This window comes from Amycolatopsis sp. NPDC051903 (assembly GCF_044452505.1).
Lineage (GTDB): Bacteria > Actinomycetota > Actinomycetes > Mycobacteriales > Pseudonocardiaceae > Amycolatopsis.
This window is the reverse complement of sequence record NZ_JBITBT010000019.1, coordinates 72,949-130,139: the sequence shown is the minus strand read 5'-3', so window position 1 is coordinate 130,139 and position 57,191 is coordinate 72,949. Positions and strand designations below refer to the sequence as shown.

51 protein-coding genes and 1 riboswitch (1 of these 52 running past the window's edge) are annotated in these 57,191 nt (G+C 72.2%); of the genes, 26 read left to right on the top strand and 25 right to left on the bottom strand.

Annotated elements, in window-relative coordinates:
• The 4 genes in view from ACIA77_RS31710 to ACIA77_RS31695 are tightly spaced (at most 9 nt apart) and all read right to left on the bottom strand, a layout consistent with a single transcriptional unit that may run on beyond the window.
• On the bottom strand, positions 1–486 hold the 5' end (the start) of the coding sequence (locus ACIA77_RS31710) for an MSMEG_0568 family radical SAM protein (RefSeq protein WP_395889682.1). The gene continues 588 nt to the left of window position 1, outside the view; the window shows 486 of its 1,074 coding nt (coding positions 1–486); it begins with the start codon at positions 484–486; its stop codon lies beyond the left edge, outside the window.
• Positions 487–495: 9 nt separating this feature from the next.
• Positions 496–1,008, bottom strand: coding sequence for an MSMEG_0572/Sll0783 family nitrogen starvation response protein (locus ACIA77_RS31705; protein ID WP_395889681.1), 513 nt, complete (start codon positions 1,006–1,008; stop codon positions 496–498).
• Positions 1,009–1,011: 3 nt separating this feature from the next.
• Entirely contained in the window at positions 1,012–1,848 is an 837-nt protein-coding gene (locus tag ACIA77_RS31700; protein ID WP_395889680.1) for an amidohydrolase family protein, read from the bottom strand.
• On the bottom strand, positions 1,848–3,167 hold the full coding sequence (locus tag ACIA77_RS31695) for an MSMEG_0569 family flavin-dependent oxidoreductase (RefSeq protein ID WP_395889679.1): 1,320 nt from the start codon (positions 3,165–3,167) through the stop codon (positions 1,848–1,850). The genes ACIA77_RS31700 and ACIA77_RS31695 overlap by 1 nt, the downstream gene beginning before the upstream one ends.
• A 332-nt stretch (positions 3,168–3,499) precedes the next feature.
• Here ACIA77_RS31695 and ACIA77_RS31690 point away from each other — a divergent pair, with 332 nt between their 5' ends.
• Positions 3,500–3,877, top strand: a complete 378-nt coding sequence (locus tag ACIA77_RS31690; RefSeq protein ID WP_395889678.1) for a hypothetical protein — start codon at positions 3,500–3,502, stop codon at positions 3,875–3,877.
• A gap of 51 nt (positions 3,878–3,928) precedes the next feature.
• Here ACIA77_RS31690 and ACIA77_RS31685 read toward each other — a convergent pair whose 3' ends face one another.
• Both ACIA77_RS31685 and ACIA77_RS31680 read right to left on the bottom strand, forming a co-directional pair.
• Positions 3,929–4,144, bottom strand: coding sequence for a ferredoxin (locus ACIA77_RS31685; protein ID WP_395889677.1), 216 nt, complete (start codon positions 4,142–4,144; stop codon positions 3,929–3,931).
• A 2-nt stretch (positions 4,145–4,146) separates the two neighbouring features.
• Positions 4,147–5,337, bottom strand: coding sequence for a cytochrome P450 (locus ACIA77_RS31680; RefSeq protein WP_395889676.1), 1,191 nt, complete (start codon positions 5,335–5,337; stop codon positions 4,147–4,149).
• 199 nt (positions 5,338–5,536) lie between these two features.
• On the opposite strand from ACIA77_RS31680, the gene ACIA77_RS31675 reads away from it, so the two are divergent.
• Positions 5,537–5,893 (top strand): cupin domain-containing protein, encoded by a 357-nt coding sequence (locus ACIA77_RS31675; RefSeq protein ID WP_395889675.1) that lies wholly within the window; start codon positions 5,537–5,539, stop codon positions 5,891–5,893.
• Here the strand turns inward: ACIA77_RS31675 and ACIA77_RS31670 are convergent.
• Entirely contained in the window at positions 5,884–6,324 is a 441-nt protein-coding gene (locus ACIA77_RS31670) for a YrhB domain-containing protein (RefSeq protein ID WP_395889674.1), read from the bottom strand. The two genes, ACIA77_RS31675 and ACIA77_RS31670, sit on opposite strands and share 10 nt — an antisense overlap.
• A 12-nt stretch (positions 6,325–6,336) precedes the next feature.
• Positions 6,337–8,208, bottom strand: coding sequence for a toxin glutamine deamidase domain-containing protein (locus ACIA77_RS31665; protein ID WP_395889673.1), 1,872 nt, complete (start codon positions 8,206–8,208; stop codon positions 6,337–6,339).
• Between the two features lie 188 nt (positions 8,209–8,396).
• On the opposite strand from ACIA77_RS31665, the gene ACIA77_RS31660 reads away from it, so the two are divergent.
• Positions 8,397–8,966 carry a TetR family transcriptional regulator gene (locus tag ACIA77_RS31660; protein WP_395889672.1) on the top strand — a complete coding sequence of 190 codons (570 nt, stop codon included), beginning with the start codon at positions 8,397–8,399 and terminating at the stop codon, positions 8,964–8,966.
• A 200-nt stretch (positions 8,967–9,166) separates the two neighbouring features.
• Here the strand turns inward: ACIA77_RS31660 and ACIA77_RS31655 are convergent, their stop codons facing one another.
• A complete protein-coding gene (locus ACIA77_RS31655) occupies positions 9,167–11,959 on the bottom strand; it encodes an FAD-binding and (Fe-S)-binding domain-containing protein (protein WP_395889671.1) in 2,793 nt (930 codons plus the stop codon).
• Positions 11,960–12,125: 166 nt separating this feature from the next.
• On the opposite strand from ACIA77_RS31655, the gene ACIA77_RS31650 reads away from it, so the two are divergent.
• Positions 12,126–12,395 (top strand): hypothetical protein, encoded by a 270-nt coding sequence (locus tag ACIA77_RS31650; RefSeq protein ID WP_395889670.1) that lies wholly within the window; start codon positions 12,126–12,128, stop codon positions 12,393–12,395.
• A 129-nt stretch (positions 12,396–12,524) separates the two neighbouring features.
• Here the strand turns inward: ACIA77_RS31650 and ACIA77_RS31645 are convergent, their stop codons facing one another.
• Positions 12,525–13,151, bottom strand: coding sequence for a YigZ family protein (locus ACIA77_RS31645; protein WP_395889669.1), 627 nt, complete (start codon positions 13,149–13,151; stop codon positions 12,525–12,527).
• A gap of 590 nt (positions 13,152–13,741) precedes the next feature.
• On the opposite strand from ACIA77_RS31645, the gene gltB reads away from it, so the two are divergent.
• Both gltB and ACIA77_RS31635 read left to right on the top strand, forming a co-directional pair.
• Complete coding sequence (gltB, locus tag ACIA77_RS31640) at positions 13,742–18,286, top strand: glutamate synthase large subunit (protein WP_395889668.1); 4,545 nt, start codon at positions 13,742–13,744, stop codon at positions 18,284–18,286.
• Entirely contained in the window at positions 18,279–19,730 is a 1,452-nt protein-coding gene (locus ACIA77_RS31635; RefSeq protein ID WP_395889667.1) for a glutamate synthase subunit beta, read from the top strand. Before gltB ends, ACIA77_RS31635 begins: the two co-directional genes overlap by 8 nt.
• 213 nt (positions 19,731–19,943) lie before the next feature.
• Here the strand turns inward: ACIA77_RS31635 and ACIA77_RS31630 are convergent, their stop codons facing one another.
• The gene (locus ACIA77_RS31630; protein WP_395889666.1) at positions 19,944–20,312 is read right to left on the bottom strand and encodes a DoxX family protein; all 369 of its coding nucleotides are present in this window, start codon (positions 20,310–20,312) and stop codon (positions 19,944–19,946) included.
• Between the two features lie 106 nt (positions 20,313–20,418).
• Between ACIA77_RS31630 and ACIA77_RS31625 the strand changes: the two genes are divergently transcribed.
• Positions 20,419–20,796 carry a winged helix-turn-helix transcriptional regulator gene (locus tag ACIA77_RS31625; protein WP_395889665.1) on the top strand — a complete coding sequence of 126 codons (378 nt, stop codon included), beginning with the start codon at positions 20,419–20,421 and terminating at the stop codon, positions 20,794–20,796.
• A gap of 471 nt (positions 20,797–21,267) precedes the next feature.
• On the opposite strand, the gene ACIA77_RS31620 is transcribed toward ACIA77_RS31625, so the two are convergent.
• Positions 21,268–22,176, bottom strand: a complete 909-nt coding sequence (locus tag ACIA77_RS31620; RefSeq protein ID WP_395889664.1) for an ROK family protein — start codon at positions 22,174–22,176, stop codon at positions 21,268–21,270.
• 82 nt (positions 22,177–22,258) lie between these two features.
• Positions 22,259–23,722, bottom strand: a complete 1,464-nt coding sequence (locus ACIA77_RS31615) for a M1 family metallopeptidase (protein WP_395889663.1) — start codon at positions 23,720–23,722, stop codon at positions 22,259–22,261.
• A 76-nt stretch (positions 23,723–23,798) separates the two neighbouring features.
• Between ACIA77_RS31615 and ACIA77_RS31610 the strand changes: the two genes are divergently transcribed.
• The 3 genes from ACIA77_RS31610 (at position 23,799) to ACIA77_RS31600 (ending at position 26,254) form a co-directional block, all read left to right on the top strand.
• Positions 23,799–24,896, top strand: a complete 1,098-nt coding sequence (locus ACIA77_RS31610) for a sensor histidine kinase (protein WP_395889662.1) — start codon at positions 23,799–23,801, stop codon at positions 24,894–24,896.
• Positions 24,897–24,918: 22 nt separating this feature from the next.
• Positions 24,919–25,560, top strand: coding sequence for a response regulator (locus ACIA77_RS31605; protein WP_395889661.1), 642 nt, complete (start codon positions 24,919–24,921; stop codon positions 25,558–25,560).
• Positions 25,561–25,633: 73 nt separating this feature from the next.
• Entirely contained in the window at positions 25,634–26,254 is a 621-nt protein-coding gene (locus ACIA77_RS31600) for a DUF4190 domain-containing protein (protein ID WP_395889660.1), read from the top strand.
• Between the two features lie 10 nt (positions 26,255–26,264).
• Here the strand turns inward: ACIA77_RS31600 and ACIA77_RS31595 are convergent, their stop codons facing one another.
• Together ACIA77_RS31595 and ACIA77_RS31590 are read right to left on the bottom strand one after the other, a co-directional pair.
• Entirely contained in the window at positions 26,265–27,746 is a 1,482-nt protein-coding gene (locus tag ACIA77_RS31595) for a cobyric acid synthase (RefSeq protein ID WP_395889659.1), read from the bottom strand.
• Entirely contained in the window at positions 27,743–28,687 is a 945-nt protein-coding gene (locus ACIA77_RS31590; RefSeq protein WP_395889658.1) for a cobalamin biosynthesis protein, read from the bottom strand. Before ACIA77_RS31590 ends, ACIA77_RS31595 begins: the two co-directional genes overlap by 4 nt.
• A gap of 36 nt (positions 28,688–28,723) precedes the next feature.
• On the opposite strand from ACIA77_RS31590, the gene ACIA77_RS31585 reads away from it, so the two are divergent.
• The 3 genes from ACIA77_RS31585 (at position 28,724) to ACIA77_RS31575 (ending at position 31,209) form a co-directional block, all read left to right on the top strand.
• Positions 28,724–29,329 (top strand): bifunctional adenosylcobinamide kinase/adenosylcobinamide-phosphate guanylyltransferase, encoded by a 606-nt coding sequence (locus ACIA77_RS31585; protein WP_395889657.1) that lies wholly within the window; start codon positions 28,724–28,726, stop codon positions 29,327–29,329.
• Positions 29,330–29,339: 10 nt separating this feature from the next.
• Positions 29,340–30,359, top strand: coding sequence for a nicotinate-nucleotide--dimethylbenzimidazole phosphoribosyltransferase (gene cobT / locus ACIA77_RS31580; protein ID WP_395889656.1), 1,020 nt, complete (start codon positions 29,340–29,342; stop codon positions 30,357–30,359).
• A gap of 94 nt (positions 30,360–30,453) precedes the next feature.
• Entirely contained in the window at positions 30,454–31,209 is a 756-nt protein-coding gene (locus ACIA77_RS31575; RefSeq protein ID WP_395889655.1) for an adenosylcobinamide-GDP ribazoletransferase, read from the top strand.
• Positions 31,210–31,254: 45 nt separating this feature from the next.
• Here ACIA77_RS31575 and ACIA77_RS31570 read toward each other — a convergent pair whose 3' ends face one another.
• From ACIA77_RS31570 to ACIA77_RS31550, 5 genes are all read right to left on the bottom strand, one after another.
• Positions 31,255–32,205: a hypothetical protein gene (locus ACIA77_RS31570; RefSeq protein WP_395889654.1), complete on the bottom strand. Its 951-nt coding sequence runs from the start codon at positions 32,203–32,205 to the stop codon at positions 31,255–31,257.
• A 211-nt stretch (positions 32,206–32,416) separates the two neighbouring features.
• On the bottom strand, positions 32,417–33,433 hold the full coding sequence (gene cobC, locus ACIA77_RS31565) for an Rv2231c family pyridoxal phosphate-dependent protein CobC (RefSeq protein ID WP_395889653.1): 1,017 nt from the start codon (positions 33,431–33,433) through the stop codon (positions 32,417–32,419).
• Entirely contained in the window at positions 33,426–34,805 is a 1,380-nt protein-coding gene (locus ACIA77_RS31560; protein ID WP_395889652.1) for a cobyrinate a,c-diamide synthase, read from the bottom strand. Before ACIA77_RS31560 ends, cobC begins: the two co-directional genes overlap by 8 nt.
• Positions 34,799–35,413 (bottom strand): cob(I)yrinic acid a,c-diamide adenosyltransferase, encoded by a 615-nt coding sequence (gene cobO, locus ACIA77_RS31555; RefSeq protein WP_395889651.1) that lies wholly within the window; start codon positions 35,411–35,413, stop codon positions 34,799–34,801. Before cobO ends, ACIA77_RS31560 begins: the two co-directional genes overlap by 7 nt.
• Entirely contained in the window at positions 35,413–37,389 is a 1,977-nt protein-coding gene (locus tag ACIA77_RS31550; RefSeq protein WP_395889650.1) for a putative cobaltochelatase, read from the bottom strand. Before ACIA77_RS31550 ends, cobO begins: the two co-directional genes overlap by 1 nt.
• 170 nt (positions 37,390–37,559) lie before the next feature.
• Between ACIA77_RS31550 and cbiE the strand changes: the two genes are divergently transcribed.
• The 6 genes from cbiE to ACIA77_RS31520 all read left to right on the top strand — a co-directional run bounded on the left by cbiE (position 37,560) and on the right by ACIA77_RS31520 (position 44,982).
• A complete protein-coding gene (cbiE, locus tag ACIA77_RS31545; RefSeq protein WP_395889729.1) occupies positions 37,560–38,687 on the top strand; it encodes a precorrin-6y C5,15-methyltransferase (decarboxylating) subunit CbiE in 1,128 nt (375 codons plus the stop codon).
• Positions 38,684–39,445 carry a precorrin-4 C(11)-methyltransferase gene (gene cobM / locus ACIA77_RS31540; protein WP_395889648.1) on the top strand — a complete coding sequence of 254 codons (762 nt, stop codon included), beginning with the start codon at positions 38,684–38,686 and terminating at the stop codon, positions 39,443–39,445. Before cbiE ends, cobM begins: the two co-directional genes overlap by 4 nt.
• Positions 39,442–40,452 (top strand): Gfo/Idh/MocA family protein, encoded by a 1,011-nt coding sequence (locus ACIA77_RS31535; protein ID WP_395889647.1) that lies wholly within the window; start codon positions 39,442–39,444, stop codon positions 40,450–40,452. The genes cobM and ACIA77_RS31535 overlap by 4 nt, the downstream gene beginning before the upstream one ends.
• Positions 40,449–41,177, top strand: a complete 729-nt coding sequence (locus ACIA77_RS31530; RefSeq protein ID WP_395889646.1) for a cobalt-precorrin-6A reductase — start codon at positions 40,449–40,451, stop codon at positions 41,175–41,177. The genes ACIA77_RS31535 and ACIA77_RS31530 overlap by 4 nt, the downstream gene beginning before the upstream one ends.
• Positions 41,174–41,818, top strand: coding sequence for a 5,6-dimethylbenzimidazole synthase (gene bluB, locus ACIA77_RS31525; protein ID WP_395889728.1), 645 nt, complete (start codon positions 41,174–41,176; stop codon positions 41,816–41,818). Before ACIA77_RS31530 ends, bluB begins: the two co-directional genes overlap by 4 nt.
• A gap of 80 nt (positions 41,819–41,898) precedes the next feature.
• Positions 41,899–44,982, top strand: coding sequence for an arabinosyltransferase domain-containing protein (locus tag ACIA77_RS31520; protein ID WP_395889645.1), 3,084 nt, complete (start codon positions 41,899–41,901; stop codon positions 44,980–44,982).
• A 15-nt stretch (positions 44,983–44,997) separates the two neighbouring features.
• Here ACIA77_RS31520 and ACIA77_RS31515 read toward each other — a convergent pair whose 3' ends face one another.
• Both ACIA77_RS31515 and ACIA77_RS31510 read right to left on the bottom strand, forming a co-directional pair.
• Positions 44,998–45,534, bottom strand: a complete 537-nt coding sequence (locus ACIA77_RS31515) for a TetR/AcrR family transcriptional regulator (RefSeq protein ID WP_395889644.1) — start codon at positions 45,532–45,534, stop codon at positions 44,998–45,000.
• Between the two features lie 20 nt (positions 45,535–45,554).
• Entirely contained in the window at positions 45,555–45,977 is a 423-nt protein-coding gene (locus ACIA77_RS31510) for a hypothetical protein (RefSeq protein WP_395889643.1), read from the bottom strand.
• Positions 45,978–46,071: 94 nt separating this feature from the next.
• On the opposite strand from ACIA77_RS31510, the gene ACIA77_RS31505 reads away from it, so the two are divergent.
• A complete protein-coding gene (locus ACIA77_RS31505; protein WP_395889642.1) occupies positions 46,072–46,497 on the top strand; it encodes a heme-binding protein in 426 nt (141 codons plus the stop codon).
• Here the strand turns inward: ACIA77_RS31505 and ACIA77_RS31500 are convergent.
• The 3 genes from ACIA77_RS31500 to ACIA77_RS31490 are packed head-to-tail and all read right to left on the bottom strand — an operon-like array spanning position 46,488 to position 49,755.
• Positions 46,488–48,011 (bottom strand): precorrin-2 C(20)-methyltransferase, encoded by a 1,524-nt coding sequence (locus tag ACIA77_RS31500; RefSeq protein WP_395889641.1) that lies wholly within the window; start codon positions 48,009–48,011, stop codon positions 46,488–46,490. The genes ACIA77_RS31505 and ACIA77_RS31500 overlap by 10 nt on opposite strands.
• The gene (locus ACIA77_RS31495; protein ID WP_395889640.1) at positions 48,008–48,631 is read right to left on the bottom strand and encodes a precorrin-8X methylmutase; all 624 of its coding nucleotides are present in this window, start codon (positions 48,629–48,631) and stop codon (positions 48,008–48,010) included. The genes ACIA77_RS31500 and ACIA77_RS31495 overlap by 4 nt, the downstream gene beginning before the upstream one ends.
• Complete coding sequence (locus ACIA77_RS31490; protein WP_395889639.1) at positions 48,628–49,755, bottom strand: precorrin-3B synthase; 1,128 nt, start codon at positions 49,753–49,755, stop codon at positions 48,628–48,630. The genes ACIA77_RS31495 and ACIA77_RS31490 overlap by 4 nt, the downstream gene beginning before the upstream one ends.
• An 82-nt stretch (positions 49,756–49,837) precedes the next feature.
• Between ACIA77_RS31490 and ACIA77_RS31485 the strand changes: the two genes are divergently transcribed.
• From ACIA77_RS31485 to ACIA77_RS31460, 6 genes are all read left to right on the top strand, one after another.
• Positions 49,838–50,761, top strand: coding sequence for an ABC transporter ATP-binding protein (locus ACIA77_RS31485; RefSeq protein WP_395889638.1), 924 nt, complete (start codon positions 49,838–49,840; stop codon positions 50,759–50,761).
• A complete protein-coding gene (locus tag ACIA77_RS31480) occupies positions 50,758–51,615 on the top strand; it encodes an ABC transporter permease (protein ID WP_395889637.1) in 858 nt (285 codons plus the stop codon). Before ACIA77_RS31485 ends, ACIA77_RS31480 begins: the two co-directional genes overlap by 4 nt.
• A 6-nt stretch (positions 51,616–51,621) precedes the next feature.
• Positions 51,622–51,855 carry a helix-turn-helix transcriptional regulator gene (locus ACIA77_RS31475; protein ID WP_204094321.1) on the top strand — a complete coding sequence of 78 codons (234 nt, stop codon included), beginning with the start codon at positions 51,622–51,624 and terminating at the stop codon, positions 51,853–51,855.
• Positions 51,856–51,873: 18 nt separating this feature from the next.
• Positions 51,874–52,503, top strand: a complete 630-nt coding sequence (locus ACIA77_RS31470) for a hypothetical protein (RefSeq protein ID WP_395889635.1) — start codon at positions 51,874–51,876, stop codon at positions 52,501–52,503.
• A 64-nt stretch (positions 52,504–52,567) separates the two neighbouring features.
• Positions 52,568–52,637, top strand: a riboswitch (cobalamin riboswitch).
• 52 nt (positions 52,638–52,689) lie between these two features.
• The gene (cobN, locus tag ACIA77_RS31465; protein ID WP_395889727.1) at positions 52,690–56,298 is read left to right on the top strand and encodes a cobaltochelatase subunit CobN; all 3,609 of its coding nucleotides are present in this window, start codon (positions 52,690–52,692) and stop codon (positions 56,296–56,298) included.
• A gap of 390 nt (positions 56,299–56,688) precedes the next feature.
• On the top strand, positions 56,689–56,889 hold the full coding sequence (locus ACIA77_RS31460; RefSeq protein ID WP_395889634.1) for a hypothetical protein: 201 nt from the start codon (positions 56,689–56,691) through the stop codon (positions 56,887–56,889).
• The last annotated feature ends 302 nt before the right edge of the window (positions 56,890–57,191 follow it).

The window sequence follows — 57,191 nt, the reverse complement described above, 5'->3', positions numbered from 1 at the left end:
CTGCCGCACCCCGTCCAGCCGTACCGCCGCTTCCGCGACCTCGGCGAGCTGCGCCGGGGTCTTGGCCGCGATGGTGGAGCCGGCGTGCAGCGACTCTTCGATGGCGCAGAACCGGCACCGCTGGTCTTCGACGTAGCGGATGCAGGTTTGCACGACCGTGCTGGCGAGCACGTCTTTACCGTGCAGCAGCGCGATCTTGCGGTACGGGATCCCGTCCGTTGTGGACAGGTCGTAGAACTTCGGCCGGGCCACGGGTGTCACGGACAGGCCTAGGTCGAGCCGGCCGCGGAAGATCTTCCCGTCCCGCACGGAGTACGGGCTTTCGTCGTTCAGGGGCAGCGTGGCGTTGGCACCGTCGACGACGAGGTGCCCGTCGTCGCTCGGGCCGGCGCCCTTGCTGCGCTGGACGGGTGCGGTCATCCGCACGCCGCGGACGGCGAGGTCCGCGCGGGTGTCCAGACTGTCCTCAGTGGTGCCAACGCGCACGCGAGCCTCCTAGAACATGTACGTGGAGTTGATGATCGCGCCCTTGCGCGCGTAGTGGATCAAGGCGTCCTGCACGTCGAGCGGGTGCGCGGGGATCACGCCCTCGATGAGGTCCTCCTCGCGGGCGCCGTGCAGCGACAGGCCGAAGCGGCAGCAGTAGACCTTGCCGCCCTCGGCGATGAACGTCTTGAGCTGGTCGTTGATGTTCAGCTCACCCGGGAACGCGGCGTTGCCCGTGGTCGGGAACCCGCGCGTGGCCAGGCAGTTGAGCGAGCCGGGGCCGTAGAAGTAGAGCGCGGTCTCGAACCCCTTCCGCAGCGCGCGCGTCGCCTGCAGGATCGCCACGAAGCTCACCGACGACTCGTGCGCGATGCCGTGCACCAGGGTGAAGTACGACTCACCGTGCTCCGCCTGGTAGTCGGGGAAGAGCTTGGTGGAGCCGTAGAGGTTCGAACCCTGCGGCAACGACGGGTGGGGGATCTCGTCGAGGCTGGTCTTCTCGAGTTCGGTCAGCTCGGCCATCGGTCATTTCCCTTTCTTCGGTCCGTACAGCACCTCGAACGTGCTCCGGAAAACGTGGTCGGCCAGCTCGCCGTCGCCGACCGCGGCGGTCAGCTTCGCGAGCTCGCCTTCGTGGTCGCCCCACGGTTCGTCGGAGGCGAAGAGCACGCGGTCGTGCCCGATCCCGCGTCGCGAGATCTCCTCGGCGAGCCAGCGGGGGGTGAAGCCGATCGCCCAGGACAGGTCGGTGTAGACCTGCTTGCCCGCGGCGATCCAGTCGAAGAAGCGGCCGCCGGCGAGCTTGAGGTGCCCGCTCATGCCGCCGCCGAAGTGCACGAGGTGCACCTTCACGTCGTCGGCGTAGGTGTCCACGAGCTTGCCCACTTCGTCCACATCGGACGCGGCGCCGGGCGAGGTGTGCACGTGGACGACGAGGTCGTGCTCCCGCGCCGTGGCGAAGATCCGGTCCAGCTGCGGGGTGCACGCCGGGTCGCTCGCCCGGCCACCCAGGAGGAAGCTGAGCTTGAGCGCCCGCACGCCCGGTTCGCCTGCGAGCTTGAGCGCGGCGTCGGTGCGGGTGGCGTCCTCGGCTCGCGGTGACACCCAGAGCGCGGCCGCGATCCGGTCGTCCTTGCCCGCGGCTTCGACGCAGAGCTCGTTGAAGGAGAACGCGATCGCCGGGTCGGGCACGCCGTAGTTCGGGATCACGAGGGCGCGTTCGGTGCCTTCGCGGTCCAGATCGGACAGCAGCTCGGCGATCGTGGCGCGCGAGCCGATCGCGGGCGCGATGGGCGGGCCGCCGTAGAACGGGTGCGCGGGCAGCACCCCGAGGTGGCGGTGCGCGTCGGTGAGCCCGCGCATCACGCCACCGTCCTCGGGGCGACCCACTCGTCGTCCGGCGCGGTGTTCACGGGCGTGCCGGAGATCCAGCGGACGTCCGCCGCGCGTTCCCCGGCGAGGATGCGCTGCGTCAGGTACTCGGCGTCGGCGCCGACGCCGCAGAACCGGCCGGAACCCCACGTGTGCTGCCAGGGCAGGCCGAGGAAGAACAGCCCGGGGCAGCTCGTGACGCCGCGGCGGTGCGTCGGGTAGCCCTTGCCGTCGAACACCGGGACGTCGATCCAGCGGTGGTCGCGGCCGAAGCCGGTGCTCCAGACGACGGCGGAGATCGCCGCGGGGTCGAGGGTCCCGGGTTCGTCGTCCGGGTGCCACACCGGGACGTAACGGGCTTCCTTCGGCGCCGCGATGCCGCGCGCGGTGATGTGGGCGTCGATCGAGTCCTTGATGCCCTCGGACACAGCGTCGGCGGCGTCGAGGTTGCGGCGCAGGTCGTCGGCGAAGACCAGCTGTCCGTTGTGGACACCGGTGAGCCGGCCGTGGAGCCGCATGCCGTCGCGGGCGAAGGCGCGCAGGTCGATGTCGTGGCCCCCGTCGCGGCCGGTGACGTAGTGGTTGGCGCGGAACCGGACGGCGTCGGCGTCGGCGAACTCGTCGATTCCCCTGGCGTAGTAACCCATATCGTCGAGCCACGCCACAACGTCGCGCCCGCGGTAGCGCCGCGCGACCCGCGGCGCCGACCCGACAGCCAGGTGCACGCGCCGCCCGGCCAGGTGCAAGTCCTCGGCGATCTGGCAGCCGGACTGGCCGGTGCCGACCACGAGTACGTCCCCGTCGGGCAGCTGGTCCGCGTTGCGGTACTCGGAACTGTGCAGCTGCACGACGTGCTCGGGCAGCTTCTCCGCCAGCCGCGGCGTGAGCGGCACCTGGTACGGCCCGGTCGCGACGACCACGTGGTCCGCGGTGAGCTCACCGTGCGTGGTGGTCAACCGGAAGCCGCCGCCGGGCAGCTGCCGCAGCCGCGTGGCCGTGACGCCCTCGACGAGCGGTGCGTCGAAGGAGTTCTTGTACTGCTGCAGGTACTCGACGATCTCGTCGCGCACCATGAAGCCGTCCGGGTCGTCGCCCGGGTAGGGGAAGCCGGGCAGCCGGCATTGCCAATTGGGGGTCACCAGGCAGAAGCTGTCCCAGCGCCGCGCCGACCACTCGTGCCCGGCGCGCTCACGCTCGAGCACCACGTGCCCGACCCCGGCACCCGCCAGGCACCGCGACATCGACAACCCGGCCTGCCCGCCCCCGACCACGATCACCGGCCTGTGCCGGCCGTCGAGCTGGAGATCCATGCCGCACAGTGCACCGGGTTCCCGAGTCCGGACGATGTCGTCCGGAACACCGCCGTGTTACCAGAACTGCGCAGGGTTACGGTTCGCCACGCTCCGCGTTAACACGATCTTCGGCCCTGGCCGGCGGTAACAGCCGTCGCCGGATGATCGATTCCCCGAGCCGGGGCGACCGAGGCGGTCTCCCGAGCACGAGTGCTGAGGTAACGCTGCTGGGTCAACCAGTGGTCAGCAGGTGAGGGGGACGGGTGGGCCGCTAGATCACGAAGAGAGGTGACTCGGAGCAGGCGTGGAGCCGGCTGAAGTTCAGGGAGCTCGAGCGCGACACCGACTGCTTGGCCGCGACCTCGGGCCGGGTTCGCGACTTCCTGGTCAAGACGCACTGCACCTCGCTCGAAGGCATGCTCCTCGCCGTCGGCGACGGTCACGGCAACGCGGCGGTCGTCTCGGTCGTGCGCGTCGGGTTCACGACGAAAGCGCAGGCAGCCGAGTTCCGCAAGGTCGAGACCGTGCAGGGCAGCGGCGACGTCCGGCCGTGGGAGATCGCCGCCATCCTGGGGCTCGCCGGCGTGCGCATGACCGGTCTCAATTACTCCGATCGCGCCGACGGCGCCGGGCTGGTCGTCGCCGAAGCGGACCAGGCGACGGGACACGTGGAGCGGGCGACGCTCGAAGCGCTCGCGGACGTCGCGGCCTATTTGCCGGTCAACTGACCCGACGAAGGACCCCGCTGAAGAGAGCAGGGTCCTTCGTCGGGCGGAGAACTACGGACGCGGTCCCACGATCTCAGCGCCGTCGGTCACCGTGATCGCCATCGCCGGGCAGGAGTCGGCGGCGTCGAGGACGGTTTCGTCGGGTGGGGTGGTTTCGGTGAGGGGGTGGGCGACGGCGCCGTCCAGTTCGAAGAGCTCGGGCATGAGCGAGGCGCACATGCCCGAGCCGATGCAGGTGTGCTCGTCGATCTCCACTTTCCAGGTCATGGTCACCAGCCGATCGGCATCGAGCGCGGTCCGCGGACCAGCATTTGCGTTTTCCACACGATATCGCCCGCCAGGTGCAGGTCCGGAAGTTCCCGCGTGAGCGCGTTGAGCGCCTCCTGCAGCTCCAGCCGGGCCAGGGGCGCGCCGAGGCAGTGGTGCACGCCGTGGCCGAAGCCGAGGTGGTGGGTGTCCTCGCGGTCGAAGGTGAGCGTCTCGGCGTCGCGGAACTGCAGGCGGTCGCGGTTGGCCGCGCCGATCGCGACGAGCACCGGCTCGCCCTCGCGAACGAGCACGTCGCCGACCTGGACGTCTTCGGTGGCGTAGCGCGCGAACCCGGCGCCGGCGCCCAGCGGCACGAAGCGCAGCAGCTCCTCGACCGCGGCCGGGATCAGCGACGGGTCGTCGACGAGCCGCTGCCACTGCCCGGGCTGGTCGAGCAGCGCGTAGACGAAGTTGGGGATCTGGCTGGCCGTGGTCTCGTGCCCGGCGATCAGGATGCCGACGCACAGGTCGACCAGCTCGAGCTCCGTGAGCCGGTCCTTCACGTCGCGGGCCTCGATGAGCGCGGTCATCAGGTCGTCCTGCGGCTGCTCGCGGTGCTGCGCGATCAGCCCGGCCATGTACGCGCGCAGCTCGGCGCGGTTGCGCTCGAACTCCTCGGCCGTGAGCCCGCTGGTGGTCAGTGCCGCGTCGCTCCACACGCGGAACTTCGGGCGGTCCTCGGTCGGCACGCCGAGCAGCTCGCAGATCACCGCGACCGGGATCGGCAGCGCGTACAGGTCGACCAGGTCGGCCGGCTGCCCGGCGGCCTTCATCTCCTCGATCAGGCCGGTGGCGAGCTCCTCGACGCGCGGACGCAGCGTTTCGACGCGCCGCACGGTGAACGCCTTCGCGACCAGCGTGCGCAGCCGCGTGTGGTCGGGCGGGTCCATGGTGAGGATCCCACCCGAACGCCGGTGCGCCGCCATCCGCGGCTCGTCCTTCTGCTCCGACATGGCCCGCGAGAACCGCCGGTCCCCCAGCACGAACCGGGCGTCGGCGAACCGCGTCGCGAGCCACGCCGGCTCGCCGTGCGGCATCTGCACGCGGATCATGCCCGCCGTCTCGCGAGCAGCGGCGTACGCCTCGTTGAGCGCGAGCCCCGCGTCCTCGTTGAACGGGTAGGCGAGGGGCTCGGACTGCGTGGTGGTCATGCGGAGAACTCCCAATCTCGCGGAAAGTCCGGTTTGTAAGCGCCTGCTTACAACTCACGGTATCGGGTTGCTCCCGCTTTGTCAGCCACTCCAGCGCGCTGAGATCAACACTACTTTGCGTAGCGGTATCACGTCACATTGACGACCGTCAGACAGGCGCCATAGCCTTGGCTGGCAGCCAGCCGAAAGGGGCCACACCGTGAGCGACCACGCGCCACCCGGCGTCACCGAGACGACGTTCTCCCGGACGACCGTCGGCGACACCGACTACGTGCTGCTCCAGCTCACGATCGCGCCGGGTGCGAGCACCGGGTGGCACACGCACCCCGGCCCCATCCACTCCGTCGTCCACAGCGGCGCGCTGACCCACGACCTGGCCGACTGCGGGCACACGGAAGTCTTCGGGCCCGGCGAACCCTTCATCGACCACGTCGACGAAGTCCACTTGGGACGCAACCTCGGCACCGAGCCGGCGGTGATCATCGGGCTCGCCGTCCTGCCCCACGGCGCTGCGCTCGGCGCACCCGCCGCCGACCCGGGGTGCGGCTACCGCTGACCCCGCCCCGGCGCCTGCGTGTGGCCGCCGAGGAAATTGCCCGTGCCCGGGTCGAGGTGCCCGCGCAGCACGGTGTCGTGCACGCTCGGCGCGACCGTCTCGGCGGGTTCCGGTTCCGGCGCCCACCCGGCGAGGCTCTCGCCGCTTTCGCGGACCTCGTCGAGGAAGTCCCGCACCGGCAGGTAGGTGGGCGGGAAGAACGCCGGCGTTCCGGCCTTGGGCACCGCGATCACGCTCGGGATGCACATCTTCTCGCGGTCGCCGTGGTCGAGGAAGGCGATGCTGTTGAACGGCACGATCCACGCCAGTTCGTGCTCGCCGACGAGGTCCTCGCGCAGCCGCACCGGCCCGGCCGAGGGGTGCACGAGACCCGGGCCGAGCGAGCCGGCGAGAAGCCGCGTCGCGGCGGCCAGAGCTTCTTGTCGTTCCATGGTTTCCGTCCGTCAGCCGTTGGTGAGGTGCTGGTTCCAGGTGAGCCAGTCCTGGTACTCCTGCGGCACGTCGTCCGCCGCGCCCGCGCCAGCGGGTACCGGTGCGGCCGGCGGTGGCGGCGGCACGGGGTGCGGAGCCGGCGGCAGCGGGTTCACCGGCGCCGGTGCCGGGGGTGCCGGCGCCGCGGGGCCGTTCAGCGAGATGCCCCCGGCTTGCCGGCCCGGCGGGTCGTAGCGGAAGTACTCGAGGTTGCGCGGGTTGTCGTCCAGCTTGCCCAGCTTCCCGGACTGGCCGTCGACGAACGCGACCCCGTCACCGTCTTTGATGACGTTCATGACGTGGCTCGACCCGTCGTCGCGGTGCACGATCACGAACCCCTTGCTGTTCGGGTACGCGTCGGCCCGCTGGATCACGTCGTCCCAGCTGTCGAGCTGGTCCGGCTGCCCGCTACCCGGGTTCTTCTGCCGCAGCGGGTGGTTCCGGTCGGGGTAGGTGCCGATCTCGTCGCCCTTGCGGAGCACTTCCGCCTTGTGGACGTTGCCACCCAGCATGTCGTCGACGGCCGTGATGCACTTCGTGCAGTTCTGGTTGTCGCGGAGCTTGAAGAAGCCCTGCTTGTTGAGGTCGTTGAGCTGCGGGTACTTCTTCGCGGCGAAGTTGTTCGCACCCGGGGTGTCGGCGTTGAGCGAGGGCCGGGTGGTGCCACCGGGACCGGCCTGCGGACGCACTTTGCTCGCCGGGACCGGGTTGAACGCGTCCTTGATCTTCTTGCCGATCGGGGTGTCGGTGAAGCCGTGGACGGACGCGTCCTCGAGGTTGCGCGAGGCCGGGCCGGGCGACTTCGGCGTGCCGCCACCGGCGCTCGACGTGTGCGGGGTGTCGCCACCGCCGGCGCTGGAGGCGTGAGTGGAGTCGTCGCCCTTCGGCGGGGGCGGCGGATCGCTCTTCGGCGGCGGCGGGGGGTCACCCGCGCTGGACGAATGCGTCGAGTCGTCACCACCGGACTTCGCCGGCGGCGGCGCACCATCACCCCCACCCTTCGGCGTGCCACCACCACTGCCCGCGGGCTTGGGCGGACCCTTCGGCATCGGGCCCACGTCGCCACCCTTACCCGCCGTCGAAACCTTGCCACCCTTGATGTTCTTCAACGCCTTCGCAGCGTCCTCGAACAGCGTCCCGGCCTTCTTCAGCAACGGGATCAGCGCCTTGAGCGCCTTCACCAGCTTCGTCACGATCGACGTGATCTGCGACGCCGTCTTCGCCACCGCACTGATCACCTGCGGCACCACCCACGCCAAACCGATACCGAGCGTGAACACCACCTGCAACGCCCAGCTGATCAAATGCCCAACCAGCTCCGAAATGATGTCGCGCACCAGCGTCCGCACCGCCGCGACCACCTCACCCGCGGTCTTCACCCCGGACGACGCGCCCTCGCAGCCCTTCTGCGCCGACTGCAACAACGTCCCCAGATCCTGCGCCCGCTGCCGGTAGGCATCCGACGCATCCCCGGACCAGGACTGCAGATCCGACATCACCGCGCTGTTCAGATCCGAGGCGACGCTGCCCAACTCCTTGGCAACATTCGCCCACGTCTCCGACTGCGCCTTGATCTGATCCGCATTACCGGTCAACCCGTTCAACGCGTCCTTGAGCGGCCCGACATGCTCCATCAACCAGCTGACCCCAGCCGCCAAGATCGCGCCGAACGGATCCATCGCCATCGACAACGCGTCCAACGCGGTACCCACCGCGCCCATCGCCACCGACGCCCAATCACCCGACTCGATCGCCGACGACAGATCGTTCGCGGTTTCCAGCAAGGAGATCCCCGAGTACGCCTTGGTCGAATCGACCGTCGGGGCGATCAACGGATTGCTCATGCGGAGTCCCCTCTTGCCCTGTTCACGATCTCCAGTTGACCACGATCGAACGTCCACCGGTGGTTCAGCTCCGCGCTGTGGCCATGCCCACAAGAGGTGCCGGTTCTTACCCGATCGAGTGCGCGGTCCGACCGTGACCGAACGCGGTAACGCGCTCACAGTGCGCGCTGCGGTTAACCTCGTTCGCCATGACCGCAGAATCGCAGGCCCGCAGGCGGGACGCCGCGGCGACGAAGGCGGCGCTGCTCGACGCGGCCCAGGAGCTCTTCGCCGAGCGCGGGTTCGACCGCACGACCGTGCGGGACATCGCGAGCCGCGCGGGCGCGAACCAGGCGTTGCTGTTCCGGTACTTCGGCAGCAAGGAAGCCCTGTTCGAGGCGGTGATGGCGCGCGGCGGCTTCGCGCAACTGGAGGCGACTCCGCCCGAGCGGCTGTTCGGCGAGACGCTGCGGAGCCTGCTCGAGGACTCCTCCGAGCGCCGTGACCGCTCCCTCGAGACGTACCTGCGCTCCACCGGCAGCGACGGCGCCGGAGCCGCGCTGCGCGAACAGCTCGGCGAGGAGTACGGCCGCGTCCTCGCGTCCCTCACCGACGAGCCCGACGCCGCCCTGCGCGCGGACCTCGCGCTGGCCTGGCTGCTGGGCATCGGCCTCGTCCGCGCCGTGACGCGCAAGGAACCGCTGGCGAGCGCGTCGGCCGAGGACGTCGCACGCCTCACGGAACCGGCGGTGCGGACGTTGCTGGAGCGCAGCGAGTAGCGAGTGCTGAACGTCTGCCCGCCGATCTACGCGGACGAGGCCATGACGGAACGCAGTCCACCACGGCCCTGCCGACCTCGACGCCGCCTTCGCCCGCCGCCGCCTCGCGTACGGCGAAATCCACGCCGGGCCGCGACGCCACCAGCGGTCAGCCACCCCTCACCAGCTGACCGACGTGCCCGCACCTGGTGGGGCACGGGCTAGCGCAGCGCGCGCCGCACCAGTTGGGCCAGGTGTTCGGCGCGGCGGCCGGACTCCTGGGCGATCTGGGTGCGGCAGCTGAAGCCGTCGGAGAGGACCACAGTGGACTCCGGTGTCTCGCGCAGCGCGGGCAGCAGCCGGTCTTCGGCGACGGCCTTGGACACGTCGTAGTGGCCCTTTTCGAAACCGAAGTTGCCGGCGAGGCCGCAGCAGCCGGAGTCGAGCGTGGTGTTGCGGACGCCGGCGGCCCGCAGCGCCGCCTCGTCGGCCGCGAAGCCGAGGACGGCGTGCTGGTGGCAGTGCACCTGCGTGACGGTGTCGACGTCCAGCGCTGCTTCGAGGGGCCGCGGCGCGTCGGCGAGCAGTTCGGCGAACGTGCGAGTGCGCTGCGCCAGCAGCTTCGCCACCGGGTCGCCCGGCAGCAGCGCCGCCAGGTCGCCGCGGAAGAGCGCCGTGCAGCTCGGTTCCAGGCCGGCGATCTCGTAGCCGGCGTCGAGGTACGGACGCAGCACCGACAGCGTCCGCTTCAGCACGCGCTTGGCCACGTCGAGCTGGCCCGTGGACACCCACGTCAGTCCACAGCAGACTCCGCCGTCGGGCAGGACCACGTCGTAGCCCGCCGCCTCCAGCACCTCGGTCGCGGCGTCGAGGACTTCGGGCGTGAGGTAGTTGTTGAACGAATCGGGCCACAGCACGATCCGCCGCTCGCCCGTCGCCCAGCGGCGCAGGTCCTTGCGCGCCCGCGTGAACGGCACGGGCGCCAACTCCGGCAGCTCGCGTTCCGGCGCGATGCCACCGAAGCGTTTCAACGCCGACGCGGCCCACCGGCGCTTGCCGAAGAAGTTCGCGACGCGCGGCGCGAGCGACACCGCGCGCAGCCACATCGGCAGCCAGCCCATGGAGTAGTGCGACGCCGGGCGCCGCCGGCCGCGGTAGTGCTGGTGGAGGAACTCGGCCTTGTACGTGGCCATGTCGACGTCGACCGGGCAGTCGGACAGGCACCCCTTGCACGACAGGCACAAATCGAGCGCGTCGGCCACTTCTTCGGACTGCCAGCCGTCCCGGATGACCTCACCGTTGACCATCTCGGCGAGCAGGTGCGCCCGCCCGCGTGTGGAGTGCTTCTCCTCGCGGGTCGCGCGGTAACTCGGGCACATCACGCCGCCGCCGCTGGTGTTGCGGCACTTCCCGACGCCGACGCAGCGGCGCATCGCCTGGCCGAAGCTGCCGCGGTCCTCGGGGTAGCCGAGCACCGTCACGTCCTCCAGCGCGAGCGGCGCGCGGCGCACGCGCAGGTCGGCGTCCACCGGGCGCGGGTCGACGATGATGCCGGGGTTCATCCGGCCCTCGGGGTCGAAGATGCCCTTGAAGCGCCGGAAGAGCGCCATCATCTCGGGGCTGTACATGCGCCCGAGCAGTTCCGAGCGGGCCTGGCCGTCACCGTGTTCGCCCGACAGCGAGCCGCCGTGCGCCGCGACGAGGTCGGCGGCCTGTTCGAGGAACCGCCGGAACTGCGCCTTGCCCGGGGTGGACAGCAGGTCGAAGTCGAGCCGCAGGTGCAGGCAGCCTTCGCCGTAGTGGCCGTACACGACGCTGCGGCGGCCGTGTTCGCGCATCAGTTCCTTGAAGCCGCGCAGGTACGAGCCGAGCCGCTCGGGCGGCACCGCCGCGTCTTCCCAGCCGGGCCAGGCCTCGGCGCCGTCGGCGAGCCGCGTCGCCAGACCCGCGCCCTCCTCACGGATGCGCCACAGCCGGCGCTGCGCCGCGGGGTCGTCGAGGACGACGGATCCGGTGAGCGCGCCGCCGAGCGAAGCCGCCAGCTCGCGGGCGCGCGCGGCGGCTTCGGCCGGGGAGTCGCCGGCCAGCTCCACGAACAGCCACGCGCCACCGGGCGGAAGTCCTTGCGCCCGGCCGGGTTCGAGCATCGCGACGAGCTCGGCGTCCACGCCCTCGACCGTGTAAGGCGAGTACGGCAGGATCGCCGGCACGGCGTCGGCGGCGTCCACATCGGACGGGAAACCCAGCACGGCGAGCACGCGGTGCTCCGGCAGTTCGGCCAGCGCGACGGTCGCGCCCAGCACCGTCACACACGTGCCTTCGCTGCCGACGAGCGCCTTCGCGACGTCGAAACCGTTCTCGGGCAGCAGGTGTTCGAGCCCGTACCCGGAAACACGGCGGGAAAAGCCGGACAGTTCCGTGCGCAGCAGCGCCAGGTTGTCGCGGACGAGCGAGCGCAGTTCGGTGAAGACGCGGCCTTCGGTGCCGGGCCTGGCGGCGCGCGCGTCCACTTCGGATGGCGTGGCCGGCCCGACCGTGAGGCGCGTGCCGTCGTAGAGGAGCACGTCGAGTTCGCGCACCACGTCGACGGTCCGGCCCCACGCGACGGAGTGCGAACCGCACGCGTTGTTGCCGATCATGCCGCCGAGGGTGCAGCGGTTGTGCGTCGACGGGTCGGGCCCGAACCGCAGCCCGTGCGGCGCGGCGAGCGCCTGCAGGTCGTCGAGCACCGTACCGGGCGCGACCCGCGCGAGCCGCGCTTCGGGATCGAGCCAGTCGACACCCCGCACGTACCGGGAGGTATCGACGACGATCCCCGGCCCGCACGAGTTGCCGGCGACGCTCGTCCCCCCGCCGCGCGCCACGACCGGCGCCCCGCGCTCGCGCGCCGCCGCGACGGCGGCGACCACGTCGTCGACCGTCCGCGGCAGCACCACGCCGAGGGGCACGTGGCGGTAGTTGGACGCGTCGGTGGTGTAGAGCGCGAGCGTGCCGGTGTCGGTCAGGATCTCCACGTCCTCCATTCAAGACACGTGGTCCCGGCGACGGTGCAGGGGGGACCCCGGAAAGTCCCGGCTTCACCCCAGAGAACGGGTGAAATGCGCGACATGCCGGTTGCGGATCCCGAAACTGTCGGTGGTCGGAGTTCTACTGGAGCCAGCGTGGGAAGGAGGCACCGCCATGACCACCGAGCTGAACCACCGTGAGCGGGCCACCCTGAAAGCCGTCGCATCGGGGCGCGCCGAGATCAGCTGCAGCTGCGAACCGGACCTGTTCGTCGACGGTCTCAGCTGCTGCGACCAGGCGACCACGCGCCGCCTCGTGCGCGCCGGCCTCATCGAGCCCGCCACCGGCGGGCCCTGTGGCGGCCGCGTGCTCGCCGTGCTGACGGCGGCCGGGATGGTGGCCCTCAACGAAGCAGCGGCGCCGAACGCCGTGACGGCGGCCTGACGGCCGATCCTGCAGTACTCGCGCGTACTGAAGCGCGCGCTACACGATGCCGCGCGGAATCGGCGCCGCACCAACGCATCCCCGCCCGCTCCGCGGACAAGACCCGGTGGCGAAGACCACGCGGGTGCGTCAGGAACGCACCCACTCCTCCCCCAGCTCGACAGCTTCCGCCGTCCCGCCGGTCAGATCCGCGAGCCAGGCGGCGAAACCGGCCTCCTCACCCGGGGCCAAGCCGACCTCGAAGTGCGCCGCGGCGTCGAAGCTCGTGGCGTGCACCACATACGAAGACGAGCGCAGGTCGTTCTCCAGGCGCCCGGCCCGGGTGTAGTCGACCTCGACGTCGAACAACCGCAACCGCCGGTACTCGGCGACGTCGGCGACGTCCAACGCGGCCGAAACCGCCTGCCCGTATGCGCGGATCAGACCTCCCGCACCCAGCAGCACACCCCCGAAGTGGCGGGAGACCACGGCGACCGTGTCGGTGATCTCACGGCGGCGCAGGACCTCCAGCATGGGCACCCCGGCGGTGCCGGCCGGTTCGCCGTCGTCGCTGGAGCGCTGGGTGCGGCCGTCGGGGCCCAGGACGAAGGCGTGACAGTGGTGGCGGGCCGCGGGTTCGGCCTTGCGGCGGGCCGCGATGGCGGCGCGCGCGTGGGCCTCGGAGGTCACCGGGACGAGGGCGCAGAGGAACCGGGAGCGCTTGATCTCGATCTCGTGCAGTACCGGGCTCGCCACGGAGAGATAACGATCAGCCATCACCGATTCGCCTCATACGTCCAGTCAACCAGCTCACCCAGTGACACAACGCGCGCCCCGCACGGACGTTTCCGCTGGTCAGCGATGTGGCCAACCAGGGGTCGGGAGACGGAGCCCGACATATGGGAGTACCCCCGGGCGCGTCAACGTATGCGTGGCATTTCCCACCCGCGCGCAACGACATATGTCGAACACAGCGAATTCACACTATCGTCATAAGACCCGGAGAACCCGGGGGCAACACCACGCGCCCGGCCGGCCCCCCACCACACAGGCCGATCGGAAGAGCGCGTGCGCAGCAGTACCCACGCAGCTGTACCCACGATCTCGTGCACGGCACCGACAACACCGTGCACCGATACTCGTAGTGGTCGCCCAGAGATGTGCGGCTGAACCAGGAACCGCCCTGCCGTTGTCCGGTCGATGCAGACCGGACCGGTGTCACGGGCGGTTCCCCCTATCTCACCGTTTCTCGACTGAGTTTTCTCGACTGACCATCGCGGTTCCGGACCACTTCGTTAACCGGTTCAGTGTCGAACCACCCGATGGAGTGAGTCCGGTCGCGCCGACGCCTTGGGAGGCGGCCAGCCGTGACCCACCGTTCCACTGCCGGTTCCAGCACATCGGCCACCACAGGTCTGTACGACCCCGCTTACGAGCACGACGCGTGCGGGGTCGCTTTCGTCGCCGATCTCGCCGGGCGCCGAGATCATCAGATCGTGGCGAAAGCCCTGGTCGCGTTGCGGAACCTGGAACACCGCGGGGCACGCGGAGCCGAGCCCGACACCGGCGACGGCGCCGGCCTGCTGATCCAGGTGCCCGACGCGTTCTACCGCGAAGTCGTGGACTTCGAACTGCCCGAAGAGGGCGCCTACGCCGTGGGCACCGCGTTCCTGCCGCGCGACGAGAAGCGCCGCGGCCGCGCCATGACCACCATCGAGCGGATCGCCGCCGAGGAGGACATGCGCGTGGTGGGCTGGCGCGACCTGCCGGTCGACGCCGCGCAGTGCGGGCCGACCGCGGGTGAGACGCGGCCGCACTTCACGCAGCTGTTCCTGGCCGGGCGCCGCCACAACCGCGACGGCCTGGCGCTGGAGCGCTCCGCGTTCTGCGTGCGCAAGCGCGCCGAGCACGAGCTCGCCGAGGACGACGTGTACTTCCCGTCACTGTCCTCGCGCACCATCGTCTACAAAGGAATGCTGACGGAGGACCAGGTCGAGCGCTTTTTCCTGGACCTGCAGGACGAGCGTGTGACGAGCGCCATCGGCCTCGTGCACTCGCGCTTCTCCACCAACACGTTCCCGTCGTGGCCGCTCGCGCACCCGTACCGGTACGTGGCCCACAACGGCGAGATCAACACCCTCAAGGGCAACCGCAACTGGATGGACGCCCGCGAGGCGCTGCTCGAGACGGACCTGATCCCCGGTGACCTGAAGCGGATCTACCCGATCATCACGCGCGGCGCGAGCGACTCGGCCTCGTTCGACGAGGTGCTCGAGCTGCTGCACCTCGGGGGCCGTTCGCTGCCGCACTCGGTGCTGATGATGATCCCGGAGGCCTGGGAGAACCACCAGGAGATGGACCCCGCGCGCCGCGCCTTCTACGAGTTCCACTCCACGCTCATGGAGCCGTGGGACGGCCCGGCGCTCGTCGCGTTCACCGACGGCTCGCAGATCGGCGCCGTGCTCGACCGCAACGGCTTGCGCCCCGGCCGCTACTGGGTCACCGACGACGGGCTCGTCGTGCTGGCCAGTGAGGTGGGCGTGCTCGAGCTGGACCCGGCGACGATCGTGCGCAAGGGCCGGCTCGAGCCGGGCCGCATGTTCCTCGTGGACACCGCCGAAGGCCGGATCATCGAGGACGAGGAGATCAAGGGTCAGCTGGCCACCGCGCAGCCGTACGACGAGTGGGTGGACGGCGGCCTGCTGCGCCTGGAAGAGCTCCCCGAGCGCGACCGCGAGGTACCCCTGCACGCCGCGCTCGTGCGGCGCCAGCAGGCGTTCGGCTACACCGAGGAGGAGCTCGAGGCCATCCTCGAGCCGATGGCCCGCACCGGCGCGGAGCCGATCGGCTCGATGGGCAACGACTCCCCGCTCGCCCCCCTGTCGTCCCGCGCGCGGCCGCTGTTCGACTACTTCATCCAGCTCTTCGCCCAGGTCACGAACCCGCCGCTGGACGCCATCCGCGAGGAGCTCGTGACGGCGCTCGGCACTCAGGTCGGCGCGGAGCCCAACCTGCTGCTCGCCGACGCCGCGTCGTGCCGGCGGATCGTGCTGCCGTTCCCGGTGCTGGACAACGACCAGCTCGCGAAGCTGGTGCACGTCAACGACGACGGCAACCTGCCCGAGTTCCAGGCCGTGACCGTGCTCGGCCGCTACAACGTGCACGGCGGCGGCGAAGCGCTGCTGCAGCGGCTCGACGAGATCCGCAGCGAGGTGTCCGAGGCCATCGAGGACGGCGCCCGGCTCATCGTGCTGTCCGACCGCGGGGTCGACGAGGACCACGCGGCCATCCCGTCGCTGCTGCTGACCGGTGCCGTGCACCACCACCTGGTGCGCGAGAAGACCCGCACGCAGGTCGGCCTCATCGTCGAGGCCGGCGACGCGCGCGAGGTGCACCACATCGCGCTGCTCGTGGGCTACGGCGCCGCCGCGGTGAACCCGTACCTCGCGATGGCGACGGTCGAGGAGATGGCCCACCAGGGCCTGATCCCGGGCGTCAGCGCGAAGCAGGCGACCGCGAACCTCATCAAGGCGCTCGGCAAGGGCGTGCGCAAGACGATGTCCAAGATGGGCGTCTCGACCGTCGCGTCCTACACCGGTGCGCAGATCTTCGAAGCCGTCGGCCTCGGCTCCGAGGTGATCGACACCTGCTTCACCGCGACGACTTCGCGCCTCGGCGGTGTCGGGTTCGACACGATCGCCGACGAGGTCTCGCAGCGCCACAGCCGCGCGTTCCCGTCCGACGGCGTGCGCGCGAGCCACCGCGAGCTCGAGACCGGCGCGGACTACCAGTGGCGGCGCGAAGGCGAGCCGCACCTGTTCAACCCGCAGACGGTGTTCAAGCTGCAGCACTCCACGCGCAGCGGCAAGTACGACGTCTTCAAGGAGTACACCGACGCCGTCAACAGCCAGTCCGAGAAGCTGCAGACGCTGCGCGGGCTGTTCGAGTTCACCTACGGCGAGCGCACGCCGGTGCCGATCGAAGAGGTCGAACCGGTCTCGGAGATCGTGAAGCGGTTCGCCACCGGCGCCATCTCCTACGGCTCCATCTCGAAGGAGATGCACCAGACGCTCGCCATCGCGATGAACCGCCTCGGCGGCAAGTCCAACACCGGCGAGGGCGGCGAGGACGCCGACCGGCTCTACGACCCCGAACGCCGTTCCGCGGTGAAGCAGGTCGCTTCGGGCCGCTTCGGGGTCACGAGCGAGTACCTCGTGAACGCCGACGACATCCAGATCAAGATGGCGCAGGGCGCGAAGCCGGGCGAGGGTGGCCAGCTGCCCGGCGCGAAGGTGTACCCGTGGATCGCGAAAACGCGGTACTCCACGCCGGGCGTGGGGCTCATCTCCCCGCCGCCGCACCACGACATCTACTCGATCGAGGACCTCGCCCAGCTGATCCACGACCTGAAGAACGCCAACCCGGCCGCGCGCATCCACGTGAAACTCGTGTCCGAGGTCGGTGTCGGCACGGTCGCGGCGGGCGTGTCCAAGGCGCACGCCGACGTCGTGCTCATCTCGGGCCACGACGGCGGCACGGGCGCTTCGCCGCTCTCGTCGATCAAGCACGCGGGCGGCCCGTGGGAGCTGGGCCTGGCCGAGACGCAGCAGACGCTGCTGGCCAACCGGCTGCGCGACCGCATCGTGGTGCAGACCGACGGACAGCTCAAAACCGGCCGCGACGTCGTGATCGCCGCGCTGCTCGGCGCCGAGGAGTTCGGTTTCGCGACCGCGCCGCTCGTGGTGTCGGGCTGCATCATGATGCGCGTGTGCCACCTCGACACCTGCCCGGTGGGCGTCGCGACGCAGAACCCCAAGCTGCGCGAGAAGTTCAGCGGCAAGGCCGAGTACGTGGTGAACTTCTTCGAGTTCATCGCCCAGGAGGTGCGCGAGTACCTGGCGGAGCTCGGGTTCCGGTCCATCGCCGAAGCCGTGGGCCACGCCGAGGTGCTCGACAAGCGCAAGGCCGTGGACCACTGGAAGGCCGCCGGGCTGGACCTGTCGCCGATCTTCCACGTGCCGGACCTGCCGCCGCGCGCGGCGCGCCACCAGCTCGTGAAGCAGGACCACGGGCTCGACAAGGCGCTGGACAACACGCTGATCCAGCTCGCCGAAGGCGCGCTGTCGGCCGGGGACAAGGTGCGGCTGGAGCTGCCGGTGCGCAACGTGAACCGCACCGTCGGCACCATGCTGGGGTCGGAGCTCACGAAGAAGTGGGGCGGCGAGGGCCTGCCGGACGACACGATCGACGTGACGTTCACCGGCACCGCGGGCCAGTCGTTCGGCGCGTTCGTGCCGAAGGGCATCACGCTGCGGCTCGTCGGCGACGGCAACGACTACGTCGGCAAGGGCCTCTCGGGCGGCCGGATCATCGTGCGGCCGGACAAGGCGGCGAAGTTCCCGGCCGAGGACCACATCATCGCCGGCAACGTGATCGCCTACGGCGCCACGAGCGGCGAGATCTTCATCCGCGGCAAGGTCGGCGAACGGTTCTGCGTGCGCAATTCGGGCGCGCTGGCCGTCGTCGAAGGCGTGGGTGACCACGGTGGCGAGTACATGACGGGCGGGCGCGTGGTCGTGCTCGGCGGGATCGGGCGCAACTTCGCGGCCGGTATGTCGGGCGGCGTCGCGTACGTGCTCGACCTGCCGGTGCACCGCGTGAACCCGGAGATGGTCGACATCGACCCGCTGGACACCGACGACACCGACTTCCTGCGCGAGACCGTGGAAAAGCACTACAACGAAACGGAGTCCGCCGTGGCGCGCGAGCTGCTCGCCGACTGGGACTCCGCCGTCGACCGGTTCGGCAAGGTCATGCCGAAGGACTACAAGCGCGTGCTCGCCGCCCAGGTACAGGCGGAACGCGACGGGCGCGACGTGAACGAGGCGATCATGGAGGCCGCTCATGGCTGACCCCAAGGGCTTTCTGACCACCACCCGCGAAGAACCGAAGCGCCGTCCGGTCGACTTGCGGCTGATGGACTGGCGCGAGGTGTACGAGGACTTCGCTTCGACGAAGCTGGAGAAGCAGGCCGGGCGCTGCATGGACTGCGGCATCCCGTTCTGCCACCAGGGCTGTCCGCTCGGGAACCTGATCCCCGAGTGGAACACGCTGGTGTGGCGGGAAGACTGGCGTGAGGCGATCGAGCGGCTGCACGCCACGAACAACTTCCCGGAGTTCACCGGCACGCTGTGCCCGGCGCCGTGCGAGACGGCGTGCGTGCTCGGCATCAACGACGACCCGGTGACGATCAAGCGGGTCGAGATCTCCATCGTCGACCGGGCCTTCGAAGAGGGCTGGGTCACGCCGCAGGTGCCGGTGGCGAAGACGGGCAAGAAGGTCGCTGTCGTCGGCTCCGGGCCGTCGGGGCTGGCCGCGGCGCAGCAGCTCACGCGAGCGGGCCACAGCGTGGTGGTCTACGAGCGGGCCGACAAGATCGGCGGACTGCTGCGCTACGGCATCCCCGAGTTCAAGATGGAGAAGTTCCGCCTCGACCGCCGGCTCGACCAGATGCGGGCCGAGGGCACGGAGTTCCGCACGTCCGTGAACGTGGGCGTGGACCTCACCGTCGAGCAGCTGCGGGCCGACCACGACGCCGTGGTGCTGGCCGGCGGTGCGACGGCGTGGCGCGACCTGCCGATCGACGGCCGCGAGCACGACGGCGTCCTCCAGGCCATGGAGTACCTGCCGCCGGCCAACCGCGTCGCCGCGGGTGAACTCGACGCGGTGCCGTACTCCGCCGAGGGCCTCGACGTCGTGGTCATCGGCGGCGGTGACACGGGCGCGGACTGCGTCGGCACGGCGCACCGCCAGGGCGCTCGTTCGGTGACGCAGCTGGAGATCATGCCGCGGCCGCCCCAGGCGCGTTCGGACGCTCACCCGTGGCCGACCTACCCGATGATCTACCGGGTTTCCTCGGCCCACGAGGAGGGCGGCGAGCGCCTGTACTCCGTGAACACGCAGGAGTTCCTGGCCGACGGCGACGGCCGCGTCCGCGCGCTGAAGCTCGTGGAGGTGCGCAACGAGGGCGGCAAGTTCGTCCCCGTCGAGGGCACCGAGAGCGAGCTGCCGGCTCAGCTGGTGTTGCTGGCCATGGGTTTCGTGGGCCCGCAGCGCTCCGGGCTGCTCGAAGACCTGGGCGTCGCCCTCGACCAGCGCGGCAACGTCGTGCGCGACCGCGACTTCAAGACGAGCGTGGACAACGTCTTCGTCGCCGGCGACATGGGCCGCGGCCAGTCGCTCATCGTGTGGGCCATCGCGGAAGGCCGCTCCTGCGCCGCGGGCGTCGACGCTTTCCTCACCGGCCGGGGCGTCCTCCCGGCCCCGATCGCGCCGACGGACCGGCCGATCGCGTGACCCCGGGGCGGGCGCACCAACGACGCTGCGCCCGCCACGCTCCCCCCAGCCAAGGGCGGGCGCACCAGCGTTGCTGCGCCCGCTCTGTCCTCTGTGGACCGTTCGCGGTCCCACCCCCGGTCCCGGGTGGCCACGGCAACGGCGCCGTGTCCGCTCGGCCCGGTTTCGCTTGCGGTGACGTACTTTCCACCGCCGTTCGACCGGAACGACCGGTCAGCCCGAGAAGCGACCGGCCGCGACGAAGGCGGCGAGCAGCAGCAGGACCACGTTGGCGGGCAACGGCCTGCGTTCGTCGCGGACCAGGTGCGCCCGGAGCGCACCGAGCTGCACCACGACCAGGCCGACCGCGGCCATCGGGGTGAGGACCGGGACGATCTCCGTCAGCCACGGCAGGATCACGCCGACGGCGCCGAGGATCTCCACCAGGCCCACTGCCTTCACGCCGGCGTCCGACGAGTCCTTCATCCAGTCGAAGTTGCCCGAAGCGACCAGCTGCTCGCGTGGCCGCACGACCTTGAGCCCGCCCGCGGCGAGGTAGACCAGTGCGAGCACACCCTGGGCGATCCACAGTGCGATGTTCACCGCATTCCCCAATCCTTACCATTTGTGCGTAACCAGATGGTCTGTGCGCACGGGGCGGGCCACAAAAGGCACATCGAGGTATGTGTCCAGGAAAGAGGCTCAGGGTATGGCGAAGGTCACACGCGAGACGGGCGGTCCGCCGAGAATCCGGGAGGGCGGCGCGGTCCGCGAGGTGCTGGACCGGATCGGCGACAAGTGGAGCTTGCTCGTGATCGGCACCCTGCGGGCCGGCCCGCTGCGCTTCGGTGAGCTGCAGCAGGCCGCTGCCGGCATCTCGCAGCGGATGCTGACGGTGACGCTCAAACACCTCGTCGAAGACGGTCTGGTGGTGCGCACCGCCTACGCCGAGGTGCCGCCCCGGGTCGAGTACGAGCTGACCGAGTTGGGCCGGAGTCTGGTGCCGCTGGTGATGGCGCTCGCCGAGTGGGCGATGGCCAACCACGAGCAGATCAACGCCCATCGCCGATCCGCGAGCAGTTCTTGATCCGATCTCGAAGTGGCTTGCGCGATCAACGCTTCGGTACCGGCGATGGTGGCTCCGGACGGGGTGAGCAGCGGCTCGGCGTCCGGCTCACGACTGCGGCGCCTCGGTGGCCGAGCACAGGCGAGCCGGTACCTCGGTGCGCCGCGGACCGGCGTGGGGCCAGACCGACCTGAACCACGGCAGCCAACCCACTCCGCCGGAGGGGAAGACCGCCTTCAAAGTCACCTGCCGTTCAACAAGTCCAGCGCCCGCAACCCCGCGCCGAGCCGATCGGCTTCGTCGCCGAGAGAAGCGACGCGCAGTTCCGGCATTCGTTGGAACGTGTGCGCCGATGTCCGGCTCAGGACTCGTCGCCTCCGTCGCCGCGCAGCGGCGAGCCGGTACCGAGGTGCGCCGCGGACCGGCGTGGGCCGGCCTGTACCAAGCCGGGAGGCCCTCCCCCACGCTGGGGAAGAGCCGCCCCGCGCGGGTTCACTTGCCGCGCAGCAAGTCCAGTGCCAGCAGCCCCGCGCCGAGCCGGCCGGCTTCGTCGCCCAGCGATGCCACGCGCAGTTCCGGCATGCGCTGGAACTTCAGGGCCGAAGTGAGCCAGTCGCGGATCGGGTCGAGGACGTAGTCGGCCGCGGTGAAGAGGCCGCCGCCGAGGATGACGACGTCCGGGGCGAGCAGGGTGAGCAGGGTTTTGAGGCCGTGGCCGAGGCCGTCGAGGGCGTCGGAGACGACGGCGACGGCGGCTTCGTCGCCGTGGCGGGCGGCGTCGACCACGGGTTGGGCGCCGTCGGCGGGGCGGCCGGTGCGTTCGGTGTAGCGGCGCGCGATGGCCGACGCCGACGAGATCGCCTCGAGACAGCCCGTGGCGCCGCAGCCGCAGACGAAGCGGTGGCCCACGTCGATGTGCCCGACCTCCCCCGCCAGGCCGTGGGCCCGGTAGAGCCGGCCGTCGAGCAGCAGGGCGGCCGCGATGCCGGTGCCGACGGCGACGAACGCCGCGTCCGTGCAGCCCTTCCCGGCGCCGACGCGGAACTCGGCCAGACCACCGGCGCTCACGTCGTGCCCGAACGCGACCGGCAGGCCCAGCCGGTTCTCCAGCAGGTCGCCGAACGGGACGTCGCGCCAGTCGAGGTTCGCCGAGAACCGCGCGACGCGGGCCTCTTCGTCGACGATCCCCGGCACGACCACGCCGACGGCCCCCGGCGCGCTCGTCCCGGCCTGCTCGGCGAGCGAGAAGACCACGTCGGCCACCTGCTCGGCCAGCGCGGTGCCGTCGGCGCTCTTCGCCGTGGGCACGCGCTTCGTCGCGAGGGCGTTGAGTTCAGCGTCGAGCAGGGCCGCCTTCACGGTCGTGCCACCGACGTCCAGTGCCGCCACCAATTCAGCCATACGGTGATTGTCACACCGCGCGCCTCACATCCCCGTGACTTCCGCCGGGGACGAAGATCACCAGTCGAGATCGCCGGCCACGTCAGGCCCTCCAATCCGGGTGGCCCGGCATCGCCGGGGTCGTCGTGCCGTAGAGCCAGTCGTGGAAGAAGCCCGAAAGGTCCCGGCCGGACACCTGCTCGGCCACGTCGACGTAGTCCTGCGTCGCGGCGGGCCGGCCCTGGAACCGGTCGAAGAAGGTCCGTTCGATGCGGTCGAAGACCGGCTGCCCGACCAGGTTGCGCAGTGCGTAGAGGGTGAGCTTGCCGCCGAGGTCGGTGCCGAACAGGACACCGGCCGCGTAGGTCTGGCGGGCGACCGGGCCGTTCTGCTTCAGGATCTGGTTGTTCTCGGCGTACCCGGACTTCGCCTTCTCGTCGAACGGCTGCCCGCCGTGCTCGGAGTCGTAGAGGTCCTGGTAGAAGGTGGCGTGGCCTTCGCTCAGCCACATGTCGTCCCAGTGGCGCACCGGCACGGCGTCGCCGAAGTACTCGTGCGTGAGTTCGTGCACCATGGTCGACACCTCCTCCGGGTGCGCGAGCGCCTCGGCGCTGTAGGTCGGGATCGCCGCGGTCTCCAGAGCGACACCACCGCCGTAGACGCGATCGACGCCGAGGGTGCCGGCGCTCGCGTAGGGGTACGGACGGCCGAGGCGCTGCTCCAGCCACGCGATCAGCTCGGGCGTCTGGCGAGTGGTGTCGAGCGCGGACGGCTTCGCCGCCTTCGTCACGTAGCTGCGGATCGGCAACCCGTTCGGGCCGGCCTGGTCGACCTCGGTGAAGTGCCCCGCCGCGACTTGCACGACGTCGGTCGCGGTGGGCCGGCCGACGCGGAACACCGAGGTCACCCGGTCCCCGCTGCGGTGCTTGCCGACGAGCGTGCCGCTGCCGACGCCCTGCACGTCGGCCGGCGTCGTGATCCGCAGGGTGTACGTGGCCGGGTCGCCCGGCACGTCGTCGGACGGGAACACCGCGTGCTCGCGATCGGTCTGGCCCATCACCGCGAAGCCGTCGGGGGTGTTCTGCCAGACGCCGATCACCTCGGCCAGCTCCGGCGGCAGCGGCGTCGAAGCGGGCGACTGCGGACTCTTGGCCCGGTCCGCGACGTAGGTGATCCGCACGGTGAACGCGTGCCCCGCGCGCAGCGGCCGCGCCGGTGTGACGACGAGCTTCTCGCCCTTCACCGTGAACTGCGCGGCCTGCCCGTCCACCTCCACCGAGCGGATCTGCGCGACCGCCGAGTCGAGCCCGAAGGACGACAGCGATTGCGTGGCGACCGCGCGCATCGTCACCGAAGCGTCCATCGTGGTCACGCCGGGGCGGTAGTCGAAGGAGACGTCGTAGTCGCGGGCGTCGTACCCGCCGTTGCCGAGGCCGGGGAAGAGCCGCTCACCGGCGCTGAGCGCGCCGGGGGAAGCCGGGTCCGCCGTGGCGGCGGTCGCGGTACCGGCGGCCAGCACCGCGGCCAGCCCGGCGACCGCCGCGGTCTTCACGATCGTTTTCACCATGCGTCCACCCTGGCGAGCGGGCGTCCGCGCGCACATCAGCCGGGTAGCTCGATCGGCATAACCGGAAAGTCGTACGGTGATCGCCGTGCGACTGTTCCTGCTCGACGCGTGCCTGGCGATCGCGGTCGCGGGCGCGCTCGTGCTCGAAGCCACGAACGCCGTCACGCGACCGCCGCTGTGGCAGCTCACGATCGTGGCCGTGCTGGTGCTGTTGCTGCTGCGCCGCCGGTTCCCGCTGGTCACGATGCTGGCCATGGTGGCGCTGGGCGTGTTCGCGCCCACGGCCTCGATCGCCGCGTTCTTCTCGCTCTACACGGTCGCGGCGCAACGCGGAGCGAAGTGGCCGACGGCGGTCGCCGGGGTCGCGAGCGTGGCGCTGGTCGTCGTGACCTACCGGCCCGGCGACGTCCAGGCGTGGGAGATCATCGGTTTCGTCCTCGCCCTGAGCGTGGTGCTGCCGCTCGTCGCGGGACTGTGGATGAACCAGCGCGCGGTGCTGCTCGCCGCGTTGCGCGACCGCGCCGAGCAGGCCGAACGCGAACGCGACTTGCTGTCCGAGCGTGCCGTCGACGAGGAGCGGCGGCGGATCGCCCGCGAGATGCACGACGTGGTGGCCCACCGCGTCAGCATCGTCGCGCTGCAGGCGGGGGCGCTGTCGGTGCGGGCGCGCGACGAGGAAACCGGCCGGATGGCCGAGGTGATCCGCGAGTCGAGCGCCGCCGCGCTCACCGAGCTGCGGGACATCCTGCGCGTGCTGCGCGACGACCGGACCGAGCCGCGCTCGCTGCCCACCCCGATGCTCGCCGGTGTCGCGCGCTTGGCGGGCGAGCTGACCGACGCCGGCGCGTGCGTCGAGACCGATCTGCCGGACCCGCTGCCCGAGGTACCGGAGCAGGTGGGCCGGGCGGCTTACCGGATCGTGCAGGAGTCGCTGACCAACGCGGCGAAACACGCGCCGGGCGCCGTGATCCGCGTGCGGCTGGCGAGTGACGCCGGGGAGCTCGTGGTCGAAGTGGCCAACGCGCTCGGCGCGTCGGCGGGGCTGCCGGGCGCGGGGTACGGCGTGATCGGTATGCGCGAGCGCGTCACGCTGGCCGGCGGCGCGCTGCGCGCGGGCCCCGACGGCGCGGACTACGTGGTGCGGGCGGCGTTCCCGCTCAACGGATCAGGGTGAGGGCACAGTGGAGGGTGCGACGGTGATCAAGGTGGTGCTCCTCGACGACGAGGTGCTCGTGCGCAGCGGGATCCGCATGATCCTCGAGTCGGACCCGGACATCCGGGTGGTCGCCGAGGCCGGTGACGGCGCGGGCGTGGCCGAGCTCGTCGGCGAGCACCGGCCCGACGTGGTGCTCACCGACATCCAGATGCCCGGCGTCGACGGCCTCGAGGTGACGCGGCTGGTCACGGCTCTGCCGGACGCGCCCGCGGTGGTCGTGCTGACCACGTTCGACCTCGACGAGTACGTGCACACCGCGCTGCGCCGCGGTGCCACGGGGTTCCTGCTGAAGGACACGCCGCCGCGCGAATTGGTCAACGCGGTGCACGTGGTCGGCCGCGGGGAGGCGGTGTTGTCGCCGGCCATCACGCGGCGGCTGCTGACCGAGTTCGCCACGGGCGGGGCGCAGGACAAGGCGCGGGCCCGGCTGGCCCCGCTGACCGCGCGCGAACGGGAGGTCGCGGTGGCCGTCGCGGAGGGTGCGAGCAACGCGGCGATCGCGGCGGAACTCGGGCTCAGCGAGGCGACGGTGAAGGTGCACCTCGGGCGCATCATGTCCAAAGTGGAGGCCGCGAACCGGACGCAGGTCGCGATCCTGGTGCACGACGCCGGACTCGCCTGAATCGTTATCGCGCGTCCCGGATGTCCCCGGATAGGATCTTGGCCGGGTCGGGGGATTCCGCAGAGGGGGACCCGTGTCCGAATCGATCCTGCCGCCCAAGCCGACCGGCCCGAGCTACCAGGACGCACCGCCACCACCACCGCAGCCGAAGACCAACGGCTTCGCGATCGCGTCGCTCATCCTGGCGATTCCGGCGCTGAGTCTCGTGCTGAGCATCGTCTTCGGCTTCGTGGCGCTGGTCGAGACCCGGCGCGACGGCCGGCCCGGAAAGGGCCTGGCGATCGCCGGGCTTTCGGTGAGCGGCGCGTGGCTCGTGGTGATCGCGATCGCCGTCGCGGTCACGCTGTCGGGCAGCGACAGCGTGTTCGCCGTGCACAAGGGCGATTGCTTCACCACCGAGAGCCCCACCACGATCACCAGGGTCGCGTGCGACCAGCCGCACGGGGACGAGGTCTACGCCGTCGTCGCGCTCCCCGGCGGGGACACCTACCCGGGCGAGGAAACGCTGGCCGACTTGAGCCGCGACTACTGCACCGATGAGCAGGACACCTTCTTCGTCAACACGTCGCCGCCGACGAACCTGGTCATGGCTGTGTACTACCCGCACGAAGCGGCGTGGCGCGGCCACGACCACTCGGCCGTGTGCACGCTGGAGTCGGAGTCCGGGGTGCTGCGCAACCCCGTGGTCCACTGACTCATCCGGCTCACGGTGCGCCGGGCGGGACGAACGGCAGCCCGTCCGGCGCACCGGCTTCCAGCAGCCGCAAGAGGTTCGTGGTGTCCAGTTCGGACTCGACGGCGTCAGCGAGGCGCTCCAGCATGGCCTCGCGCAGCTGCGCGAACCCCGGTGCGTCCGCGGCGGGCGCCCAGTCCACGCCCGCCTGTGCGGCGATCTCGGTGAGCCACGCGCGGCGGAAGCCATCGTTCTCGAAGGCGCCGTGCCACGTCGTGCCCCACACCGCGCCGGCGCGGTAACCGTCCAGAAAGGACTCCGCGCCGGCCCCGGAGGCGCTGCCGTGGTGGATTTCGTAGGCGTCGACGCGGTGGCCGCGCCACGAGCCCGTCGGGCGGCCCAGCACCTTGTCCCCCGCGAACGTCACGCGGGTGGGCAGCAGGCCGAGCCCGTCGACGAGACCGGCGCGCGACTCGACGTCGTCGTCGATGGTCTGCGCCAGCATCTGGTACCCGCCGCAGATGCCGAGCACCGGCCGGCCCGCGGCGGCGCGCGCGGTCACGGCGCCGGCGAGGCCGCGGGACCGCAGCCAGCGCAGATCGTCCACAGTGGCCCGGGAGCCGGGCAGCACCACGAGGTCGGCGGCCGCGACCGTGTCCGGGTCGGCGGTGAGGCTCACCGTCACACCGGGTTCGGCGGCGAGCGCGTCCACGTCGGTGGCGTTCGAGGCGCGCGGGAAGCGCACGACGGCCACGCGCAGCCCACCCCCGCGGGGCGCCTCGTGTCGCCAGCCGGCTGCGGCGAGCGCGTCTTCCGAGTCGATCCACACGCGGTCGAGCCAGGGCAGCACCCCCAGCACGGGCCGGCCCGTCACGTCTTCGAGGCTCTTCAGACCTGGCTGCAGCAAGCCGACGTCGCCGCGGAACTTGTTGACCACCCAGCCCGCGACGAGCGCCTGGTCTCCGGGCGAGAGCAGCGCGAGCGTGCCGAACATCGCGGCCAGCACCCCACCGCGGTCGATGTCCCCGACGACGACCACCGGGAGCGAAAACCGCCGCGCCAGGCCGAGGTTCACGTAGTCGCCGCCGCGCAGGTTGATCTCCGCGGGGCTGCCCGCGCCCTCGCACACGACGACGTCGAAGCGCGAACGCAGGTCCTCGAAGGCGCCGAACGCGAGCTCGGCCAAGCCGGCGCGGCCGGTCGCGTACTCGCCGGCTTCGAGCGTGCCGAACGGTTTGCCGAGCGCGATCACGTGGCTGCGCCGGTCGCTGCCGGGTTTGAGCAGCACGGGGTTCATCGCCGCTTCGGGCTCGGCGCGCGCGGCCCGGGCCTGCAACCACTGCGCGCGGCCGATCTCGGCGCCGTCGGCGCACACCATCGAGTTGTTCGACATGTTCTGCGATTTGAACGGCGCCACGCGCACGCCGCGCCGCGCGAGCCACCGGCAGATCCCGGCCGTGACCAGGCTCTTGCCGGCGTCGGACGTGGTGCCCGCGACCAGCAGTCCCCTCATCGCGCCACCGCCCGGGCCACCGCCGCCGCGCTCACGGCCGACGCCGCGCCGACCACGCGCGACAACCGCACCGCGCGTCGCAGGTCGACGGGCTGCGGCGCCCGGCCGTCACCGAGCGTGCCGCGGACCTCGACCTCGCCGCCGTAGCTGTTGGTGCCGCCGAGCCGAACCCCGAGAGCGCCCGCGAACGCGGACTCGACCTGGCCCGCGTTCGGGCTCGGGTGGTGCGAGCCGTACCGCCGCCACGCGCGCAGCGCCGGGCCGACGCGGCCACCGGCCAGCGGCGCGGACAACGCCGTGAGGACGGCGCCGATCCGGGCCGGCCCGAGGTTCACGACGTCGTCGGCGCGGGCCGCGGCCCAGCCGAAGTTGCGGTGACGGGGCGAGCGGTAGCCGACCATCGCGTCGAGCGTGTTCAGCGCGCGGTAGCCGAGCAGCCCGGGGAGGCCGGCGACGGCGCCCCACAGCAGCGGCGCGACGACCGCGTCGGACGTGTTCTCCGCGATCGACTCCGTGGCCGCGCGAGTGAGCTCGGCCGGGTCCAGCTCCGACGCGTCCCGCGCGCACAGGTGCGAAAGGCGGGCGCGCGCGGCGGGTACGTCGCCGGCGTCCAGCAGGCGCGCCATCTCCCGGCCCTCGGCGGCGAGGCCGCGGCCGCCGAGCACGACCCACGTCGCGGCGGCGGTGAGGGCGAAGCGGGCGATGGGGCGTCGGCGGGTGGCCAGCTGCGCGGCCACGCCCAGGCCCGTCACGGTGCCCGCGCAAGCCGCCGCGTACGCCGCTCCGCGCGGCTTGGAGTCCGCCCACCAGCGGCGTTCCAGCGCGCCGGCCGCGCGGCCGAACAGCGCGACCGGGTGCCCTCGGCGGGGGTCGCCGAGCACCGCGTCGGCGACGTATCCCGTGATCAGGCCGGCCGCTGTGACGGCTTGTCGGAGTGGCACGTGGCGAACGGTAGCGCGTGCACGACAATGCCGGGTATGACCAAGCTGACGCACCGGCTCGCCGGGCAGCTCGAAGCCCTGGCGCGGACCCTCCGCCGGTACGGACGCGACGACGGCAAGGTGCTCGTCCTCGGCGGCGTCCGCTCGGGGAAGTCGAGGCACGCGGAGCGGCTCGTCGCGCACCACTCCCACCTCGTGTACCTCGCGCCCGGCCTGCCGCCGGGCGACGACGACCCCGAGTGGGCCGCCCGCGTCGCCGCGCACCAGGCCCGCCGTCCGGCGCACTGGACCACGGTCGAGACGACCGACCTTGCGACGGTGCTGCGGAGCGCGACGAGCCCGTTGCTCATCGACTGCCTCGGCACGTGGCTCTCGCGCGTGCTCGACGAGGTCGGCGCGTGGTCGGGCAAGGCGGGCTGGGAAAGACGGCTCGACGACCGGCTCGAGGATTTCCTCGCCGCGTGGACGCAGGCCCGGGTGCCCGTGGTCGCCGTGAGCAACGAGGTCGGCAGCGGTGTGGTGCCCGCTACGTCGTCCGGACGGCTGTTCCGTGATGTGCTGGGCGCACTCAACAACCGGGTGTCCGCCGAGTCAGACCGAAGCCTGCTGGTCGTCGCGGGGCGGGTGCTCGAACTGCCGTAAGGAGCTCGCCGTGCCCCGATTCGACATCCCCGTGCCCGACGCCGCCGCCCGCGCCGCAGCGCAGGAGCGCCTCGACGGCCTGGTGAAACCGCTCGGCGCGCTGGGCCGGCTCGAGGAGCTGGCGGCGTGGCTGAGCGCCGCCCACGGCGTGGTTCCCCCGCGCCCGCTCGACGACGTGCGCGTGGTCGTCTTCGCCGGTGACCACGGGGTGTCGGCGCAGTCGGCGTACCCGCGCGAGGTCACGGCGGCGATGGTGCGCGTCTTCCTCGCGGGCAAGAGCGGTGTCACGGTGCTGGCCGCGCAGGCCGGGGCCAGTGTGCGCGTCGCCGACATCGCGGTCGACTGGGACGCTTCGGCCGTTCCCGCCGAGGTCACCGCGCACAAGATCCGCCGCGGCTCCGGCGCGATCGACGTCGAAGACGCCCTGGAGCCCGGCGAGGCCCTCGCCGCGTTCGAAGCGGGCCGTGCCATCGCCGCCGAGGAGACCGGGGCCGATCTCCTCGTCCCGGGTGACATGGGCATCGGCAACACCACGATGTGCGCCGCGCTGGTCGCCGCCACGCTCGGCCTGCCTGCGGCCGAGGTCGTCGGCACCGGGACCGGGGTGTCCGGCGCCGCGCTGGACACCAAAACCGCCGTCGTGGCGGCCGCCCTCGCGCGCGCCGGCGACCGCGTCGCGGACCCGTTCGACCGCCTGACCGCACTGGGCAGCGCCTGCGTCGCCGCCACCGCGGGCTTCCTGGTCGAAGCCGCCGTCCGCCGCATCCCGGTGCTGCTCGACGGCATCTTCTCCGGCGCCGCCGCCTTGGTGGCCCGCGACATCGCGCCGGGCGCCGAGCAGTGGTGGCTCGCGGGCCACCGCTCGACGGAACCGTCTCAGTCGTTCGCGCTCAAGGCTTTGGGCCTGACGCCGATCCTCGACCTGGGCCTGCGCCTGGGCGAGGGCAGCGGCGCGATCCAGGCGGTCCCGACGCTGCGCGCGGCGCGGGCGATCATCGCCGAGATGGGCCTGCTGGCGGACCTCGCGTGACGACGGCCGGCGAAGGCGTGGCTGGGGCCCGACCCTGCGGGGCGCCGCACGGCTGGGCCCCGGCCGTTACCGGGTACTGCGGTCTGGCTCGCGCGTGAAACTCGGCGACGCGATCCGGCTGGCGGTCGGCACGCTGACGACCGTGCCCGTCCCCGCGCCGCGCGTGATCGATCGCGGGGTGGCCGGCGCGGCCATGGTGCTGGGGCCGGTGGCGGCGGTGCCGCTGGCGGCCGTGGCGGGCCTGGTCGTGGCGGGCGGCGTCGCGGTCGGGCTGCCCGCGCTGGCCGTCGCCGCCCTGGCGCTCGGCGCGGTGGCGCTGGGCAGCCGCGGGCTGCACCTCGACGGGCTGGCCGACACCGCCGACGGCCTCGGCGCGTCCTACGACCGGGCCAAGGCGCTCGACGTGATGCGCCGCGGCGATTCCGGGCCGACCGGCGTGGCGACGCTCGTGTTCGTGCTGCTCGTGCAGGTCGGCGCGACGGCCGGGGCGGTGGCCGCCGGACACGGGATCGTCGCGGTCGTCGCCGGGGTGCTGGCCGGGCGGTGCACGTTGTCGATGTCGTGCGCGCGCGGCGTGCCGTCCGCGCGGCCGGAGGGGCTGGGCGCGACGGTAGCGGGTTCGGTGCCGCGGCCGGTCGCCGTCGGAGTCGGGGTGGTGGCGGCCGCCGTGGCCGCGCTGGCACCCGGTTTGCCGTGGTGGCAAGGAGTGGCGGCGGTCGGCGCGGCGTACCTCGCTGCCGCGCTGCTGCTCGCGCGGTGCGTGCGCCGCCTCGGCGGCATCACCGGCGACGTGCTGGGTGCGGGCGTCGAGGTCGGCGTGGCGGCGGCGCTGCTCGTGCTCGCCGCCTGAGCGAGCAGGCCGCTTTCGCATTACCGGCCGGCGAGGACAGCGGTGCTAGCCGAACGTGAAGACGTACGCCTCGGCGCCGGGTTCGAGGAACGTGATCTCCAGCGTCCGCGCGCGGACCTCGTCGCGCTGGCGCACGAGCTGGTACAGGCGATCGTCCCAGAGCAAGCCGTTCCCGTCCTCGTCGACGTCCACCCCGTGGGCCGGGCCGGGAGCCTCGCCATCGAGGAGCACGCGGAAGGGAATCGGTTCTCGCGCGTCGCGAGCCAGCACGAGATGCGCGTCCCGCGCGTGGAACCGATAGGTGATGCTCCCGCCGGCCTTGCCGAGCACCACCTTCTCCGGCCCGATCGTCCACAGGCCGGAGAGAGCCCAGGTGCCCAGGCGCACCTGCGGCGGGAGCCCGTACGTGCGTTGTTCGTCGAACCCGACGCGGCCCGGCGACGCGAAGTGCTCGCCGCGCCCGTAGCCGAGGTACGTCTCCGGCGTGCGCAGGTGGGCCCAGTCGGCCTCCGTCTCCACGCCGAGCCCGGTGACGGAAACGAACTCGCGCTCGACGCCGAGCAACTGCTGGATCACGCGTTCCGACTGTTCGTAGCGCCCTTCACCGAAGTGGTGGTCGCGGATGACGCCGTCGGCGTCCACGAAGTAGAGCGCCGGCCAGTAGTGGTTGTGGAACGCACTCCAGATGACGTAGTCGTTGTCGAGCCTGACCGGGTAGTCGACACCCCGCTCGATCGTCGCCTGCCGCACGCGGTGGAGCTCGTGCTCGAACGAGAACTCCGGCGTGTGGACGCCGACGACGATCAACCCGTCGTCTCGGTAGGCCCTCGACCAAGCCCGGACGTAGGGGTCCTGGCGCAGCCAGTTGATGCAGGTCAGCGTCCAGAAGTTGACGACGACGACGTGGCCCGCCAGCTCGGCGTGGCCGAGTGGCCTCGAGTTGAGCCACTCGCCCCCGCCGAGTGCGGGCATGTTCACGCGTGCGGATACCGACATCTAACGCCCCGCAGCGGCGGTCTCGATCGTGATCAGCCGGAACGCTCGGTCGTACGCTGATCCTCCAGTCACGACAGGCATACGTCTCCTCGGTCGGCCTGGTGCCGTGGGCGAGTTCGCGGCTGTTCAGACGCGAAAGCGGAAGTGTGCCACCGGATCACCAGCGGTTCCTCACCCGAAGCGAGTGATACGCAGGACCGGTGCTCGACGGCTAGAGAACGCGGGCGAGCGCCGCCACGAAGCCGTCCGTGACTTCCCGCGACCGCACCGCCAGGCGCAGGTGCCGCGGCCCCAAGCCGGGGAACGTGTCGCCGCGGCGGACCGCGTAGCCGGCGTCGCGCAAGCGTTGGCGCAAGCCGTCGTCGGGGCCCTCGACGAGGACGAAGGGGCCCCGTGGCTCGCCGAGGACCGGGAGGTGCAGGTCGAAAAGGCGGGAAACCAGGTAGTCCCGGTCGGACTCCGCGGTGGCGGCGAGCTTTTCCGCCTCCTCCAGCGCCTGCGGACGGCAGCACGCGACGGTGGCGACACCGGCGAGCGTCGACACGGACCAGGGCGGCTGCACGGCCGCCAGGCGGGCCACGACGTCCGCCGGGCCGAGGACGTAGCCCGCGCGCAGGCCCGCGAGGCCCCACGTCTTGGTGAGACTGCGCAGCACGACCACGCCGTCCAGGGACTCCCCGGCCAGGCTCTCCGCCTCGCCTGGGATGGCGTCGAGGAAGGCCTCGTCGACCACGAGCAGCCGGCCCGGCCGGGCCAGGCGGCGGAGCACGGCCGCGGGGTGCAGCACCGACGTCGGGTTCGTCGGGTTGCCCACGAACACCAGGTCCGCCGATTCGGGGACCACGGCGGGAGCCAGCACGAAACCGTCCGAAGCGGACAGCACCACGCGCGAGACCTCGTGCCCCGCCACCCGAAGCGCGGCTTCGGGTTCGGTGAACTGCGGGTGCACGACCACCGCGTGCCGCGGCCGCAGCGCCGACGCCAGCAGCGTGAACGCTTCCGCGGCCCCGGCCGTCACCAGCACCTCGTCGACCGGCCGGCCGTGCCGCGCGGCGACCGCCGCCCGCGCCGAAGCCGGCGACGGATAGGCCGCCAGACTGTCCACAGCGGACACCAGCTCGCGCCGCAGCCACTCGGGCGGGCGCGGGAGCCGGACGTTCACCGCGAGGTCGACCAGGCCCGGCGCGACCTCGCGGTCACCGTGGTGGTGCAGGTCGTAGTCAGCCACGGGACGCCGCCTCTTCCGGCCGACCCCCGCCGGGGACCCCCGCGAACGACCGCACGTGCGCGGCGAACCGCTCGGCGAGCGCGGGGTGCCCGGCCCAGTGCACGTGCAGGTACGAAGCGTGCAGCGACGGCGACGCGAACCCGTCCACTGTCCGGTCCCAGCCCCACGCCGGCGCCGGCCCCGCCGCGGGCGTGAGCTCCGTGCGGTGGAACTCGTGCCCCGTCACGCGCCGGCCGCCGACGGCGAGCACGTTGTCCGCCAGGGAAACCGCCGTGCGGTAACCGAGTTTGCCACGTTTGGTCATCACCGCCGTCGCGTCGACGACGCCGGCCATCGGCTGCCCGTCCAGCTCGCGGCACAGGTACAGCAGCCCGGCGCACTCCGCGCTCACGGGCATCCCCCGGCCCGCGGCCGCGGCGATCGCCGCGAGCAACTGCTTGTTCGCCGCCAGTTCCGCCGCGTGCACCTCGGGGAACCCGCCGCCGAAATACAGCCCGGCGCAGCCTTCGGGCAGCGCTTCGTCGCGCAGCGGGTCGACGTCCACGACGTCCACGCCGTAGGAAGCCAGCAGCTCCACGTTTTCCGTGTACCGGAACGTGAACGCCGGCCCGGCCGCCGCGGCCACCACCGCCCGCGGCCCGGCCCAGCTCCCGTCCGGTGTCCACCTCGGACCCGGTAACGGCGCCGCGGCCCGCGCGACCCGCACCACCGCTTCCAGATCCACCCCACCGGCGACCCACGACGCCAGCTCCGGCAGCACCCGCCGCGAGTCCGCGGCCCGCTCCGCGGCCGGCACGAGCCCGAGGTGCCGGCTCGGCGCGTGCACGTTCTCGTTGCGCCGCAACGCTCCCAGCAGCGGCACGCCCGTGGCTTCCAGCGCCGTCGTGATCTCGTCCTCGTGCCGCTGCGAGCCCAGCTTGTTGAGGATCACGCCGGCCAGCCGCACGCGCGGGTCGTAGTTGGCGAACCCCAGCACGGTCGCCGCAACGCTGCGCGAGGCGGCCGAGGCGTCCACGACGAGCACCACCGGCGCGCCGAGCACCCGGGCGACGTGCGCGGTCGACGCGTAGCCCTCGGTGCCGAGCGCGCCGTCGAACAGGCCCATCACGCCTTCGATCACGGCGAGGTCCGCGCCCGCGGAACCGTGGCGCAGCAAGGGCACCAGCCGGTCCTCACCCTGCAGGAACGGGTCGAGGTTGCGCGCGGGCCGTCCGGTCGCCAGCGCGTGGTAGGACGGGTCGATGAAGTCGGGCCCGACCTTGTGCCCGGACACGGTGTGCCCGGCCGCGCGCAGCGCCGCCATGAGCCCGGCGGCGATGGTGGTCTTGCCGTGCCCGGAACCGGGCGCGGCGATGACCACGCGCGCTACCACTCGATCCCCCGCTGCCCCTTCTGCCCCGCGTCCATCGGGTGCTTCACCTTCGTCATCTCGGCCACCAGATCGGCGGCCTCGACGAGTTCCGGCGGCGCGTACCGGCCGGTGATCACCACGTGCTGGTGCCCGGGCCGGGAGACCAAAGTGGACACCACGTCCTCGACCTCGAGCCAGCCCCACTTGAGCAGGTAGGAGAATTCGTCGAGCACGTAGAAGTCGTGCGTCTCGGCGGCGAGGCGGCGTTTGATCTCGGCCCAGCCCTCGCGTGCGTTGGCGGCGTGGTCCTCCTCGGTGCCGGACTTGCGCGTCCAGCTCCAGCCCTCGCCCATCTTGTGCCACTCGACGGGCCCGCCCTCGCCCGTCTCGTCGTGCAGCTTGCCCAGCGCGCGGAACGCGGCTTCCTCGCCGACGCGCCACTTCGCCGACTTCACGAACTGGAACACGCCGATCGACCAGCCCTGGTTCCAGGCGCGCAGCGCCATGCCGAACGCGGCGGTCGACTTGCCCTTCATCTCGCCGGTGTGCACGGCGAGCAGCGGGCGGTTGCGCCGCTGGCGCGTGGTGAGCCCGTCCTGCGGGACGACGGCCGGTTTCCCCTGCGGCATCAGGCAGCCCTCCCGGTGGTGCGTTCGCGAACGGCCGACGCGAGCGTCTCGGCCGCGACGTCGGCGAGCGGCACGTGCTCCGCGCCGAGGTGCCCGGCCAGTTCCGCGGCCAGGCCCAGGCGCATCCGGCCGCTCTCGCAGTCCATCACGACGGTGGTCACGCCGGTCAGCAGCGCCGCCGCGGCCTGGGACCGCGCGACGGCGTCGGCTCCGCTCGTGGCGCGCCCGTCCGTGACGAGCACCAGCAGCGGCCGGCGGCGCGGATCGCGGATCGCCTCGACTCGCAGCACGCGCGCGGCTTCCAGCAGCCCTTCCGCGAGCGGCGTGCGGCCGCCGGTGGGCAGGCCCTCCAGCCGCGCGGCGGCGGCTTCGACGCTGATGGTCGGCGGCAGCGCGAGTTCCGCCGAGTCACCGCGGAAAGTCACGAGACCGACCTTGTCGCGCCGTTGGTAGGCGTCCAGCAGGAGCGAGAGCACCGCCGACTTCACCTCGCGCATCCGCGCCCGCGCGCCCATCGAGCCCGACGCGTCGACGCAGAACAGCACGAGGTTGCCTTCGCGGCCTTCGCGCAACGCGAACCGCAGGTCCTGCGACCGCACGAGCAGGCCAGGCCCGCTGCGGCCGCGGGACCGCTGGTGCGGTGCGGCCGCGCGCATGGTCGCGACGAGGTGCGGACGGCCTTCGCGCACGCTCGGCGGCTGCACACCGATCGTGCGGCCGGTGTCGGTGAGGGCCCGCGACCGGCGGCCGCGTTCGCCTTCACCGGTGCCCTTGACGCGGAACACGCGCGCCCGGAACGTGTCCCCGGAGCCGACGGTCTTCTGCTGCCCGGAACCGCTTCCGTCCCCCGGCCGCGGCTGAGGCGCGCCCGGCTGGTCCCCCGCGGGCGGCTGCTCGCCTTCGGCGGCGGGCGGCTGCGAACCCGAGCCGGGACCGTCGTCCTCGGGGCCCGGGTCCTGGGGACCGGGATCGGCGTCCTGCAGCGCCTGTTCCAGCTGGTCCTCGGAAATGCCCGGCGCGTCGAACGGGTTGCGCCGCCGCCGGTGCGGCAACGCGAGCCGCGCGGCCACGCGGACGTCGTCGGTGGTCACCTCGGAGCGCCCGGCCCACGCGGCGTGCGCGACGGCCGTGCGCGCGGTGACGATGTCGGCCCGCATGCCGTCGACCTCGAACGACGCGCACACCTCGGCGATCTGGCGCAACGCGTCGTCGGGCAGCTTCACCGACGGCAGAAGCCGTTGCGCCGCTTCGATGTCCGTGGCCAGCCGGGCGTCTTCGGCGGCGTAGGTCGCGGCGAAGCCGTCGGGGTCCGCCTCGTACGCGAGCCGCCGGCGGACGACTTCGACGCGCTGCTCGGGTTCCCGGCTGGAGGCGACCTCGACGGTCAACCCGAACCGGTCCAGCAGCTGCGGCCGCAGCTCGCCTTCCTCGGGGTTCATGGTGCCGATCAGCACGAACCGCGCGGCGTGCGACACGGACACGCCCTCGCGCTCCACGGTCGCACGGCCCATGGCGGCGGCGTCCAGCAGCGTGTCCACCAGGTGGTCGTGCAGGAGGTTGACCTCGTCGACGTAGAGCAGCCCGCGGTTCGCGGCGGCGAGCAGGCCCGGCTGGTAGTCCGTGACGCCGGCGGCCAGCGCCTTCTCCAGGTTGAGCGATCCGACGACCCGGTCCTCGGCCGCCCCCACGGGCAGCTCCACCAGCCGCGCGGGCCGCCGGTGCGCGGGCGCGCCCGCGGCGTGCGGACCGTCCGGGCACACCGGATCCGGCGCCACGGGATCGCACGAGAAGCGGCAGCCGTCCACCACGTCGAGCTCCGGCAGCAGGCCCGCGAGCGCCCGCACCATCGTCGACTTCGCCGTGCCCTTCTCCCCCCGCACCAGCACGCCGCCGACCGCGGGTGAGATCGAGGAGAGGATCAGCGCCAGGCGCAGGTCCGGCATCCCGACGACGGCGGTGAACGGGTACGGCTTCAAGAGCTCTCCTCGTGGTCGGCGTCCGGCCGATCATCGCACAGGAAACGCGTCGTCTAGCGTGGGCGGACGTGCGCGAAAAATCACCCCCTTCGACGGCGCGGGACGCCTCGCCCGACCCGACCGAGCGCGCGCCCGGCGGGGGTCCCGAGCAGGGCGCGGCACGCCTCTCGGTGGTCGGGATCGGTGCAGACGGCTGGGCCGGCCTGGCCGAGCGGTCCCGTGCCACGGTGCTCAGCGCCGACGTCGTGCTGGGTGCGCCGCGGCAGCTCGCGTCGCTGCCGCAGGGCGTGCGGACCCAAGCGTGGCCGAGCCCGCTGCTGCCCGCGCTCGACGAGGTCCTGGCAGCGCACGCCGGACGGCGGATCTGCGTCCTGGCCAGCGGCGATCCGCTCCTGTCGGGCCTCGCCACGACGCTGCGCGACCGCGGTTACGAACTCGAAGTCCTGCCCGCGTTGTCGTCGGTGACGCTGGCCCGCGCGCGGCTGTGCTGGTCGTTCGAGGAGACCGAGGTGGTGACCGTCGTCGGCCGCGCGATCAGCCGCGTGGCCCGCGTGCTGGCGCCGGGCCGCAAGGTCCTCGTGCTCGGCGCGAACGCCGCCGATCTGCGGGAACTCCTGCAGGCCCGCGGCTACGGCGAGTCGGCACTGACGAGCCTGGAGAACCTCGGCGCCCCCGACGAGCGCGTCGCCGACGGCTGGACGCACGACCCCGGCCCGCTCACCGTGTTCGCCCTGGTCTGCGCCGGTCCCGCGCTACCGCTGACCGGCCTGCCCGACGACGCGTTCGAGCACGACGGCCAGCTCACCAAACGCGACGTCCGCGCCTCGGCGCTCGCCCACCTCACGCCGGTGCCCGGCGAGCTGCTCTGGGACGTCGGCGCCGGTGCGGGCAGCGTCGGCATCGAGTGGTCACGCGCGCACCCGCTCAACCGCGCCGTGGCGATCGAACGCGACCCGGCGCGCGCCGAGCGCATCACGCGCAACGCGGCCACGCTCGGCGTCCCCGAACTGCAGGTGGTCACGGGCCCCGCCCCCGACGTCTTCGGCCGGCTGCCGGAACCGGACGCGATCTTCATCGGCGGCGGCCTCACCGCCCCCGGTCTGCTCGACGCGTGCCTCGCCACCGGCGCGCGCGTGGTCGCCCACGGCGTGACCCTGGAAGCGGAACAGATCCTGGCGAACGCCTACGCGAGCCGAGGTGGTGAGCTGACGAGGATCGCCGTCGACCACGCCCGGCCGCTCGGCGGGTTCACCGGGTGGACCCCGTCGCGCACCGTCACGTCCTGGAGTTCGAGATGACCGTTCACTTCATCGGCGCCGGCCCGGGCGCGGCGGACCTCATCACGGTCCGCGGCCGCGACCTGCTCGCCCGCTGCGCCGTGTGCCTCTACCCCGGCAGCATGACGCCCACGGACCTGCTCGCGCACTGCCCGCCGGACGCGCAGCGCGTCGACACGGCGAACCTCAGCCTCGACGAGATCGTCGAGCGCCTCGTCACCGCCCACCGCGCCGGCCACGAGGTCGCGCGCCTGGTTTCCGGGGATCCCTCGCTCTACAGCGCGGTCGCGGAAACCGTGCGCCGCCTCGACACCGCCGGCGTGCCCTACGACGTCGTGCCCGGCGTGCCCGCGTTCGCCGCCTCCGCCGCGGTCCTCGGCCGTGAGCTGACCGTGCCGGGCATCGGGCAGAGCCTCGTGATCACGCGAGCGCAGGCCCGGTCGACCGCGCTGCCCGAAGGCGAGACGCTCGCGAACTTCGCCCGCAGCGGCACCACTCTCGCGCTGCACCTGGCGATCAACCACATCGAGCGCGTGACCGAAATGCTGATCCCGTTCTACGGCGCCGAATGCCCGGCGGCCGTGGTGGCGCTCGCGAGCCAGCCCGGTGAAACCGTGGTGCGCGGCACGCTCGCCGACATCGCCGCCCAGGCGCGCACCGCGGGGATGAAGCGCGCGGCCACCATCTTCGTCGGCCGCGTGCTGGCGGCCGAAGGCTTTCCCGACAGCTTCCTGTATTCGAGCACCCGAGATCGCGCCAACCAACCGGAGTCACTGTGACGCACCTACGCTGGGGCCTGGTGGCCGCCGGAAGCATCGCCGCGGACTTCGCGGCCGGGGTCGAACGCAGCAAGCACGGCGTGCTGGAGGCCGTCGCCGCGCGCTCGGCCGATCGCGCCCGCGAATTCGCCACGCGCTTCGACATCCCGAAGGCGTACGGCTCCTACGCCGATCTCCTCGCCGACCCGGACGTCGACGCCGTCTACATCGCCACCCCGCACCCGATGCACGCCGAGTGGGCGATCCGCGCCGCGGAAGCCGGGAAGCACGTGCTGTGCGAGAAACCGCTCACGGTCACCGCGCCCGAAGCGGAGAAGGTGATCGACGCGGCGCGCCGGCACGACGTCTTCCTGATGGAGGCGTTCATGTACCGGCTGCACCCGCAGACGCGGCGGCTCGTCGAGCTGATCGAGTGCGGCGCGATCGGGGAGATCCGGGCCGTCGACGTCGCGTTCAGCTACAGCTCCGGCGCCAACGACGCCCCGCGCCTGGCCGACCCGGCGCTCGGCGGCGGCGGGATCCTCGACGTCGGCTGCTACTGCACTTCGCTCGCCCGGCTCGTCGCGCAGGCCGCGACCGGCACCGAGGTCGTGGAGCCGACCACGGTCACGGGCCTGGCGCGCCTGAGCGAGCGCGGCGTCGACGAGTACGCGATGGGCCTGCTGCGGCTGCCCGGCGGCATCATCGCGCAGCTGTCGTGCGGCTTCCGGCTCACGCAGGACGACCACATCCGGATCTACGGCACCACCGGGCAGCTGCACGTGCCGAAACCCGCTTGGCTGCCCAAGATGCGCCAGCCCGCCACGTCGCAGATCGTGCTGACGCCGGAGAGCGGCGAGCCCGAGGTGATCGAGATCGAGGCGACCCAGAGCGTGTTCACGCGCGAAGCCGACCACGTGGCCACGCACCTGGCGCACCGGCAGGCACCGGAGCTGACCTGGGCCGAGACGCTCGCGAACATGCGCACGCTCGACCGCTGGCGCGCGGCCGTGGGTTACGGCGGATGACCGTGCTGGTCCTCGGCGGCACCGCCGAGGCGCGGGCGCTCGCGGCCGAACTGCACGGCCGCGGGGTAACCGTCGTTTCGTCGCTGGCGGGCCGGGTCGCGCGGCCGCGGCTGCCCGTCGGTGAGGTGCGCGTCGGCGGGTTCGGCGGCGTCGAGGGGCTCACCGCGTGGCTGCGCGAGCACGACGTGCGCGCGGTCGTCGACGCGACGCACCCGTTCGCGGAACGCATCGGCGCCAACGCGTTCACCGCCACCGGCACAGCCGGGGTCCCCCTGCTGCGGCTGGCGCGACCGGGCTGGCGGGAGAGCCCTGGCGACCACTGGCACTGGGCCGCCGACCTCCCCGAAGCCGCGCAGCTGCTGCCGCGACTGGGCGAACGCGTCTTCCTCACCAGCGGCCGCCAGGGACTCGCCACCTTCGCGGGGCTGGACGCGTTGTGGTTCCTCATCCGCTGCGTCGACCCGCCCGAGCCGCCGCTGCCCGCGCGCCACGAGGTGCTGCTGGGCCGCGGACCGTACGAAGTGGACGGAGAGCGCGCGCTGCTGGCCGAGCACCGCGTCGACGTGCTCGTCACCAAGGACAGCGGCGGCACGATGACCGCCGCGAAACTCACCGCCGCCCGCGAACTGGGCCTGCCCGTGGTCGTCGTCCGGCGTCCCGAGCGGCCGGTCACCGCGGAGGCGGCCGACGTCGCGGGAGCCGTGGAATGGGTGCTGCACCGATGAACGACGAGTTCTACGAGATCCTGCGCCGCCGCCGCGACGTGCGCGGCGAGTTCACCGGCGAGCCGATCGACGACGCCGTGCTCACGCGCGTGCTCGAGGCCGCGCACGCCGCACCGAGCGTGGGCCTGAGCCAGCCGTGGGACTTCGTGCTGGTGCGTGACCGCGGCACGCGCGAAGCGTTCGCCGGGCACGTTCGCGCCGAGCGGGACGTGTTCGCCGCGACGCTCGCCGGTGAACGCGCCGACACGTTCTCCCGCATCAAGATCGAGGGCATCCGCGAATCGACCCTCGGCGTCGTGGTCACCTACGACGCCGAGCGCGGCGCGCCCGCCGTGCTGGGCCGGCACGCGATCGCCGACGCCGGGTTGTACTCCGTGTGCCTCGCGATCCAGAACCTGTGGCTCGCCGCGACGGCGGAGGGCCTCGGGGTGGGCTGGGTGAGCTTCTACCGCGAACCGTTCCTCGCCGATCTGCTCGGCATTCCCGCCGGCATCCGCCCGGTCGCGTGGCTGTGCGTCGGCCCGGTCACGCAGCTGGCCGAGGTCCCCGATCTCGAACGGCACGGCTGGCGCAGCCGCGCGCCGCTGGCCGCAGCCGTGCACCAGGAACGGTTCACGCGGCGGGCCGGAGGGCCGGCGTAACCGTCCGGCCAACCGGACGCCACCACCTCGGCGCCCGCCAGAACCCTCACCGAAGTTGCGTTGCTACGCTGCGTCTCCTGATGCGTCCGATTGCCGTAGCGCTGGGGTTGCTGTCGGCTCTTTGCGCCCTCGCTTATCCGTTCCTGCCCGTCGTGCAGGACACCGCGGAGGTCGTGTGGCCGACCGGCTCCGACACCCGGTCCGTCAGCGCGCCCTTGACCGGTTACTGGGCGCAGGACCTCGAAGCCGAAGTGCCGTGCGCGGCCATCCGTTCCCTCGACGCGCGCACGAACGGTCCCGCGCTGCTGCTCGGCACCGTGCCGGACGGGCGCACGGGCCCGCGCGCGGGCAACGGCGTCGGGCTGCTGCTGCACGTGGACAACGGGGTGCTGCTCGCGTCGAGCCAGGGCCAGCAGATCGCGCAGCAGCCGCTGCCGCAGGCCGGTTGCGCCGTGACGCTCAAGTCGGACGCGACGCAGATGACCCTCGCGGTCGCGGGCACGCCCGTGTTCCACACGAGCGGTGACGTGCGGCCGCGCGTGGTCGGCATCTACTCGTCGATCAGCTCCGCGAAGGACCCGATCTCCGGGCTGCGGGTGTCCGTCGTCCCGGACACGCGCTACCAAACCTCGCCGACCGCGCTGAAGCTCGGCGTCGGCATCCTGGGCGCGCTGGCGTTCCTCGGCTGCCTGATCGCCGTGTGGCGCATGGACTCCGGCTTCGCGCGCCGCGCGCCGCGCTGGGCACCGGTCGGCTGGTGGCGCCTCACCGGCCGCGACGCGACGGTGATCCTCGCGCTCGGTGCGTGGGTGTTCATCGGACCCGTGACATCGGACGACGGCTACATCCTCACGATGGCCAGAGTCACCGAGTCCACGGGGTTCCTGACCAACTACCACCGGTGGTTCGGCGTCGCCGAGGCGCCGTTCGGCTGGTTCTACCACCTCTACGAGCTGATGACGCACGTCAGCACGGTCCCGCCGTGGATCCGGCTGCCGTCGTACCTGCTGGGCGTGATCAGCTGGCTGCTGATCTCCCGCGAGGTCATGCCGAGGCTGGGCACGCAGGTGCGCGGCAGCCGCGCGGCCGGCTGGGCCGCGGCGGCGGTGTTCCTGGTGTGGTGGATGCCGTACAACAACGGCGTGCGGCCGGAACCCGTGGCCGCGCTGGGTTCCCTGCTCGCGATCTGCGCGGTGGAACGCGCGCTCGTGACACGGCGGTTGCTGCCGCTGTGCCTCGGTCTCACGGCGGCCGCGTTCACGCTCGCGGCGACACCGACGGGATTGATCGCGGTGGCACCGTTCCTGGTGGCCGCGCGGCCGTTGTTCAAGCTCGTGCGCCAGCGCTCGGCCGACGGCTGGTGGCCGATCCTGGCGCCGATCGCGGCTTCCGGGTTCCTGGTGCTGATCGTGGTGTTCGCGGATCAGACGTTCGCGACCGTGCAGGAGGCCACGCGCATCCGGACGCTCGTGGGCCCGAACCTGTCGTGGTTCCAGGAACTCGTGCGCTACCAGCTGCTGTTCGAGAACCTGCCCGACGGTTCGGCGCCGCGGCGGTTCCCGGTGCTGCTCGTGTTGCTGTGCACGGTCACGTGCCTCGTGGTGCTGCTGCGGCGCGGGCGCATCCCGGGCGCCGCGCTCGGGCCGAGCCGACGGCTGATCGGCACCACCGCGTTGTTCTTCCTGCTGCTGGCCCTGACCCCGACCAAGTGGACGCACCACTTCGGCGCGTTCGCCGCCGTCGGCGCGTCGATGGCCGCGCTGACCGCGCTGGCGACGAGTTCAACGGTGCTGAGGTCGAACCGCAACCGCGCCGCGTTCCTGGCCGGGCTGCTCGTGGTCGGCGCGCTCGCCGCGACGGGACCCAACACGTACTGGTTCGTCTCGCGCCTCGGCGTGCCGTGGACCGGGCTGGCGCCGTCGATCGCCGGGATCCCGCTGTCGACGATCCTGCTCGTGGCCGCGGCGATCGCCGGGATCTACGCGTTCGTGGAGAACATCCGCGCGCACCGGCCCGGCGCACCCGTCGCGCCGCAAGAGGGCCGGAGCCGGTCGCTGCGGCTGGGTTCGCTCTCGCTCGTGGTGGTCTGCGGGCTCGCCGCGGCCGGCGAGTTCTACACGATGGCGCTCGCGATCCACAACCAGTCGGGCAGCTACAGCCTGGGCGCGGCTAACTTCGGGCACCTGTTCGGCAAGAGCTGCAACCTGTCCGACCACGTGATGGTGGAAACCGACGCGGTCAAGAGCATGCTGCACCCGCAGTCCGAGCAGCGGACCGTGCCGGTGAAGAAGGAAGAGGAGTCACCGCTGCCCGACGCGGACCAGGGCAACGGTGAGGTCCAGACCGGTTTCCACACCCGGTCCGTCGACGACAACGACCCGCTCGCCGAGCCGCCACACGGGTTCACCCCGGACACCGTGCCGATGTGGAGCAGCTTCTCCGAGCAGAACCGCGCGGGCCGCCTGCGCAGCCAGTGGTACTCGCTGTCGGACCGGCGCGCCGACGGCCAGATCGTCATCTCCACAGCCGGCCAGCCGCGGCGCCCGGCGTCGGTGAGCCTCGACTACGGCGTCACGACGCCGGAGGGCGTGCGCGTGCTGCGCAGCCAGTTCGCCCTCGCGCCCGGCACGGGCACCGGCGGCTGGAACGACACCCGCATCAACCTGCGCGACCTGCCGCCCGAGGCCACGTCGGTGCGCGTGGACATCGTGGACAACGACCTCACCGAAGACGGCTGGATCGCCGCGTCCGCACCGCGGATTCCGACGTTCACGACGCTGACCGACAAGCTCGTCGGCAAGTCCGTCTACATCGACTGGCCCGCGTCGTTCGTCTACCCCTGCGCGAATCCCGTCACTTCCCACGACGGCATCTCGCAGGTCCCGGACTACCGCATCACGGCCGGCGCGCTGGCCGACGAAGCCCAGTGGGCGTCCAGCACCAACGGCGGTCCGATCGGCTGGCTCGAGGAGCTCGCGGACGAACCCGAGGTGCCCAGTTACCTCCTCGGCCAGCCCACCCAGTCGTGGGGTCAGCTGCTGCAGGTCGAGCCCTACACCGACGGCATCGCGCCCACCGTGCGCCACAGCTCGAAGACGGTGTGGGGCTGGTGGTCACCCGGCCCCGGGCCGTCGCAGCCGAACGGCAAGGACCCGACCCGCTGAGCCGAAGCACCTCGTTCAGCCGGTCAGCGTCGCGAGGTGGAGGCGAAGTTGTTCGGCCACTTGGTCGAACGGCTCCATCGAGCGCTCGGCCCGGGCGAAGACCAGCGCGCCTTCACAGGCGGCGATGATCAGTGCGGCGCACCCGGCCGCGTGGCGTTCGTCGAGGCCACCCTCCTGCAGCAGCTGTGCCAGCCGCTCGCGCCAGCGCCGGAACACGACTGCGGCGCGATCGATGATCTGCTCGCTGTCGGCCGTGACCGTCACGGTCAGGATGACGCACCCGCCGCGGAGCCGGAACCCGGGGATGAACGAGCGCCAGAGTTCGACGTAGTGCCGCGCGATCGTCTGGGCATCGCGGCCGGCGTGGGCTTCGATGGGGGCGAACGCCTTTTCCGCGAGCAGGTCCAGGGCTTCCTCGACGAGTTCGGTCTTGCCGCAGGGGAAGTGGTGGTAGATCGAGCCGCGCGAGGTGCCGGTGGCCTCGATGACCTCCCCGAAGGACGTGGCTTGCAGGCCTCGTTCGGCGAGGAGGTCCGCCGCGGCTTCCACCATGCGCTACCGGGCCGAGCCGCTCACCGCCGCCCGCCGGACTCGCGGGTGCCCAGCCCGCGGACCACACCGTTGAGGCCGAGGCCGCCCTTCATCGCCTGGGTGACGTAGATCCGGGTCCGTTCGGCCTGCGACGGGTCCCCGGTCGCGGACGCGACGGCCGCGGTGGCTTCGGCGATGAACGCTTCGGCCCCGGCCCGGTCGAACCCTCCCTCGGCCGCCGTCACCTGCAAGCGAACGACTCGCGCGCGCTCGGTGTTGCCGGTGTCCACGGCCGACGGCGGCAACCGGTGGAAGAACACGCCGACGACGTCGCGAATGGCGTCGGGAACCGGCGGTGGGAACCCGTCGGCCTTCAGCGCTGCGTCCATGAGCTCGACCGCCAGTTCACGTTCGCGGGCGGCGGGGACCAGATCTTCAGGCGCGTAGACGTCGATGACGGGCACGGGCGCTCCTCGACTATGCAGGTTGACCCGCATGCTCTATGCAGGTCGACCTGCATAGTTCGAGCACGGGCTCCCGCCGACTAGATTCGACGGCATGCCTGAGACCCCACGCCTGCCCGGGTTGACGCTGGCCGATGCGGACCAGCTGGTGAGCACGGCCCTGGCCGTCGGCCGCGAGCGGGGCTTCCCGCCGCTCGCGGTGGCGGTCGTCGACGTCACCGGCGAGGTGATCGTCCTGCGCCGCGCCGACGGCGGCATGCCCGCGACCAGCCGGATCGCCGTCGCCAAGGCCCGCACGGCGCTGCGCATGCTCCAGCCGTCGGGTGAAATCGCGCTGCCCGGCGAGATCGTCGACACCATCCAGCACCTCTACGGCGGCGACTTCGTACCGCGCGCCGGCGGTGTGCTCGTCACGGACGGGGGCGTGATCGTCGGCGCCGCCGGCGCGTCCGGTGCGCACGGGTCCGAAGACGAGGAAGCCGTGCGCACCGCCGTCGAGCGCTGGCAGGCTCAGTCGTAGCTGCGCGGGGTCCAGACGACTGACGCGCCGTCCGGCCCCTGCTGCACCACCGTTTTCGACGAACCCACGATGAGCAGGCACCGCATATCCACAGTGGACGGATCCAGCTCGCCCAGCGTGGTCACCGTGATGCGCTCCTCCGGGCCGCCGACGTCACGCGCCACCACGACGGGCGTGGCCGGTGCGCGGTGACGCAACAGGACTTCGCGCGCGGTGGCGAGCTGGGTCGTCCGGGTGCGCGACGCGGGGTTGTACAGAGCCAGCACGAGGTCGGCCGCACCGGCGGCATCGAGGCGGCGCTCGATGATGTCCCACGGCTTCAGGCGATCCGACAGCGACAGCACCGCGTAGTCGTGCCCGAGCGGTGCGCCGACGCGGGACGCGGCAGCCTGCGCGGCCGTCACCCCGGGCACGATCCGCACGCGAACCCCGGCCCCGCGCCCGGCGGCGACCTGCTCCAGCACCGCCGACGCCATCGCGAACACGCCGGGATCACCCGAGGACACCACCGCGACGCGGCCACCGGCCGCCGCCAGTTCGAGTGCCTCCGCGGCGCGGTCGGCTTCGACGCGGTTGCCCGACGCGTGCCGCTGCTGGCCGGCGCGTTGCGGCACCCGCGCGACGTACGGGCCGTAGCCCACCACGTGTTCGGCCGCCGCGAGTTCGGCCGACGCTTCGGACGTCAGCCAGTCCGGGCCGGCCGGACCGAGGCCCACGACCACGACCTCGCCGCCCTCGGCGGGAGCCGGCGCGGCGGGCTGCACGACCGCGGGCTCACCGTCCACTCGGGATGCATACGCCGGGCTCGGCAGCAGCGCCAGCGAAAAGTACGGCACCGACGACGGGTCCACGTCGGCCAGTGGCTCGATGCGCTGCTCACCCCAGGTGGCGCGCTCGACGAACCACGCGTCGTCCAGCTTGCCCGCCTCCGCGAGGGCTTCGCGGACGGAACCGAACGTGCGGCCCAGCTTCAGCACGGCCGCCGCCTGCGTGTCGGCCAGCCGCCGAGCCAGCTCCGGCGCGGGCAGCGTGCCCGGCAGCACCGTGAGCACCTCGTCGCGCTGCACCAGCGGCCGCCCGAGCACGGACGACGCCGCGCTCACCGACGTCACGCCCGGCACCACCTCGGCTTCGAACCGGCCGGCGAGCCGCTCGTGCATGTACATGTAGGAGCCGTAGAAGAACGGGTCGCCTTCGCACAGCACGACCACGCTGCGGCCTGCGTCGAGGTGCTCGGCGAGCTTCTTGGCGCTCAACTCGTAGAAGTCGGCGATCGCACCCTCGTAACCACCGGGGTGGTCGGTGGTCTCCGTGGTGACGGGGTAGACCAGCGGTTCCTCCTGCTGGCCTTCACGCAGGTACGGTGCCGCCACCGAGCGCGCGATGCTGCGGCCGTGGCGCGCGCTGTGGTAGGCGATCACGTCGGCCTCGCCGATCAGCCGCGCGGCCTTCACCGTCATCAGTTCCGGGTCGCCGGGACCGAGCCCGACGCCGTACAGCTTGCCGGCGCTCATTCGGCCGCGCTCGCGATCGCGTTGACCGCCGCCACGGCCATCGCACTGCCACCCCGCCGGCCCTGCACCACCAAGTACGGCGCGGGCGCGCGTTTCACGAGCTCCACTTTGGACTCGGCCGCCCCGACGAACCCGACGGGCACGCCGATGATCGCCGCCGGCGCCCCGACCCCCTCTTCGAGCAGCTCCAGCAGGCGGAACAACGCGGTCGGCGCGTTGCCGATCGCCACCACCGAACCCGGCAGCCGGTCCCGCCACAGCTCCAGCGCCGCGGCCGACCGCGTGGTGCCCCTCCGCTCGGCGAGCCCCGGCACGCTCGGGTCGTCGAGGGTGCAGACGACGTCGTTGGCCGCGGGCAGCCGCTTGCGCGTGATGCCGCTGGCGATCATCTTCGCGTCGCACAGCACCGGCGCGCCCGCTTCGAGCGCCGCCCGGCCCGCCTCGACGACGTCGAGCGAGTACCGCAGGTCCTCGACCAGGTCGACCATGCCGCAGGAGTGGATCATCCGCACCGCGACGCCGGCGACGTCGTCCGGCAGGATCGCCAGATCCGCTTCCTCGCGGATCGTGGCGAACGAGTGCCGGTAGATCTCGGCGCCGTCGGCCAAGTACTCGATCACGGGTTTTCCTTCCTCACCAAGGACTCCGCCAAGCGGGACGCCGGAACGAGACGTCCGCCGACACGGTAGCCGCCGTCTTCGGCGACGACGTCGAGGTGGTCGCCCGCCGGCCGGCCGCACCGCCGGGCGCACCCGGCGACGTGCGCGCGGACCCCGCCCGGCGCCACCGCGGCGGCGTCGGCGCGTACGTCGGCGAGCGACTTCGCGCAGCCGGGCCGGCCGATGCACGCCGTGATCTCCAGGGCGGCGGGATCCGTGCTCAGGCCCGCGTCGTGCAGCCGCGGCACAGCATCCGGGCCGGCATCGGGCACCACGATCGATCGCCACGGCGTAACCACCGCGTAGGACGCGAGGTCCGCGAGAACGCGCAGCTGCACGGCCGAGAGCTGCCCGAACCGCGGTGCGACCCCCACGCCGCGCTCACCCAGCCGACCGACCGTCGGGTCCACGCGCACCGGCCGCCGCACCGGCGTGGTCCGCAGCGCGACGGGCAGCAACGCGAGCGGGTCGGACAGCTCCGCGATCCGCCACGCCGAGCCCCGCTGCCGGCCGAACGCAGCGGCGACGTCGAGCAACGCTGCCACCGCGGCGTCGCGCGACACCGACCAGCCGGTGTCGGCGCCGGCGAGCAGCACCGTGCCGAGCGACGGCGTCACCGCGCGCCAGCACACGTCCGCGCCTTCACCCGCGACGTCTCCCCGGCCGTCGTCGAACGCGAACAGGAACCGGCCGGGCAGGTCCGCCAGCGCCGGCTCCGCGCACAGCGCCGGATCCAGCTCCCCCGCCAGGCCGCGGACGTCCGCGATCCCGCCCCGGACCCCGCTCAGCGGCGAGGCGAGGACGTTGCGCACGCGTTCGTGCGTCGGCGACGGCAGCAGCCCGGCCTCGGTCAGCCGCGCCGCCAGGCCGGGCCGGGTGACACCGCGCAGCTGGACGTTGCCGCGCGAGGTGAGGTGCACGTCGCCGTCGCCGAGGTCCTCGGCGCAGGAAGCCAGCACTCGCAGGCGATCGGCCGGGACGACCCCGCCGGGCAGCCGGACGCGCGCGAGCGGTCCGTCCACCGCGTCGTGCGTTGCGAACACCCCGGGACAGGCATCGGCGCGCACACGGGCAGGGCTGGGCATGCCGCTCACTGTAGCTGGCGCCGGATTCAGCAGACTTGCGATCAAATGTAGTAGGTGTGCTACATTTCATCGCACATCGACGATGGGGGTGGGTCCGTTGAGAAATCCGGACGAAGTCGTGTTGCGGGTCGAGGGCCTGCGCATGCGCTACGGCACCAACGACGTGCTGCACGACGTCGGCTTCACCGCTTACCGCGGCGAAGTGCTCTGCCTGCTCGGCCCGAACGGCGCGGGCAAGACGACCACGATCGAGATCCTCGAAGGCTTCCGGATGCGGTCGGCCGGCGACGTGGCGGTGCTCGGCACCGACCCGGCGCGCGGTGGTGAGGACTGGCGGGCACGGCTGGGGGTCGTGCTCCAGTCCTGGCGCGACCACGGGAAGTGGCGCGTGCGAGAGCTGCTCGCGCACCTCGGCACGTACTACGCGCCCTTCTCGACGGATCGCGTCCGGCGGCCGTGGGACCCGGACGAGCTCGTCGACGTCGTCGGCCTGACCCCGCACGCGGACCAGAAGCTCAAGCACCTCTCCGGCGGCCAGCGCCGTCGTCTCGACGTGGCGATCGGCATCGTCGGGCGGCCTGAGCTGCTGTTCCTCGACGAGCCGACCGCGGGCTTCGACCCCGAAGCGCGGCGCGAGTTCCACGATCTCGTCCACCGCCTGTCCGACGACCAGGACACCACGATCCTGCTCACCACCCACGACCTCGACGAGGCCGAGAAGCTGGCCGACCGGATCCTGATCCTGAACGGCGGGCGGATCGTGGCCGACGGTACGGCCGACGAGCTCAGCCGCCGGATCTCCGGCGAGGCCGAGGTGCGCTGGAGCGTCGACGGGCAGCGGTTCGTGCACTCCACGACCGAAGCCACGAAGTACGTGTTCGAGCTGTTCAAGCAGTACGGCGAGGCCGTCGCCGACCTCGAGGTGCGGCGGGCTTCGCTCGAGGAGACCTACCTGACGCTGGTGCACCGGGCCGAGACCGGGCTCGGGGAAGGCGGTGCGCGATGACGACCGTGACAGCGACCGGAGCAGCCGTGCGGACCGGGCTGCGGCGCGGCCTGATCGAGTTCCGCCAGCAGTGGACCAACCGCGACGACGTGCTGGGCCAGCTGATCTGGCTGCTTCTCATCATGATCACCCTGTTCTTCCTGCGGGGCGCGCACCTGCCGGGCACGTCGTTCTCCCTCGGCGCGGCGACCGTGCCGAGCGTGCTCGGCGCCGGGATCGTGTTCAACGGCATCTCCGGCGCGGCCGGCAACCTGGTCATCGACCGCGAGGACGGCACGCTGCTGCGGGCCAAGGCCACACCCAACGGCATGCTCGGCTACCTCATCGGCAAGATCGTGTCGCTCTCGCTCATGCAGGTTTCGGCGCTGCTGGTGACGCTGGTGCCGTCGCTGATCCTGTTCCCCGGGCTGGCCACCGGCGACGTGCTGTCGTGGCTGGGCCTGCTCTGGGTACTGGCGATCGGGCTCGTGGCGACCCTGCCGCTGGGCGCCGCGATCGGCTCGCTGATCCGCGAACCGCGCTCGATGGGCCTGGTCATGCTGCCGGTCACGGGCCTCGTGGCCATCTCCGGCATCTTCTACCCGGTCACGGCGCTGCCGGTGTGGGTGCAGGACATCGCCCAGGTGTTCCCGATGTACTGGCTCGGGCTCGGCATGCGCTCGGCTCTGCTGCCGGACTCCGCCGTGGTGGTGGAGATCGGCCAGTCGTGGCGGCCGTGGTGGACCCTCGGCGTGCTGGTCGCGTGGGCCGTGATCGGATTGGTGCTGGCCCCGGTCCTGCTGCGGCGCATGGCGCGCAAGGAATCCGGGTCGTCGGTGGCGGCACGACGGGAAAGGGCACTGCAGCGTGTGTGATCCGCGGTGAGCGAGAACGTCTACAACCGCATCGCGGTGCTGCGCGCCGAGCGCGGGATCTCGCGCCGTCAGCTGGCCGACGCGCTCGGCGTGCACTACCAGACGATCGGTTACCTCGAACGCGGCGAGTACAGCCCCAGCTTGCACCTCGCGTTGCGAATCGCGCGGTTCTTCGAGGTGTCGGTGGAGGTGCTGTTCTCCACCGAGCCGTTCCCCCGCATCGGCGACCGCTCGGCGTAGAGCGGGTATCAAGGACAGGTGACCGCCCACTTGCGCGCCGCCGAAGAGCTCATCGACCACGTGCGGCCGGAGGACAACCGGTACAAGGCCGCCGGCGAGCCCGACGTCATCGGCTGGAAGCGGCCGTGGCGCAACCACACGCAGTGCGCGTCGTTCCAGACCCAGCTGCTCAAGCACGTCTACGACTGGGCCGACGACGAGTTCTTCACCACGCACTTCCGCTCGGTGAGCCCGCCCTCGCGCACGTACCGGTGGGTCTTCGAACGCCGCCGTGTGCCGCACTTCGCGCCCGTCGACGCCGTCGCCGACCTGCGGCCGGGTGACCTCGTGGTCATCGACTACGGCCACCGGCGCCCGACCAACACCGGCCACCTCGCGCTGGTCCGCGGCGCGCCGGTGCTCGCGGGACCGGCGAACGGGGACAAACCGTACGTCGTGCCCGTCGCCGATTGCACCGCCGACCCGCACGGCACCTCGGCCGAGTACCCGGACAGCCGCTTCCCCGCAGGTCAGGGCGCCGGCTACGGGCACATGGTGTTCCACGCTGCGCCGGAGACGGGCCGCTTCGCCGGCTACGCCTGGAGCGTCACCGCCCAGCGGGTGCACCCCGTGGGCGAGCGGCCGATCGTCGCCGTGCGGGTGGTCTGAAGCGTCACCTTGACGCGGGCCCGCGCGCAGTTGAGAGTGAGAGCGAACCACGCGTCGGCAAGCGGAGGAACCCGGTGAGAGTCCGGGACGGTCCCGCCACTGTGACCCGGGCTGATCCGGGGAGCCAGGAACTCCCGCCGCCGCGACCGACGACCCGGGGCGCGGACACCCCGAGTGAGGAACGCCGTGATCCTGCTGCTGTCCACTTCGGACACCGATCTGCTCAGCGCCCGGGCGAGCGACGCCGAGTACCGGCTCGCGAACCCCGCCCGGCTCGACCTCGCGGACCTGCCGTCGCTGCTGGCGGACGCGCCGATCGTCGTGGTCCGCATCCTGGGCACGCCGCGCACGTGGCAGGAGGGGCTGGACACGCTGCGCGCGTCGGGCTCGCACGTGGTGGTGCTGGGCGGTGAGCAGACGCCGGACGCGGAGCTGATGAAGCTCTCGACCGTGCCGGCCGGCATCGCGGCGCAGGCCCACGCGTACCTCGCGCAGGGCGGGCCCGAGAACCTCACGCAGCTGCACCGGTTCCTGTCCGACACGCTGCTGCTGACCGGCGACGGCTTCGAGCCGCCGGCGCAGCTGCCTTCGTGGGGTGTGCTGGAGCGGCCCGTTGCCGCCGGCTCGAACGGCCCGGTCGTCGGGATCCTCTACTACCGCGCGCACCACCTGTCCGGGAACACCGGCTTCGTCCACGCGCTGGCCGACGCGATCGAGGCCGCGGGCGGACGCGCGCTGCCGATCCACTGCGCGTCGCTGCGCAACCGCGAGCCGGACATGATGGCGGAGCTCGGCAAGGCCGACGCGCTGCTGGTCACCGTGCTCGCGGCGGGCGGCACCCGGCCGTCGGAGGTCGGCGCGGGCGGTGACGACGAGGCGTGGGACGTCGCCGAGATGGCGGCGCTGGACATCCCGATCCTGCAGGCGCTGTGCCTCACCAGCGACCGCGCGACGTGGTCCGAAAGCGACGACGGCCTGTCGCCGCTCGACGCGGGCAACCAGATGGCCGTGCCGGAGTTCGACGGGCGCATCATCACGGTTCCGTTCTCCTTCAAGGAGTTCGACGACGACGGCCTGCCGCGGTACGTGCCGGACGCCGAGCGGGCGGCGCGGGTCGCCGGGATCGCGCTCGCCCACGCGCGGCTGCGCCACACCCCGCCCGCCCAGCGTCGGATCGCGCTGATGCTCTCGGCCTACCCGACTAAGCACTCGCGCGTCAGCAACGCCGTGGGCCTGGACACGCCGGCGTCGGCGATCAAGCTGCTGCGGCTCATGCGCGAGGAGGGCTACGACCTGGGGCCGAACGCGTTCCCCGGCGTCGACCCGACCGGCACCGACCAGCCCGACGGCGACGCGCTGATCCACGCGCTGATCGCGGCCGGCGGGCAGGATCCGGAGTGGCTCACGCAGGAACAGCTCGCGGGCAACCCGATCCGGGTGCCCGCCGCGCGGTACTCCTCGTGGTTCGCGGCGTTGCCCGAGGACCTGCGGTCGGCGGTGGAACAGCAGTGGGGGCCCGCGCCGGGCTCGCTGTATGTCGACACATCGGCAAATCCCGAGGGCGACATCGTGCTGGCGTCGCTGCAGGCGGGCAACGTCGTGCTGATGATCCAGCCGCCCCGCGGGTTCGGCGAGAACCCGGTGGCGATCTACCACAACCCGGACCTGCCGCCGAGCCACCACTACCTCGCCGCGTACCGGTGGCTGGAGGAGGAGTTCGGCGCCCACGCCGTGGTGCACCTGGGCAAACACGGCTCGCTGGAGTGGCTGCCGGGCAAGACGGCGGGCCTGTCGGCGTCGTGTGCGCCCGACGCGGTGCTGGGCAACCTGCCGCTCGTGTACCCGTTCCTGATCAACGACCCGGGCGAGGGCGCGCAGGCGAAACGGCGGGCGCACGCGACGATCGTCGACCACCTGATCCCGCCGATGGCGCGCGCCGAGTCCTACGGCGACCTCGCGCGGCTCGAGCAGCTGATGGACGAGCACGCGAACATCGCGGCGATGGACCCGGCGAAGCTGCCGGCCATCCGCGCGCAGATCTGGACCTTGATCCAGGCGGCGAAGCTCGACCACGACCTGGGCGTCGCCGAACGCCCCCACGACGCCGAGTTCGACGACTTCCTGCTGCACATCGACGGCTGGCTGTGCGAGGTCAAGGACGCGCAGATCCGCGACGGCCTGCACATCCTGGGTGAGGCGCCCGTCGGCGAGGCGCGCGTGAACCTCGTGCTGGCCATGCTGCGCGCGCAGCAGATGTGGGGCGGCAAGCAGGGCGCGGTGCCGGGTCTGCGCTCGGCGCTGGGGCTGAAGGAGAACTCGGACACGCCGTTGTCCGAAGTGGACGCGATCGAAACCACGGCGCGAACGCTCGTGGAGGCGATGGAAGCCCGGTCGTGGTCACCGGCGGCGGTGTCGCCGGTGGTGCTGGAGGCGCTGGGCGCCCCCGATGCCGAGGTTGCGCGAGTGCTGACGTTCGCGGCGACGGAGATCGTGCCGCGCCTGGCCGGGACGTCCTCCGAAGTTTCGGCCGTGCTGCACGCGCTCGACGGCGGGTACATCCCGGCCGGGCCGAGCGGTTCGCCGTTGCGCGGCCTGGTGAACGTGCTGCCGACGGGCCGGAACTTCTACACCGTCGACCCGAAGGCCATCCCGAGCCGCCTGGCGTGGGAGACGGGCCAGTCGCTCGCCGATTCGCTGCTGCGCCGCTACCGCGAGGACACCGGCTCGTGGCCGACGTCGGTGGGACTTTCGGTGTGGGGCACGTCGGCGATGCGCACGTCCGGCGACGACGCGGCCGAAGTGCTGGCGCTGCTGGGCGTGCAGCCCGTGTGGGACGAGGCGTCGCGGCGCGTGACGGGGGTGGAGGCCATCCCGCTGGCCGAACTGGGCCGGCCGCGCATCGACGTGACCGTCCGCATCAGCGGCTTCTTCCGCGACGCGTTCCCCCACGTCATCACCCTGCTGGACGACGCCGTGCGCTTGGTGGCTTCGCTGGACGAGCCGCCTTCGGAGAACTTCGTCCGCGCCCACGTCTCCGCGGACCTGGCCTCGCACGGCGATTCCCGCCGGGCCACCACGCGCATCTTCGGCTCGAAGCCCGGCGCGTACGGCGCCGGCCTGCTGCCGCTGATGGACTCCGGCAACTGGCGCGACGACAAGGACCTCGCCGAGGTCTACGCCGTCTGGGGCGGCTTCGCCTACGGCCGCGACCTCGACGGCCGCCCGGCCCGCGAGGACATGGAGAACTCCTACCGGCGCATCGTGGTGGCCGCCAAGAACACCGACACGCGCGAACACGACATCGCCGACTCCGACGACTACTTCCAGTACCACGGTGGCATGATCGCCACCGTTCGCGCCCTCACCGGCTCCGCGCCCGCGTCCTACGTCGGCGACAGCACCACCCCGGACGCCGTCCGCACGCGCACCCTGGGCGAGGAGACCGCGCGCGTCTTCCGCGCCCGCGTCGTCAACCCGCGCTGGCTGTCCGCCATGCGCCGCCACGGCTACAAGGGCGCCTTCGAACTCGCCGCGACCGTCGACTACCTCTTCGGCTTCGACGCCACCGCCGGCGTCGTGGGCGACTGGATGTACGAAAAGCTCTCCGAGTCCTACGTCCTCGACGCCGAAAACCAGGAATTCCTCCGCCAGGCCAACCCCTGGGCCCTCCGGGGCATCATCGAGCGCCTCACCGAAGCCGCCGACCGCGGCCTGTGGGAATCCCCGGACCCCGACCTGATGGCCCAACTGCGCGACGTCTACCTGACGCTGGAAGGCGATCTGGAAAGCGAGTAGTCGCGGGGCCGCGCTGCCACTCCCGGGACCGGCAGCTCTCCGCCACCACGGGCACCGCCCGGCTCGACACCGTCGAGGGGACGGCCGCATAGCTCGCGACAGCGCTCCGCGACGCATACATCGCCGGCGCGAATCGACCGCGGGCAGCCGCGTAAGTCCCGGTAGCACTCGCGACACCAAGCACGACCTGGGCGGCTACTCAATCGGCGCCCGTGTCGTCGTTCGCGCCCTCGCGCGGGGCGCCCGCCCGGCGCGGGCGAGGCGCACCGCTGTGTTCTCACCGCGCTCGTCCGCGGCGAAGAGCTCAACGCCGCCGAGGCCGAAACCGCCCACTGGATCACCGCGCTCGACAATGATCCCCAGGCTTTGCTGCACGTCCACCACTCCCACGTGCCCACCCCGGAAACCACCCTCGCCACCATCCCGACGCCCACCCTCGTGCTCGTCGGTGCCGCCGACGGCGCCCACGCCACCGCCGCTGCCCTCGCGGCCGCCCTCCCCCACGCCGAATTCCTCCGCGTGCCGGGCGACCACTTCACGGCCCTGGGCTCGCCGGAGTTCGCCGCCGCGGTCGGGGCCTTCCTCGCCTGATCGCATCGCGCGACCGACCGCCGACGTCTTCGAACCGCGCTCCGCACCAAGGGTTCTGCCGCCGCGCTCCACTCGACCGGGGTTGCCCGAACCCTCACCGCGACCGCGGAGTACCAGGCCGCGTCCGACCGCAACCGTCCTCGGCCGCCCGGAACTCGCCGACACCCGGCTGTCGAGCCCTCGCCGGTCCACACCCGCAGTACATCCGCCGCCCCCGGCCGTCTGTCCGGCCCACGCCGAGCGTCACCCGCAGCACGTCCGCCACCGCCCAGCCATCCGACCCACGCCGAGCGTCACCCGCT

Coding starts and splice junctions, on each gene's coding strand:
- ACIA77_RS31500 (WP_395889641.1), bottom strand. CDS start 48,011: ATGAGCGCCGGCAAGCTGTACGGCGTCGGGCTCGGTCCCGGCGACCCG.
- ACIA77_RS31665 (WP_395889673.1), bottom strand. CDS start 8,208: ATGAGCAATCCGTTGATCGCCCCGACGGTCGATTCGACCAAGGCGTAC.
- ACIA77_RS31585 (WP_395889657.1), top strand. CDS start 28,724: ATGACCAAGCTGACGCACCGGCTCGCCGGGCAGCTCGAAGCCCTGGCG.
- ACIA77_RS31570 (WP_395889654.1), bottom strand. CDS start 32,205: ATGTCGGTATCCGCACGCGTGAACATGCCCGCACTCGGCGGGGGCGAG.
- ACIA77_RS31680 (WP_395889676.1), bottom strand. CDS start 5,337: ATGACCACCACGCAGTCCGAGCCCCTCGCCTACCCGTTCAACGAGGAC.
- ACIA77_RS31650 (WP_395889670.1), top strand. CDS start 12,126: ATGACCACCGAGCTGAACCACCGTGAGCGGGCCACCCTGAAAGCCGTC.
- ACIA77_RS31645 (WP_395889669.1), bottom strand. CDS start 13,151: ATGGCTGATCGTTATCTCTCCGTGGCGAGCCCGGTACTGCACGAGATC.
- ACIA77_RS31615 (WP_395889663.1), bottom strand. CDS start 23,722: ATGGTGAAAACGATCGTGAAGACCGCGGCGGTCGCCGGGCTGGCCGCG.
- ACIA77_RS31705 (WP_395889681.1), bottom strand. CDS start 1,008: ATGGCCGAGCTGACCGAACTCGAGAAGACCAGCCTCGACGAGATCCCC.
- ACIA77_RS31485 (WP_395889638.1), top strand. CDS start 49,838: ATGGGGGTGGGTCCGTTGAGAAATCCGGACGAAGTCGTGTTGCGGGTC.
- ACIA77_RS31695 (WP_395889679.1), bottom strand. CDS start 3,167: ATGGATCTCCAGCTCGACGGCCGGCACAGGCCGGTGATCGTGGTCGGG.
- ACIA77_RS31700 (WP_395889680.1), bottom strand. CDS start 1,848: ATGCGCGGGCTCACCGACGCGCACCGCCACCTCGGGGTGCTGCCCGCG.
- ACIA77_RS31620 (WP_395889664.1), bottom strand. CDS start 22,176: ATGGCTGAATTGGTGGCGGCACTGGACGTCGGTGGCACGACCGTGAAG.
- ACIA77_RS31520 (WP_395889645.1), top strand. CDS start 41,899: ATGCGTCCGATTGCCGTAGCGCTGGGGTTGCTGTCGGCTCTTTGCGCC.
- cobO (WP_395889651.1), bottom strand. CDS start 35,413: ATGCCGCAGGGGAAACCGGCCGTCGTCCCGCAGGACGGGCTCACCACG.
- ACIA77_RS31660 (WP_395889672.1), top strand. CDS start 8,397: ATGACCGCAGAATCGCAGGCCCGCAGGCGGGACGCCGCGGCGACGAAG.
- ACIA77_RS31530 (WP_395889646.1), top strand. CDS start 40,449: ATGACCGTGCTGGTCCTCGGCGGCACCGCCGAGGCGCGGGCGCTCGCG.
- ACIA77_RS31670 (WP_395889674.1), bottom strand. CDS start 6,324: ATGGAACGACAAGAAGCTCTGGCCGCCGCGACGCGGCTTCTCGCCGGC.
- cobM (WP_395889648.1), top strand. CDS start 38,684: ATGACCGTTCACTTCATCGGCGCCGGCCCGGGCGCGGCGGACCTCATC.
- ACIA77_RS31505 (WP_395889642.1), top strand. CDS start 46,072: ATGCCTGAGACCCCACGCCTGCCCGGGTTGACGCTGGCCGATGCGGAC.
- ACIA77_RS31625 (WP_395889665.1), top strand. CDS start 20,419: ATGGCGAAGGTCACACGCGAGACGGGCGGTCCGCCGAGAATCCGGGAG.
- ACIA77_RS31685 (WP_395889677.1), bottom strand. CDS start 4,144: ATGACCTGGAAAGTGGAGATCGACGAGCACACCTGCATCGGCTCGGGC.
- ACIA77_RS31490 (WP_395889639.1), bottom strand. CDS start 49,755: ATGCCCAGCCCTGCCCGTGTGCGCGCCGATGCCTGTCCCGGGGTGTTC.
- ACIA77_RS31480 (WP_395889637.1), top strand. CDS start 50,758: ATGACGACCGTGACAGCGACCGGAGCAGCCGTGCGGACCGGGCTGCGG.
- bluB (WP_395889728.1), top strand. CDS start 41,174: ATGAACGACGAGTTCTACGAGATCCTGCGCCGCCGCCGCGACGTGCGC.
- ACIA77_RS31595 (WP_395889659.1), bottom strand. CDS start 27,746: ATGAGGGGACTGCTGGTCGCGGGCACCACGTCCGACGCCGGCAAGAGC.
- ACIA77_RS31515 (WP_395889644.1), bottom strand. CDS start 45,534: ATGGTGGAAGCCGCGGCGGACCTCCTCGCCGAACGAGGCCTGCAAGCC.
- ACIA77_RS31635 (WP_395889667.1), top strand. CDS start 18,279: ATGGCTGACCCCAAGGGCTTTCTGACCACCACCCGCGAAGAACCGAAG.